This is a genomic window from Agrobacterium sp. 16-2014-1-2a (genome assembly GCF_053522705.1).
In genome coordinates this window covers 1,006,558-1,062,998 of record NZ_JBNWBX010000001.1, presented here as the reverse complement: position 1 = coordinate 1,062,998, position 56,441 = coordinate 1,006,558, and the positions used below count along the sequence as shown (strand labels likewise).

Annotated in this window: 50 protein-coding genes and 1 tRNA gene (2 of these 51 only partly in view); 27 read left to right on the top strand and 24 right to left on the bottom strand. The window is 57.6% G+C overall.

The window, feature by feature from the left end; genetic code table 11:
• The 7 genes from ACQZ45_RS05365 to ACQZ45_RS05335 form a co-directional block, all read right to left on the bottom strand.
• Positions 1 to 537 carry the 5' portion of a hypothetical protein gene (locus ACQZ45_RS05365; RefSeq protein ID WP_448742202.1) on the bottom strand. 234 nt of this gene lie to the left of the window's left edge, so the window shows 537 of its 771 coding nt (coding positions 1-537); the start codon lies at positions 535 to 537; its stop codon lies beyond the left edge, outside the window.
• Positions 534 to 872: an HNH endonuclease gene (locus ACQZ45_RS05360; protein WP_448742201.1), complete on the bottom strand. Its 339-nt coding sequence runs from the start codon at positions 870 to 872 to the stop codon at positions 534 to 536. Before ACQZ45_RS05360 ends, ACQZ45_RS05365 begins: the two co-directional genes overlap by 4 nt.
• A complete protein-coding gene (locus tag ACQZ45_RS05355) occupies positions 869 to 1,489 on the bottom strand; it encodes a hypothetical protein (RefSeq protein ID WP_448742200.1) in 621 nt (206 codons plus the stop codon). Before ACQZ45_RS05355 ends, ACQZ45_RS05360 begins: the two co-directional genes overlap by 4 nt.
• A gap of 3 nt (positions 1,490 to 1,492) precedes the next feature.
• Entirely contained in the window at positions 1,493 to 3,064 is a 1,572-nt protein-coding gene (locus ACQZ45_RS05350; RefSeq protein WP_448742199.1) for a phage major capsid protein, read from the bottom strand.
• Positions 3,061 to 3,399 (bottom strand): gene transfer agent family protein, encoded by a 339-nt coding sequence (locus ACQZ45_RS05345; protein WP_448742198.1) that lies wholly within the window; start codon positions 3,397 to 3,399, stop codon positions 3,061 to 3,063. The genes ACQZ45_RS05350 and ACQZ45_RS05345 overlap by 4 nt, the downstream gene beginning before the upstream one ends.
• On the bottom strand, positions 3,396 to 4,619 hold the full coding sequence (locus ACQZ45_RS05340) for a phage portal protein (RefSeq protein WP_448742197.1): 1,224 nt from the start codon (positions 4,617 to 4,619) through the stop codon (positions 3,396 to 3,398). The genes ACQZ45_RS05345 and ACQZ45_RS05340 overlap by 4 nt, the downstream gene beginning before the upstream one ends.
• Positions 4,620 to 4,734: 115 nt before the next feature.
• Positions 4,735 to 6,540, bottom strand: a complete 1,806-nt coding sequence (locus ACQZ45_RS05335) for a DUF6538 domain-containing protein (RefSeq protein ID WP_448742196.1) — start codon at positions 6,538 to 6,540, stop codon at positions 4,735 to 4,737.
• A gap of 290 nt (positions 6,541 to 6,830) precedes the next feature.
• Here ACQZ45_RS05335 and ACQZ45_RS05330 point away from each other — a divergent pair, with 290 nt between their 5' ends.
• Together ACQZ45_RS05330 and ACQZ45_RS05325 are read left to right on the top strand one after the other, a co-directional pair.
• Positions 6,831 to 8,801 (top strand): site-specific integrase, encoded by a 1,971-nt coding sequence (locus ACQZ45_RS05330; RefSeq protein WP_162736257.1) that lies wholly within the window; start codon positions 6,831 to 6,833, stop codon positions 8,799 to 8,801.
• Complete coding sequence (locus ACQZ45_RS05325) at positions 8,798 to 9,922, top strand: hypothetical protein (RefSeq protein ID WP_448742195.1); 1,125 nt, start codon at positions 8,798 to 8,800, stop codon at positions 9,920 to 9,922. Before ACQZ45_RS05330 ends, ACQZ45_RS05325 begins: the two co-directional genes overlap by 4 nt.
• 16 nt (positions 9,923 to 9,938) lie before the next feature.
• Here ACQZ45_RS05325 and ACQZ45_RS05320 read toward each other — a convergent pair whose 3' ends face one another.
• Positions 9,939 to 10,556 (bottom strand): recombinase family protein, encoded by a 618-nt coding sequence (locus tag ACQZ45_RS05320; protein ID WP_448742194.1) that lies wholly within the window; start codon positions 10,554 to 10,556, stop codon positions 9,939 to 9,941.
• A 224-nt stretch (positions 10,557 to 10,780) separates the two neighbouring features.
• Here ACQZ45_RS05320 and ACQZ45_RS05315 point away from each other — a divergent pair, with 224 nt between their 5' ends.
• From ACQZ45_RS05315 to ACQZ45_RS05290, 6 genes are all read left to right on the top strand, one after another.
• The gene (locus ACQZ45_RS05315) at positions 10,781 to 15,112 is read left to right on the top strand and encodes a DEAD/DEAH box helicase (RefSeq protein ID WP_448742193.1); all 4,332 of its coding nucleotides are present in this window, start codon (positions 10,781 to 10,783) and stop codon (positions 15,110 to 15,112) included.
• Positions 15,072 to 15,905: a type ISP restriction/modification enzyme gene (locus tag ACQZ45_RS05310; RefSeq protein ID WP_448742231.1), complete on the top strand. Its 834-nt coding sequence runs from the start codon at positions 15,072 to 15,074 to the stop codon at positions 15,903 to 15,905. Before ACQZ45_RS05315 ends, ACQZ45_RS05310 begins: the two co-directional genes overlap by 41 nt.
• Before the next feature lies 1 nt (position 15,906).
• The gene (locus ACQZ45_RS05305; protein ID WP_113291396.1) at positions 15,907 to 16,854 is read left to right on the top strand and encodes a 5'-nucleotidase; all 948 of its coding nucleotides are present in this window, start codon (positions 15,907 to 15,909) and stop codon (positions 16,852 to 16,854) included.
• A gap of 52 nt (positions 16,855 to 16,906) precedes the next feature.
• Complete coding sequence (locus tag ACQZ45_RS05300; protein ID WP_448731309.1) at positions 16,907 to 17,215, top strand: hypothetical protein; 309 nt, start codon at positions 16,907 to 16,909, stop codon at positions 17,213 to 17,215.
• Between the two features lie 868 nt (positions 17,216 to 18,083).
• Entirely contained in the window at positions 18,084 to 18,368 is a 285-nt protein-coding gene (locus ACQZ45_RS05295; protein WP_162736156.1) for a hypothetical protein, read from the top strand.
• Positions 18,369 to 18,376: 8 nt separating this feature from the next.
• Positions 18,377 to 20,098 (top strand): relaxase/mobilization nuclease domain-containing protein, encoded by a 1,722-nt coding sequence (locus tag ACQZ45_RS05290; protein WP_162736157.1) that lies wholly within the window; start codon positions 18,377 to 18,379, stop codon positions 20,096 to 20,098.
• A gap of 419 nt (positions 20,099 to 20,517) precedes the next feature.
• On the opposite strand, the gene mqo is transcribed toward ACQZ45_RS05290, so the two are convergent.
• Together mqo and ACQZ45_RS05280 are read right to left on the bottom strand one after the other, a co-directional pair.
• Complete coding sequence (gene mqo / locus ACQZ45_RS05285; RefSeq protein WP_025592695.1) at positions 20,518 to 22,251, bottom strand: malate dehydrogenase (quinone); 1,734 nt, start codon at positions 22,249 to 22,251, stop codon at positions 20,518 to 20,520.
• Positions 22,252 to 22,640: 389 nt separating this feature from the next.
• Entirely contained in the window at positions 22,641 to 23,060 is a 420-nt protein-coding gene (locus ACQZ45_RS05280) for a hypothetical protein (RefSeq protein ID WP_003511854.1), read from the bottom strand.
• Between the two features lie 264 nt (positions 23,061 to 23,324).
• Between ACQZ45_RS05280 and ACQZ45_RS05275 the strand changes: the two genes are divergently transcribed.
• Positions 23,325 to 23,401 (top strand) — tRNA-Pro (locus ACQZ45_RS05275).
• 161 nt (positions 23,402 to 23,562) lie between these two features.
• Here ACQZ45_RS05275 and ACQZ45_RS05270 read toward each other — a convergent pair.
• On the bottom strand, positions 23,563 to 23,883 hold the full coding sequence (locus tag ACQZ45_RS05270; RefSeq protein ID WP_003511855.1) for a hypothetical protein: 321 nt from the start codon (positions 23,881 to 23,883) through the stop codon (positions 23,563 to 23,565).
• Positions 23,880 to 24,101 carry a hypothetical protein gene (locus tag ACQZ45_RS05265; RefSeq protein ID WP_003511857.1) on the bottom strand — a complete coding sequence of 74 codons (222 nt, stop codon included), beginning with the start codon at positions 24,099 to 24,101 and terminating at the stop codon, positions 23,880 to 23,882. Before ACQZ45_RS05265 ends, ACQZ45_RS05270 begins: the two co-directional genes overlap by 4 nt.
• 103 nt (positions 24,102 to 24,204) lie before the next feature.
• Between ACQZ45_RS05265 and ACQZ45_RS05260 the strand changes: the two genes are divergently transcribed.
• Entirely contained in the window at positions 24,205 to 24,432 is a 228-nt protein-coding gene (locus tag ACQZ45_RS05260; protein ID WP_003511859.1) for a hypothetical protein, read from the top strand.
• 78 nt (positions 24,433 to 24,510) lie between these two features.
• Here the strand turns inward: ACQZ45_RS05260 and cysN are convergent, their stop codons facing one another.
• From cysN to ACQZ45_RS05245, 3 genes are read right to left on the bottom strand one after another with little or no spacing between them, the layout of a single operon-like run.
• On the bottom strand, positions 24,511 to 25,992 hold the full coding sequence (gene cysN, locus ACQZ45_RS05255; RefSeq protein ID WP_003511861.1) for a sulfate adenylyltransferase subunit CysN: 1,482 nt from the start codon (positions 25,990 to 25,992) through the stop codon (positions 24,511 to 24,513).
• Positions 25,992 to 26,945, bottom strand: a complete 954-nt coding sequence (cysD, locus tag ACQZ45_RS05250) for a sulfate adenylyltransferase subunit CysD (RefSeq protein WP_003511863.1) — start codon at positions 26,943 to 26,945, stop codon at positions 25,992 to 25,994. The genes cysN and cysD overlap by 1 nt, the downstream gene beginning before the upstream one ends.
• Positions 26,946 to 26,972: 27 nt before the next feature.
• Entirely contained in the window at positions 26,973 to 27,755 is a 783-nt protein-coding gene (locus tag ACQZ45_RS05245) for a phosphoadenylyl-sulfate reductase (protein ID WP_013635643.1), read from the bottom strand.
• 204 nt (positions 27,756 to 27,959) lie between these two features.
• Here ACQZ45_RS05245 and ACQZ45_RS05240 point away from each other — a divergent pair, with 204 nt between their 5' ends.
• The 5 genes from ACQZ45_RS05240 to ACQZ45_RS05220 all read left to right on the top strand — a co-directional run bounded on the left by ACQZ45_RS05240 (position 27,960) and on the right by ACQZ45_RS05220 (position 32,644).
• A complete protein-coding gene (locus tag ACQZ45_RS05240; RefSeq protein ID WP_003511868.1) occupies positions 27,960 to 28,400 on the top strand; it encodes an RrF2 family transcriptional regulator in 441 nt (146 codons plus the stop codon).
• Positions 28,401 to 28,645: 245 nt separating this feature from the next.
• On the top strand, positions 28,646 to 29,671 hold the full coding sequence (locus ACQZ45_RS05235; RefSeq protein WP_003511869.1) for a sulfate ABC transporter substrate-binding protein: 1,026 nt from the start codon (positions 28,646 to 28,648) through the stop codon (positions 29,669 to 29,671).
• 201 nt (positions 29,672 to 29,872) lie between these two features.
• Positions 29,873 to 30,730, top strand: a complete 858-nt coding sequence (gene cysT / locus ACQZ45_RS05230) for a sulfate ABC transporter permease subunit CysT (RefSeq protein WP_013635645.1) — start codon at positions 29,873 to 29,875, stop codon at positions 30,728 to 30,730.
• On the top strand, positions 30,723 to 31,592 hold the full coding sequence (gene cysW / locus ACQZ45_RS05225) for a sulfate ABC transporter permease subunit CysW (protein WP_003511871.1): 870 nt from the start codon (positions 30,723 to 30,725) through the stop codon (positions 31,590 to 31,592). The genes cysT and cysW overlap by 8 nt, the downstream gene beginning before the upstream one ends.
• A gap of 11 nt (positions 31,593 to 31,603) precedes the next feature.
• Entirely contained in the window at positions 31,604 to 32,644 is a 1,041-nt protein-coding gene (locus ACQZ45_RS05220; protein WP_113291402.1) for a sulfate/molybdate ABC transporter ATP-binding protein, read from the top strand.
• Between the two features lie 390 nt (positions 32,645 to 33,034).
• Here ACQZ45_RS05220 and ACQZ45_RS05215 read toward each other — a convergent pair whose 3' ends face one another.
• The 3 genes from ACQZ45_RS05215 to ACQZ45_RS05205 form a co-directional block, all read right to left on the bottom strand.
• A complete protein-coding gene (locus ACQZ45_RS05215; protein ID WP_162724288.1) occupies positions 33,035 to 34,048 on the bottom strand; it encodes an NAD(P)H-quinone oxidoreductase in 1,014 nt (337 codons plus the stop codon).
• Between the two features lie 88 nt (positions 34,049 to 34,136).
• The gene (locus ACQZ45_RS05210) at positions 34,137 to 35,939 is read right to left on the bottom strand and encodes a GGDEF domain-containing protein (RefSeq protein WP_448742192.1); all 1,803 of its coding nucleotides are present in this window, start codon (positions 35,937 to 35,939) and stop codon (positions 34,137 to 34,139) included.
• A 183-nt stretch (positions 35,940 to 36,122) separates the two neighbouring features.
• Positions 36,123 to 36,362: a ribbon-helix-helix domain-containing protein gene (locus ACQZ45_RS05205; RefSeq protein WP_025592709.1), complete on the bottom strand. Its 240-nt coding sequence runs from the start codon at positions 36,360 to 36,362 to the stop codon at positions 36,123 to 36,125.
• 346 nt (positions 36,363 to 36,708) lie between these two features.
• On the opposite strand from ACQZ45_RS05205, the gene betI reads away from it, so the two are divergent.
• The 3 genes from betI (at position 36,709) to betA (ending at position 40,544) form a co-directional block, all read left to right on the top strand.
• Positions 36,709 to 37,329 carry a transcriptional regulator BetI gene (gene betI, locus ACQZ45_RS05200; protein WP_003511878.1) on the top strand — a complete coding sequence of 207 codons (621 nt, stop codon included), beginning with the start codon at positions 36,709 to 36,711 and terminating at the stop codon, positions 37,327 to 37,329.
• 11 nt (positions 37,330 to 37,340) lie between these two features.
• A complete protein-coding gene (gene betB / locus ACQZ45_RS05195) occupies positions 37,341 to 38,822 on the top strand; it encodes a betaine-aldehyde dehydrogenase (protein WP_111783257.1) in 1,482 nt (493 codons plus the stop codon).
• A 72-nt stretch (positions 38,823 to 38,894) separates the two neighbouring features.
• Positions 38,895 to 40,544 (top strand): choline dehydrogenase, encoded by a 1,650-nt coding sequence (betA, locus tag ACQZ45_RS05190; RefSeq protein WP_065658185.1) that lies wholly within the window; start codon positions 38,895 to 38,897, stop codon positions 40,542 to 40,544.
• Between the two features lie 3 nt (positions 40,545 to 40,547).
• Here betA and ACQZ45_RS05185 read toward each other — a convergent pair whose 3' ends face one another.
• Positions 40,548 to 40,847: a type II toxin-antitoxin system RelE/ParE family toxin gene (locus tag ACQZ45_RS05185; RefSeq protein ID WP_065661272.1), complete on the bottom strand. Its 300-nt coding sequence runs from the start codon at positions 40,845 to 40,847 to the stop codon at positions 40,548 to 40,550.
• The gene (locus ACQZ45_RS05180; RefSeq protein WP_111783255.1) at positions 40,844 to 41,116 is read right to left on the bottom strand and encodes a YlcI/YnfO family protein; all 273 of its coding nucleotides are present in this window, start codon (positions 41,114 to 41,116) and stop codon (positions 40,844 to 40,846) included. Before ACQZ45_RS05180 ends, ACQZ45_RS05185 begins: the two co-directional genes overlap by 4 nt.
• A 146-nt stretch (positions 41,117 to 41,262) precedes the next feature.
• Here ACQZ45_RS05180 and ACQZ45_RS05175 point away from each other — a divergent pair, with 146 nt between their 5' ends.
• Entirely contained in the window at positions 41,263 to 42,606 is a 1,344-nt protein-coding gene (locus ACQZ45_RS05175; protein WP_065702702.1) for a chloride channel protein, read from the top strand.
• 7 nt (positions 42,607 to 42,613) lie between these two features.
• Here ACQZ45_RS05175 and ACQZ45_RS05170 read toward each other — a convergent pair whose 3' ends face one another.
• Positions 42,614 to 43,366, bottom strand: a complete 753-nt coding sequence (locus tag ACQZ45_RS05170) for a DUF3750 domain-containing protein (RefSeq protein WP_003511884.1) — start codon at positions 43,364 to 43,366, stop codon at positions 42,614 to 42,616.
• Positions 43,367 to 43,439: 73 nt separating this feature from the next.
• Between ACQZ45_RS05170 and ACQZ45_RS05165 the strand changes: the two genes are divergently transcribed.
• A complete protein-coding gene (locus ACQZ45_RS05165; RefSeq protein ID WP_013635650.1) occupies positions 43,440 to 44,432 on the top strand; it encodes an asparaginase in 993 nt (330 codons plus the stop codon).
• 244 nt (positions 44,433 to 44,676) lie between these two features.
• Positions 44,677 to 45,297: a glutathione S-transferase family protein gene (locus ACQZ45_RS05160; protein ID WP_113291403.1), complete on the top strand. Its 621-nt coding sequence runs from the start codon at positions 44,677 to 44,679 to the stop codon at positions 45,295 to 45,297.
• A gap of 99 nt (positions 45,298 to 45,396) precedes the next feature.
• Here ACQZ45_RS05160 and ACQZ45_RS05155 read toward each other — a convergent pair whose 3' ends face one another.
• Together ACQZ45_RS05155 and ACQZ45_RS05150 are read right to left on the bottom strand one after the other, a co-directional pair.
• Positions 45,397 to 46,056: a glutathione S-transferase family protein gene (locus tag ACQZ45_RS05155; RefSeq protein ID WP_113291404.1), complete on the bottom strand. Its 660-nt coding sequence runs from the start codon at positions 46,054 to 46,056 to the stop codon at positions 45,397 to 45,399.
• Positions 46,057 to 46,137: 81 nt separating this feature from the next.
• Complete coding sequence (locus ACQZ45_RS05150; RefSeq protein WP_003511890.1) at positions 46,138 to 46,653, bottom strand: MarR family winged helix-turn-helix transcriptional regulator; 516 nt, start codon at positions 46,651 to 46,653, stop codon at positions 46,138 to 46,140.
• A gap of 141 nt (positions 46,654 to 46,794) precedes the next feature.
• On the opposite strand from ACQZ45_RS05150, the gene ACQZ45_RS05145 reads away from it, so the two are divergent.
• From ACQZ45_RS05145 to ACQZ45_RS05130, 4 genes are all read left to right on the top strand, one after another.
• Entirely contained in the window at positions 46,795 to 48,327 is a 1,533-nt protein-coding gene (locus tag ACQZ45_RS05145) for an MDR family MFS transporter (protein WP_019564151.1), read from the top strand.
• A 226-nt stretch (positions 48,328 to 48,553) separates the two neighbouring features.
• Positions 48,554 to 49,570 (top strand): ligase-associated DNA damage response exonuclease, encoded by a 1,017-nt coding sequence (locus ACQZ45_RS05140; protein ID WP_162736158.1) that lies wholly within the window; start codon positions 48,554 to 48,556, stop codon positions 49,568 to 49,570.
• Between the two features lies 1 nt (position 49,571).
• Positions 49,572 to 51,197: a cisplatin damage response ATP-dependent DNA ligase gene (locus ACQZ45_RS05135; RefSeq protein WP_003511896.1), complete on the top strand. Its 1,626-nt coding sequence runs from the start codon at positions 49,572 to 49,574 to the stop codon at positions 51,195 to 51,197.
• Positions 51,198 to 51,457: 260 nt separating this feature from the next.
• Positions 51,458 to 52,423, top strand: a complete 966-nt coding sequence (locus ACQZ45_RS05130; protein WP_003511897.1) for an alpha/beta hydrolase family protein — start codon at positions 51,458 to 51,460, stop codon at positions 52,421 to 52,423.
• Positions 52,424 to 52,468: 45 nt separating this feature from the next.
• Here the strand turns inward: ACQZ45_RS05130 and ACQZ45_RS05125 are convergent, their stop codons facing one another.
• The gene (locus ACQZ45_RS05125) at positions 52,469 to 55,204 is read right to left on the bottom strand and encodes a heavy metal translocating P-type ATPase (RefSeq protein ID WP_113291405.1); all 2,736 of its coding nucleotides are present in this window, start codon (positions 55,202 to 55,204) and stop codon (positions 52,469 to 52,471) included.
• A 167-nt stretch (positions 55,205 to 55,371) separates the two neighbouring features.
• Here ACQZ45_RS05125 and ACQZ45_RS05120 point away from each other — a divergent pair, with 167 nt between their 5' ends.
• On the top strand, positions 55,372 to 56,280 hold the full coding sequence (locus tag ACQZ45_RS05120; protein WP_019564146.1) for a L,D-transpeptidase: 909 nt from the start codon (positions 55,372 to 55,374) through the stop codon (positions 56,278 to 56,280).
• 159 nt (positions 56,281 to 56,439) lie between these two features.
• Positions 56,440 to 56,441, top strand: a 2-nt sliver of a protein-coding gene (locus ACQZ45_RS05115) for a L,D-transpeptidase (protein WP_013635657.1). The gene runs 724 nt beyond the window's last position; a 2-nt sliver of its 726-nt coding sequence is all that appears in the window; only part of the start codon is in view: it crosses the right edge, with 2 bases visible at positions 56,440 to 56,441; the stop codon falls past the right edge of the window.

Sequence of the window (56,441 nt, the reverse complement as noted above, 5' to 3'; positions counted from 1 at the left end):
ATTGATGGTATAAAGCTTGGCGACGCGACCCTTTGGAAATGACGCCGCGAGTGCTTCTTCGAGCGTCATAGTCCTGAGGCGATTGTAGAGCGCGTTGGTTTGGATACCTATGTCAGCAGCCCACTCTGTAAGCGTCTTGCTCTGGCCGTTATGGGTGTGGAGCGCGTTAGGCCGGGAGCTTTTGGTCTTCTCGCCGTAGGCAATAGCTTCCTCCATTGTCCGTTCGCTGAGCCATTTGGTGAGCGTCGTTTTTGACACGCCGATGCAAGCGGCCCATTCGGCTGTCGTTTTGGTTTCACCATTGGCAGTGTGCGTTTTTCCAATGGGCTTAGGTTTGGTGGCGATCTGATTATTCTTGAAGACCGGCAAGCGCTGGCCACGAAAGCCCGTCTTCATGGGGGTGGTGATTGCGTCTGCGATGGAAATGCCACGCTCAAGGCGCGCGATGATGATGGCTGGGGTGATGCCGTAATCGAGCGCCCATTCGACAATAGGCTGCTGGATGCCGTCATGTTCGAGGATGGTTTCGGGCGTCATAGTGCGCGCTCCTGCCGCTGTTTGGTGGAGCTATGGCAAGGCGTGCAAAGGGATTGCCAGTTACCGCGAAACCAGAAGAGTCGCTTGTCGCCGCGATGGGGAATGACGTGATCGACAACCGTGGCAAGGTTTCCGCACATCCGGCAAGATGGGTTTGCAAGCAGATATTCACCACGGGCTTTGCGCCACTCATGGTTATAGCCGCGAAGGGCTGCTGAAGGACGGCGGGCGTCATGGCGGGCGTTGCGTTCGCGCTTGGCCTCCTCCTGGCACTGGCAAAGCTGGCAGTGGGGAACGATGGCACCACATGCACAAATCCGTGGGGGCTTGCTCATTTGCGCCTCCCGGAAGATTTGAGCGCCTGAAGTCCGGCCCGGTCAAATTCAGGATCAAGGCCAGCAGCAACATTGCGCTCTGCCTGTTCCGGGTCCGGTTCCTTCTCGTCGTCGGAACCGCCGCCGTGAATAGCTTTCAGCTTCTCAAGGTGCGCTCTGTAAGCCCGGTCGATTTCGGTAGGTGTAGCGTTCCATGCCTGTTCGGGCGTCCAGCCAAGCCAGCCGGTCGCACGGTCATAGAGGGCCGCGAACACTTCAGCCCATGTCACCTGCTTGCCGGTCGTGTGCAACGGTTGCACACGCTTTTCCGGTGCTGGCGTCAGCATGGACACAAGTTCGAACAACGGCGCACGAACAGCAAGAAAGAAAGGGAGAAGCGGCCTTCGCTGCACGGCAGTCAGGAAGGCCGCTGCATTCGGGGTGCCGCTGCTTATTTCGGAGGCCCGAATGATCTCGCAAATAACTGTGTAATTCAGGTCTTCCAAGGCAGCATGAAGCGCCGGAAGGCCGAAACGTTCTTCAAGGATGGTGGCAGCGCGCAACGAAGGGCGAAGGGTCACGGCGATACCGCCATGACTGATTTCCACCTGTTCGAAAGATGCGCGCTGCTTTCTCATGGCTTAGGCCGTGATCTTGAGCTTGGCGAGAGCTTCGCCCATGATCACGCGGCCACCGACACGGCGGCGTGCATGCAGCTTGACCACGCCGTTACCAGCGCCGGTAATGTCGTCGCGGATGATGTCGAAACCGACACGATCAGCGATGGCGTAGCCGCTGGCGAAATCACCGAAGATAATCGGGGTTTTACCGGCTGCGATGTCCGGCGCGTCCACGGCTTCATAAACCGGACGGCCCAAAAGCAGCGAAGGCTGACCTGCGGTGATACCGGGCTGCCAGATATAGGTTCCGTCGCTATCCTTGAGCTTGCGAACAACGCTCATGGTCTTGCGGTTCATCAGCCACGAACCGTTGACGGAATAGCTCGTCTTGATGTGGTAATAGAGGTCGATCAGGGCTTCGGCATTGAAGCCGCCGCTGGTAGCGATTTCCACTTCCTCCACGTCACCCGAGCCGAGAACCCCTTCTGCCTGCGTCGTGCCGTTACCATTGACGAACCACGATGCTTCGATCTGGCCGAACCGGCGGGCGATGTGATTGGACAGGAAAGCGGCAAGATCGATCTGCGCGTCTTCAAGCAGAATACGAGTGACCGGAACCGTGACGGCCATTTCGAACGGCTTCAGATCGATCTGTTCGAACGAAGGCTCGTCTTCGGTAGCGGTTGCGGTTTCGGCGCGGGGTGCCGGCGTGACTTCATCGACAAGGCGCGGAAGCTGAAGCAGCGGGCCGGACATGGCAATGGTCTGGGCAAGGCCGCGAACCGGGGAGTATTCGGCCACCTTTTCGAGAATGGTCGTGGCGACGGCTTCCGGTGCGAGAATACCGCCCGTGGAGGAACCGCCATAAGCGAGCGCCTTCACTTCGGAGGCATCGCCCGTGCGAACGAAATCCGAGAAGGCTTTGACCTCGTTGCCGTTGTCATTCGAAGCCTTGGGGTGATTGTTGTTGTCGGCGGCAGGACGGCGGTTAAGCTTGGCCTGCATCGTCGCGATATCATCCTTGAGCGCCTTGATTTCTTCGGCGCTCACAACCGGGTCGGCATTCGCCACCGGCTTGTTCTGCTCTGCATTTTCCATTTTGGGGTTTTCCTGTTCAACGTTGAGGGGGTGAGACTTTGTCTCGGTGACTCGCGCAAACGGATGAACTGGTTGTTTGCACAGCGAGATTTCATTGATGGTGAGGGCTGTCAGGACACGGCCACCTTCCGGGCGTGCTTTCGCTTCGTGAAGGCGGTATCCAATCGACAGGCCGGACATGCTGCCACGCTGAAGGGCAAGCCGGGCCTGCCGGGCCGGTTCGATACCCTCAACAAAAAGACGGCCTTTGACCTCAAGTCCCCTTTCGGTGACAGAATGAGTTTCCCAGACGCCGACGACACTTTTCTGCTCATGCTCCACGATCATTGGGACACGTGGGGCAAAGCTGAAGGCGGAAGGCTCAATGAGATCGCCATAGCTGTCGGGCTGGCCGAAAGGCCATGCGATGCCGGTGACGGTGCCGGTGTCGTCAATCGAGACTTCGGCCTTGATTTCGAGATTGCCTGTTTCGGTGGTGCTGGCGATGGCTGTCATTCTGCCACCTGCGAAATTGCGTCATTGACGGCTTCAACGCCGAAGAACAGGCTGGTGATAACGCCGTCTGCAACGGCAAAAACTTCTGCCAGCGGCCTACCGATGACATAGACCGACACGAGCCGGTTCGCTTCGTCGGGGGCCATACCGCCGCCGATCAAGCCAAGCCGGATGATCTCCGAAACATCTGTAAAGCTGTAGCTGGTATCGCGGAAACGGCGGAATAGCGCGCCGACGCCGTGGCCGGTTTTCGTTTCAAGTTCAATGATCAGGTCGCGGGTCGGGAAGGCAAAGGCTTTCTCGCCGTCGCCAAAGAAGGCGCGGTGTTCCGTCATTTGGCGGGTTCCTTTTCAGGGGTAGCAACAGGCGTTGCGCCGGAAATGGTATGGGGATTGATCAATTCGTCACCACCGGGCAGCGGTGGCATATTGAGGATTGCGCGGGCTTCGTTGGGTGACATGACGCGATTGGTGACGAGCGCCGTAATATTGGCCGTGCGCGATGCCATATCGGCGCGCATGAGGTCATCGACAACAAATTCGAACCAGTGATCGTTCTGTTCGATCTCGGTCAGAAGGACAGTCGCGAGGGCTTCCTGCCACTTGTCGAGCCAAGGCCGGAGGCAAAGCTGAAGGAAGCTTGCACCCATCTGTTCGGCGTTGCTCCACGTCGCACGTTCAAGCTGGAAAAGCAGGTGCGGTGGAACGCCGAAGATACGAGCGATTTCATTGATCTGTTCGAGCCGGTTTTCGACATACTGGCTGTCTGTCGAGGTGAGCGCCGGGGCGTCGTATTTCCAGCCGCCGTCGAGAATGAGCGGGTCGCCGGATGCACTGCGCATCCACTCCCGGAAGCTCTTTCGCATATTGGAAATGGCGGTTGCGCCAGCGTCCCCGCCCTGCGCTTTCTCATTAGAAATGATGGCGTTCGGACGTGCGCCGGACGTGAAGAATGTTGCGCCGTGCTTTTCCAGCACAGACGCAAGACCGATGGCTTCACGGCCAAACGAGATCGGGGAGCGATTGAGGAAAGAAGGAATATGGAGGATTTCGGTGTGCGAATATTCGCGGGAGCCGCCGTTCTCGGAAACACGATAAAATGGCGGGGCAGCGCCAAGGGCGTCTTCCATGACAGAGACGGTGCCGGGTAGAAGACGGATAATCTCAAACGGGCGTCCATCCGGGTAGCGCACGACACGGGCAAAGCCGTTGCCATAAATCAGGGCGTCGGATGTAAGCTGCGTGCGAATTGCACCTGCGCCCGTCCATTCGTTCGCCCGCTTGTGGACGATCTTGTGGGCGGTGTGCTTGCTGGCGATTTGCTTGGCTTCTGCATGCTCCCTGTAGAGCTTCACCGGCAGCGAACCAATTGTTTCCGAGATCAACCGGACGGCCTGAAGAACAGCCGGAGTGTTGAGGGCAGACAAGCCGCCGACACTCACACCGCTGGAAGTAGTGCGAACGCCGAAGATTTCTGAAACAGCAGGATCGGACAGGAGATAAGCTTTGCGCTCCCCCATACCGAACCTGTTTTTGACTTCGCTCCAAAAACCCATCTGGATAACATTCCTATTTAACTTAGGAATATTATCTCACGGCGAGAGTTGGATGTGAATCCTTAAGGCCAATAAAAATGATGATATTTGCAGAAAATATCAAATTTATTGATGATTACTTTGGCGAAATCGCAGACAGGTCGAGGTCGGCGTATGAAATCGCTTCGATGAGTTCCACGCGCTGCTCCAAGATACCTTGAGGAAGGACGCCGTAACCCCTTGTGACTTTGTTGCCTGTCTGATGGCCGAAGATGTAACCGAACTGCTCATCAAGATATCCGGCACGTCGCATCGCGTCGAAAGCTCCATGTCGGAAACTGTATAGCGAGATACCCCGCCCGATCTTAAGACCGATCCTTGTCAGGTATCGCCCAAATTCCCGGCTGAAATCCGCGATCATCTGGCCGCGCTCATTGCGTTCAGCTTTGGGAAAGAGGCGGGTTTGACCGGCGTTCTTCATGCTGGCGTGGTATTTAATGAAGCCAAGGCGGACAAGCTCACTGTGGATCGGCACGACGCGACGGGAACCGACATTCTTCACGCTCTTGCCGGTTTCCTCTCCGTCATCGGTTTCGGTGATCTCCATAATCCAATGGCCGTGATCTTGGCGCACGTCAGAAACGAGAAGCTGCGCGATTTCTGCCGGGCGTGCACCTGAATACAGCATGACAAGCGGAACCCAATAACGATGATCCCGAATGAGGATGTTACCGGGCTTGCTCCAAAAGCGGGGTGCTTCATCGCTCTGGCAACCAGTGAACAGGGGAGAGGCGAAAAGGGTATTCATCTGCTCGGTCGTGAAGGGGAAGACTTTCTTCTTCTTGTCCTTCGCAAGCGACATGCCATCAACCGGATTAACATCAAGATAGCCGTTGTTGACTAGCCAGTTGCAGAACGCGCCTAGACCAGCAAGGTATCGATTTACGGTGCGTGATGTCAGGACCGGCTTCTTGACGGTTTCGTTGTGCTTTACGATCTGCGCCAACTTCATTCCCGCAAAGGCTTTGGTTTCGGTTGCCTTGACCGGATATTTCATCAAAAGTGCCTTCCACTCCCGGACGGCCTTCTTGTCAATTCGATGGGCGGGGCAAGTGCTACCGACATGTTCAAGGAAATTTCCGATGTCGCGGCGGGCTTGTGCAAGCGTATCGGCGGTTATCTGCTTGGGATTTTCAGCGGCATATAGCTCAAAAAGCTCCATGATGGATTCACCGGGGGCTGCTGCTTGCCGTGCTGTATTTGTTGCGGGCGTCACTATAGGGTCTGAAGGCACACCACCATAGTCACCTTTGTCGCGCTCAAGGGTGCGTTTCAACCCCTCAATTTCGGCGCGGATCATACGCTGCGCCGTGTCCTTCCAATCCGGGTCTTTGGCATCCATTAGCAACCGGTTGTCTTCGGCGTAGGCGTCAACATGGGCGGCAACGAGGGCTGTTTCGCCGTCTGCTAGATGCTTTTGAAGGGCGTCCAACTTCGTCCGCCGTGTCTGTTCCTCAAACTGCCGAGCGTTTTTAAGAACCTCAAGATCAAGGGTAGCATCGAATATCGTCAGCGGATCGATATTGCTGATTTCGCCAGCTTTGGCACGCTCCATGATTTTCGCTTTTTCCGCTTCGATGTCGGCGCTGGTCGGCAGAGCGTTCCGGCGCTGGTCGTCGCGCTGCAAAGTAGCCTCGTAGTGCTGCCAAGTCGCGACGGCTTTATCATCAGCAGTGATATCGCGGCGTGAGCGGAGGTCATCAAACTGACGGTTCCATGCTTCCACGACCGGCCACAATGCGCGCTTGGCGGTCTGCTCGTCTTTGGTGCCAAGAGCTTTCACAATCTCGTTCTTACCCACGATCTCGACAAGATCATTAGGCACGCGGATACGTGCGTAGTAGCTTGCGCCACGTCTGAGAAGATAACTTAATCGTGCCATAACTGCTCCACCCGGATAGTCCCTGTGTTACAGTCGTGTGTTACAACTTTTCTAAAAATATGTCAATAAATACAATAAACTAAGGAAAAACAGAGGGCGTCTGAAAGTTGGAAGTTGTTCCTGGCGCCCCAGCCAAGTTCTTCTGTTTTTTCGTTAAGGCCCCGGATTTCAAGGCGTCCAGTACAGCTGGGAATCTAAAATTCGCGATTGTCATATAGGAATGTCATATTCCATTGTCTGACACGAAAAGTCCTTGAGCGCCTGCTTACCCTCAAAAACAGGGTTTTCGCATGGCAGTTGCTCAGAATGTTTTCAAGCGTGGTGCAATCTACTGGTGGCGTCGCCGTTTACCGAATGGAATATGTTCGCGTGCTTTGGTGCTGGTCGAAATCAGCCTGCGCACAAAAAGCGTCGAGCTGGCGAAACTGCTCGCTGCGGAAGTGACGCTTGTTAGCGAGTATCTCATTCGGGACATTCGGCGCGAGATGATCAACCCTGAAGACGCAAAACAGATACTCCTCACGGTAGCCAAAAGGCATAGTGCCAAATTGGACGCTATTGCAGCAGCCGATGTTGCTTATGGAGATGATGTCGAAGCGTCTCGGTTGGCCGATGTAGTGGCTGGGTGGACAAATCGAATTTTTGCAGCGCATGGTGACGCGGCAAGAATCGGGGAACATGAAGAACGCGAGATGAAGGCTGCCGGTCTTGATCAAACGGTGATCGACACAGTCAAGCAACACCTGGATTCCTATCGACTACAAGGTATTTATCCGCCGCCGTCAAGACGCATCTCGGACCTGTTAGACGAGCGCGGAATTCCTGATACGAAAGTCAACTTTCAGCAGGCTCAGCAACTCTACCTTCGAGGTGTATCTGCTGCATTGTTGGATACTCGCAGGCGATGGACTGGCATCCGGCCAGACGATGACGCGCTCCTTCAGGCTGCGCTTGTTGCTGATGCAGGCACCATTGCGCCGCCCGCACATCTGCGTCCTGCATCCGCACCTTTACCTGCGAGCCAAGTACCGGAATTACAGCAGGAAGAAGATGATTTCGATGTCGAAGATGAAATCGAAGAGGATGACGACGATCTGGATGAACCCACGAGACGCTTGGTCGAGATCGTAGAAAGGGCAGCCAGTCAAAATATAAAATCTGACGATTGGACAGAGAAAACGGCAAAGCAGCACGTCGCGCTGGCAAAGCTATTCGTGCGTTTTGTCGGACATGATAACCCCGCGAAGATGCGGCAGTCCCATATCTCGGACTTCAAGGTGACGCTGTCCGAGATGCCCAAAAATTACGGCAAGTCTCCGAGAGACCACGTTATCCCCCTTATCGACATTTTGGCACGCGCTAAGGATATGCCGCCGGAGCAAGTTGGTTTGACACAGGGAACGTTGAACCGGCACATGACGCAGATGGGCAACATTGCCGACATTTGCAAACATGCTGGTTTCCCGTTCGGGAATTTTGAGGGCGTTTCCGGTTTGCGGTCGAAGAAGAAAGGCAGCGGGCGAGGTGATCGGGCTCGCTTTTCGACCGACGAACTTCGGCTGCTTTTTAACCTGCCCATCTGGAATGGATGTGACGGCGAGGACAGCAGGTTGTCGCCTGGAGAATTGACATTCCATGACGCGAGCTACTGGGTTCCGATGCTGGCCCTGTATCACGGCCCGCGTAGAGAGGAATATTGCGGATTGCTGGTTTCCGAAGTGGAGGCGGATGCTGAAGTTCCGGCTATCCGCATCGAGCCGAATTTTGTTCGCGGCTTGAAAAATGCAGATTCTAAACGCCGCATTCCGATTCACCCTGAGTTGATCCGATTAGGTTTCCTGGAATACGTCGCCGCGCTCACGGACATTGGGCATGTTCTGCTATTCCCGGAACTCAGAGCGGCAGCACCGTCCACGCCGATGGGGGACGTTTTCGATGAAGCTTGGCAAGATATGCGGGTAGCGGCCATTCCATCTGCGAAAGAGGATGGCAAAGTGCTGCATTCCCTTCGGCATTGGTGCAATAACGAAATGAAGCAGGTGGGCGTGGCTGCGGAAATCAGGAAGGATATTCTCGGGCATACCAACGCCGACACCAATGAAGGACGCTATTCTGATGCCGCCAGACTGCGCCTCATGGCGGGGGCCTTGGCTCAGTTGCCTCAACCGACCGCTCACCTTTCGCGGTTTCCAATTCGTCTGATCGAGCGAGTTGAAAAACATCTGGCACCGCCGACCAAAGCTAGAAAGTCGGCTCCATGACCGCCGCGCAATCTCCATTTGTCAACGCGATGGCAGTAGCCAGACGTCTCGTCTCTCTAGGAATAAATCCCTTTCAATCAGACGCTGAGCGTTACGTCGTCTTACTGGATGGCGGCGGTGGGGAAATCCTTGACTGGGGAAAGCCTCTGCGCGGTAGCCGCTTTTTCGAGCCAAATGCCATTCGCAAGGATCGGCCAATGGTCGCCGATTTCGAGGCCTTTGCAAAGCGATATGGGCTCAAGGATTGTGTTTACTGGGGCGTGGGGCTGACGGGGGCCAAGGCCGATCCTGAAGACCTGGATGCATCACTGAAAAGCTTCAACGAAAAGATAAATATCGAATTCAGTGAGCTTCGAAAGAGCGGGAAGTTCGAAATGCTTCTGCTGGCCATCCATCCACGTTATGACGAGTTTTCAGGACGCTTCGATTTGCACGCGCATTTCGTCGCTAAGGTTCCCCCAGAACATAGGGAAGCCGTCAAGCTACGATTGCGGATAAAGTTCAGTAAGACGGATTTCCCGGATCGGGCAATCCGTAACGCTGGTGCTGTGGCAACCTATATGCTTTGGGGCGTCTTCCGAAACGACATCATGGTGAAGTGGCCGGACAACGCGCTACGAGCCGGATGGAAGCTCACACAAAGCCGTTTTCATTTCGTGAGGACCGGTGGCTCATTTCGGCAATGGAGAGCTTCCAAGGTGCCTGTGAAGGAAAAGGCCGGGTCTATGATCGATGACGCCCGGAAGCGCAGCAATCGCGCGGAAACCGCTGATACGCGACAACAGATCGTAAATGGCGACAGACTGCTTTCAAAGATCATGATAAAAATCCGTGGCGTCCGGATGTCAGCACTTCTTTTTGAAACTGTGCCGCCTCAGCAGGAAGCCTCTGTGAAGGCCGAGGGACGCCCCATGCGGGAGTATTCTTCAGCGACTAGTATCGCAACTCAGGAGTCGCCGGTTTACGTGGAGGAACTGATTACTTCCCAATGTGTACGTGGACGCACCACCATTTGGAAGCGCTTCAGGGTGGCCATTGAGCCCGTCACGGCGTCGATCTCGGCATGGACCAAACAAATCCATGAAATCGGGCAAAGAATCATCAGGTGGCTTCTGAACTGATGCCAGCGAAACCCGATTAAGAGACGCCGAGCACCTTCATTCCATCGGCCCTCAGTTCACCATTCGGGGAGACATGTCGATAAAGGGTTTGACGAGAGACAGTCAGCTCTTTGCAAAGGTCGGCGACTACGGTTTCCGGTTTTCCCATTGACGCTTGGGCAAGGCGAATTTTCGCGGCTGTCATCGTCGGCTTCCGTCCGCCGATACGTCCACGAGCACGAGCGGATTGCAGTCCGGCTATTGTCCTCTCCCTGATCAGTTCTCTCTCAAACTCCGCAAGTGATGCAAAGATTCCGAAAAGCAGTTTGCCCTGCGGCGAACCTGTGTCCACAGGCGTATCGCCTGCAAGAACCTTGAAGTGAACGCCTCTTTGTGAAAGGTCGTCGACGGTGGACACCAGATGCCTAAGGTTACGGCCCAACCGATCCAATTTCCACACAATCAGCGTGTCGCCCTGGCGCAGCGCTTTGAGGCAGGCTTCTAATCCTGGACGATCATCTTTCTTGCCGGAAGCATGGTCGGAATAAAGATGCCTCTCGTTCACCCCGGCCTTGATCAGTGCATCCTTTTGAAGATCAAGCACTTGGCTGCCATCCGATTTAGAAACGCGGCAATAACCGATAAGCTCACCCATGTCGAAAATCCTTGTCACGTAAACGGTCGTTTGTAAGACACAGTCTGAATCCTATTTTTATCGGCGGCAAACTGTCATTTTTCTCGTCACTATTTCTATGTGACGCAAATGCCGTGCGCTGGGTTTGAAACAGTGGATGGGGTGGGATTTGCGGAGCCTCGAATAGACAGCAGCAATCTCGAATGCGATACAGGAAACTAAGATTCCCGTAAGCCGAGAAAATTATGTCAAGTGCACTTAGAAAACTCCTTGAAGAATACAGAAGCGGTGCCAGGACAGAGCGGGAAAAAGGAACCTATTTCGAAGAACTGGCCAAGGTGTTCTTTGAACATGACCCTCAATATGCGCAGCGCTTCAATAGGGTCTGGACCTATGCTGATTTCGCCAAGGAACGCGGCATAAGCGGGCAGGATACTGGCATTGACCTCGTTGCCCGGATCAGCGATGACGGCGGATACTGCGCAATCCAATGCAAGTTTTATAAAGAAGGCTACCGCATCCAGAAGGCCGATATCGACTCCTTCTTCACTGCTTCAGGCAAGCGTCCGTTCACCGAACGTTTGATCGTCGACACAACGAACGCTGACTGGAGCGAACACGCCGAGGGCGCGCTGCGTGATCAGTCCATTGAAACACAACGCATCGGCCTTTCCGAGATTGAACAAAGCCCGATTGATTGGGGCATGTATATCCGGGATGAGAAAGTTGTCCTGGCGGCAAAGAAAGAGCTTAGGCCACACCAGAAAGACGCGCTGGAGGCGGCCAGGAACGGTTTTGCAGAGGCAGATCGCGGTAAGCTCATCATGGCCTGCGGCACGGGAAAAACCTTCACTGGATTGAAGATAGCCGAGGACTATGCGGGCGTCGGCAAGATGGTGCTTTATCTTGTGCCGTCTCTGGCCCTGATGTCCCAATCAGTCCGGGAATGGTCTATAGACACGAATACCCCGCTTCGCTGCTTTGCTGTTTGCTCGGACGTGCAGGTCGGCAAACGTCGCAACATCCATGATGATATCGGCGATATCGAAATCCATGATCTTGCCTATCCGGCAACGACAGACGCCAAAACGCTTGCAGACAAAGTCAATTCCCACCCTGATTTGCGGATGACCGTCGTTTTCTCGACCTACCAGTCCATTCAGACGATTTCCAACGCCCAGAAGAAATACGGACTGCCGGAATTTGACCTCATCATCTGCGACGAAGCTCACCGTACGACGGGCGCAAAATTCGAAAATGAGGACGATTCCAATTTCATCAAGGTCCATAGTCAGGACTACATCGAGGGCAAAAAGCGCCTTTACATGACGGCAACGCCGCGCATCTATGGTGATGGCGTCAAGACAAAGGCCAGCGAAGCTTCAGTGGAACTTTGCTCCATGGATGATGTGGCGCTGTATGGCGAAACTTTTTTTCAGCGCGGTTTTTCGTGGGCGGTACAGAATGATCTCTTAACCGACTACAAGGTTATCGTATTGGCGGTCGATGAGGCTATCGTGTCCGCCGGGGTTCAGAATCGGTTGGCTGACGCCAACAGCGAGTTGAAGCTTGATGACGCCACCAAGATCATCGGTTGTTACAAGGCGCTCTCGAAAACCAATCTGAAGCAGGATGTCGCAACCGATCCGCATTCCATGAAACGAGCTATCGCTTTCTGCCGTGATATCAAAAGCTCGAAAATGATCACCAATGAGTTCGGTAAGGTGATCGAAGAATATTTCGATAGTCGAAGCATAATGGACGGCGACGCAGCGGAAGAAAGCAAACTCCACTGCGAGCTGGAACATGTTGATGGATCGTACAACGCCAAAGCCAGAAACACGTTGTTGAACTGGCTGAAGGAAGACACAGGCGAAGACAATTGCCGCATTCTCAGCAATGCCCGCTGCCTGTCGGAGGGCGTGGATGTCCCAGCTTTGGACGCCATCATGTTTCTGCATCCACGCAAGTCACAAATTGACGTCGTGCAATCCGTTGGCCGCGTCATGCGCAGGGCTCCGGATAAGAAAATGGGTTACGTCATTCTCCCGGTCGGCATCCCGGCGGACATGGCCCCGGAAGAGGCGCTTAACAATAACGAAAAATATAAGGTCGTCTGGCAAATCCTGAACGCCCTTCGCGCCCACGACGACCGTTTCGATGCCACCATCAACAAGATGGAGTTGGGTGTGGATGTCTCGGGTCAGATTGAAATCATCGCCGTCAAGAATGAGATGCCGAACCGGAACAAGCCCGAGGCGACTGGGCTAAACATCGGGCAAGGTGGCGATGCAGTCGATGAGCATGATCCAGACGGCACGACCATTTCAGAACCGGTGCAAACGTCTTTCCTGTTCGATGAAATCTCATCCGCTATCATGGCGAAGATTGTCAAAAAATGCGGACGTCGCACCTATTGGGAGGATTGGGCAACCGATATCGGTAAGGTTGCGCAGACCCATATCACCCGCATCAAGGCGCTGGTGAGGCAGCCTGACAGTTCGGAGCGTAAAGCCTTCGAGGGGTTTCTGGGAGAGTTGCGAGACGATCTCAATGACAGCATTTCCGAAGACGAAGCCATCGAAATGTTGGCACAGCACATCATCACAAAGCCAGTGTTTGAAGCCCTATTCGAAGGTTACAATTTCACAAAAGAAAATCCTGTTTCTCGCGCCATGCAGGGCGTGCTGGATGTTCTGGATGAACACAATCTGGAAAAAGAATCAGAAAGCCTTCGGAAATTCTATGCGGATGTGAAAATCCGGGCGTCCGGCATCAATAATGCGGAGGGGAAACAGAAAATTATTGTCGAGCTTTATGACAAGTTTTTCAAAAATGCCTTCCCGAAATTACAGGAAAAACTCGGCATCGTTTACACGCCGGTCGAGGTGGTGGATTTCATCATTCATTCGGTCAACGACGTTTTGCAACAGGAGTTCGGACAGACCTTGGGAAGTAGGGGCGTCCACATTCTTGATCCGTTCACAGGCACAGGCACGTTCATCACCCGACTGCTGCAATCCGGTCTTATCAGCCCGGAGGAACTGGCGCACAAATACGCCCATGAGATTCATGCCAACGAGATTGTCCTGCTGGCTTATTATATTGCGGCAATCAATATCGAAGCCGTCTATCATTCGCTTGCCGGTGGTGAATATAAGCCATTTGAAGGAATTTGCCTCACGGACACGTTTCAGCTTTATGAGAAGGAAGACTTGATCAGTCACCTGATGGTGGATAATTCGTCTCGACGCCAGCGGCAGAAAGAGCTTGATATCCGCGTCATCATGGGCAATCCACCCTATTCGGTGGGCCAGAATAGCGCCAATGACAACAACGCCAATATCGCCTATGCCAGTCTCGATAGTCGTATTCGACAGACCTATGCAGCGCATTCCACCGCAACGAACAAAAACGCGCTTTATGACAGCTATATCCGCGCCATTCGTTGGGGCAGTGACCGTCTCGGGGACGCAGGCATCATGGCCTATGTCAGTAATGCAGGCTGGATCGATGGCAACGCCACGGATGGACTGCGTAAATGCCTGGTGGATGAGTTTTCAAGCCTTTATGTTTTCCATTTGCGTGGCGATGCACGTACCTCTGGCGAATTGAGACGGAAGGAAAAAGATAATGTCTTTGGAATGGGCACCCGTACTCCGGTTGCCATATCACTGTTGGTAAAAAATCCAGCCGCGACCGAACATGGTCAAATCTTTTTTCACGATATTGGCGATTATTTGAACCGCACAGACAAGCTGAAGTCCGTTGCCCGCTTCGGAAGCGTCGGCGGTATCACTAAGACCGGTGGTTGGCAGAAGATCACTCCTGATGAACACGGCGATTGGCTTGGGCAACGCGATAAAGTGTTCGATACGTTCATGGCGATGGGTGACAAGAACGCAAAGGGCATTGCGACTTTGTTTGCAAATTATTCTAGGGGACTGGAAACTGGACGTGATGCATGGTGTTTCAATTCAAGCCGCGATCAACTCGCTTCCAACGTTCAGCGCATGATTGACTTTTATAACAGTGAAACTGATCGTTTTAACTCTAATCATTCCAACGTTGACAGGAAAGTGAGGGCGGAGGCCGTAGATGGCTTCGTTAACGCCGACGCTGCAAACATTAGTTGGACGAGTAGTCTAAAAATGGAGTTGGCACGCAACAATCGCATTGAGTTTAGTGCAAATAGTTTGACGACTGGTCTATATCGCCCGTTTTCCAAGCAAGAAGTCTACTATTCGGACACGCTTATTCATCGAGTAGGACAAATGCCACGAATCTTCCCGATGGATGACGCCAAGGCGGAAAATCAAGTCATTATGGTGAAGCAGCGGCAACATGAGGGAAGCCAGTTTGCACTGATGACCAAGAAAATACCGGAACTGCAAAGCGACGGAGGAACACAGTGTTTCCCGGAAGAAATTTTTGAAGTCCAGTCCAGTCCAGTCCAGTCCAGTCCAGTCCAGTCCAGTCCAGTCCAGTCCAGTATACTCAAATACCGAAGAACAGTCAAGAAGAAAATTTGGTTATCTGCACATCGGGCGGGGGTCAGAAAGTACCGTTCAGCGTGATGATAAGCAACGCTCTTCCGAGTCTTCATATGGTGGACATCGATGGGAGCCAATGCTTCCCGATGTTTCTCTACGAGACGGAGGAGGGGCAATGAGCGATGCGCAAGCCGACCTTTTTGGACAGGAATCCTCCCAATCTCGGATTGTCCGCCGCGACGGCATCACCGATGAAGGGTTAGCGTATTTTCAGTCCGCCTATCCCGAAGACGTGCTTAACAAGAAAGACCTGTTCTATTACATTTATGGCCTGCTTCATTCAGAGGATTATCGCGTCCGCTTTGCTGACAATCTCTCAAAACAATTACCGCGCATTCCACGCGTAAAAACCGCCGCTGATTTCTGGGCATTTTCCAGAGCAGGCCGTGCTTTGGCAGAATTGCATGTCAATTATGAACAGGTTGAACCCTACCCTGTCATCTTCACACGCGGGGACACGTCGCTCGTGCCGCCTGCTGATCCCGAAAGCTTCTATCGCGTGCAGCAGATGAAATTCGCGGGCAAGCGACCCAATCTCGACAAGTCCACTTTGATCTACAATGCTAACATCACCATAACCGGCATTCCATTGGGGGCCTATGATTACGTCGTCAACGGCAAATCTGCGCTCGAATGGGTGATAGAGCGCCAATGTGTCAAAACGGACAAGGCCAGTGGCATCGTCAACGACGCCAACCGGTACGCCATCGAAACAGTTGGTGATCCCGCATACCCCCTAAAACTCTTCCAGCGCGTAATTACCGTCAGCCTGGAAACGACAATGATTGTTACGTCATTACCGAAACTGGATATTTGACATGGAAGAAATCAAGAACAGTCTTCGGCAGGCACCACTTCGCATTGGTATATCGACAAGGGCGCTCTTTGACCTTGAGGAAGAACATAGTGTTTTCGTAAAGCAAGGGGTTCAGGCCTATTGTGAACTCCAATTGCAGAGAGAGGATGTAGTCGTCGGTAAGGGGGCTGGCTTCGAGGTTATCGAGCGCCTGCTGAAATTAAATGAGGCCGGTCAGAAGCCGTATGTCGAGGTTGTACTTCTATCAAAGAACTCCCCAGACCTGTCGATCCGAGCATTCAAGTCAATCGAGCATTATGGTCTTTCCGTCATCACCGGAAGCTTTACCAGCGGAAATTCGCTTGCCCCGTTTGTCTCGGCCTGGTCGATTGATCTCTTTCTTTCCAATGACAGTCATGATGTACAGGCCGCTGTCGATGCCGGTGCGGCCGCAGCACGTTTGGGGCCGGTCTCGCCATCATGGGAACATGTTCCAGTTGAAGAGGTTCGGATTGCCTTTGATGGCGATGCGGTAGTTTTTAGCGCGAAATCCGATGAAATTTACAAGGCTCAAGGTCTCGACGGATTTCGGAGGCATGAGCAAGAACATGCAAATCGCCCAATGGATACCGGTCCGTTCGGTAATTTCCTGAAAAAGCTGTCAATGTTAAGGACGATCTATCTTCGTGAAGATGGCGTTAGCAAGGTCAGGATTGGAATTGTCACTGCCCGGGACAGGCACGCCCATGCTCGCGTGATCAATACGCTTAGAGCATGGGGAACGCCTGCTGATGAAGCTCATTTCGTCGGCACCTGGTCAAAGGCTCCTATACTGAAAGCGTTCGGTGCGCACATTTTTTTCGATGACCAGGAAAAACACATCTTGAGCGCATCGGACGTTGTTCCGTCCGGACATGTGCCGGGCCCCCATGATCCGAATGAGCCGATTATTCCAGCTGAAGGAGCTTGAATTTTCTTGATCGCACGATAATCTCCTTCAATCACAGGTGGAGGAGGTTTATGTGACACTGACAAATCGGGATGCGTCACTGGTACTTGGGATGTCTGCAAGGGGCGATAAGAAACACGACATCGCAGCTTGGTTCGGAGAGAATCAAGCAAGGATTGCAGAAGTTGAGCAGGGTCAACACGGAGGCGTCACAGCCGCGCCCGCCATTGAGCTGCCCCCCAAGGGTGCTCCTGGTCCCAAAGGGCGTCGTCTACGGGGCAAGGTGACGAAAGCTGTCGACGCCTTGGAAAAGAATGATGTCTCTACTGCGATCCAGTTGCTTAAGGATGGACTTGCCGATTTTGCAAAAAATGAAACTTAGAGATAGTCTCTAGGGCGTTCCAGCAATTTGCGACACGGCGGAATCCATGCAAGCCGAGGACTACTTCGGTCTTCGGCCTTGTTCCAGACAAACCAGGCGTAGCCAGTTGCTGTAGAGGCCCTTTGATCAACACGGCCCTTTACCATCGGAACACGCTCCGAAAATTGGGCGAAAACAGACGGCGGATTGTGTCGAAAGATCGTTTCATATCGTCCAATGCTCTCAAGAAATACCGTCCTGGCTAAAATTGCCACTCCGACCCTCGCAACATCCAGCGCTCGGTGAACAAACTCCTCTGCCAAACGAAATGGCGGGTTGGTGATAACCCAGTCATAAGAGTTACGACGATAGGGGGAAGTTAAAAAGTCTCGGATGGGGGCAAATCCGTAATCGTAGGCGTCTGCCGATTCCACCGATGAGAAATACTCAGTCAGTGGTCGGCTCATGTAGCCTCTTCCGCAGGCGGGTTCGAGGCAGGACATTGATTTGACATCCCCAGCGCCCACAACGTGCTCGACAAGCGCCCTGGTGGCCCATGGTGGCGTTGGAAAGTCGTCTGGGCTGTCCGCAGCCTCATGCCGTTGTGCCATCACAGCGTGAGATGTGTTTTGCATTGCATATTCCTGTGAAGCTGGGCCACCCAAAGTGGTGGTATGCCCATTACCCGCCTTTCAACCAAATTAACATCGCTATTTTATTTGAGGCTGATCGCTTACGGCTATTGTGGCCGACAGGTTTCCGGTCAAGCCTTGTTGTAGGCACAAAATTTCGAGTGACCTTCGGTTGCCAGCCATGCCTTCGTGAACACGAAGGCAGTAGGCCAAGGGGCTCTGCCCCCGTGGACCCCCGAAGGATGAGGCTGCATTTCATGAAAGACGCGTTTGTAAAAATCCGAATTTCAGATGCCGAAAAATCCCGGCTCGTAAGGTTCGCCGGTCAGGCGGGCAAAACTGCTTCGGAAATCGTGCGTTGTGCTCTTGATGAAACAATGCGTGGGCAAATAGCTGGCGATAAACGACGCAAAGATATCGCGAAGCTGCGTCGGTCCACGAATTTGATGCTCGAAGCCTTTGCGGAGAAGCCAATCGACGTTCCAAAATTGAAGGAAATTGCCGCCCATGTCCGTCAGGATGCATTCAGAGTGCTGACATGATCTGCGCCATGATTATCAAAGCCATCAGATTTAGGACGAGATCGAGCGTAAACAGGTTGATAAGCCATCTCAAGAATGGCACCGACAACGACACTGTTGCGTTTCTCACTGGCACTGTCGCCGATATCACCGACATGCATCTCGATGCGTTGGCAAAGCGGTCGACCTATTCCATACGCCATTGGATCGTCAGCCCGCATGATGCTACCACCAGAGAGCAGATGCGCGAAGTTGTGACGATGATCGCAGAAGAATTCGATTTTGATCCTACGCGAGCTGTCATCGTTGAACATACGAAGACGCGTGCTACAGCCGACGCTCACAATGTGCATTGGCATGTGCTGGTCGGCGAGGTTGATCCTGTGACGCACAGGGCGCTTCGATGTTCATTTGATCGAATTCTACACGAGCTTGTTGCTCGTTGGTCGGAATTCAAATTTGGACATCGATTCGTTCACGGTGTCCATACAACATCGGTTATCGCTGGACTGCGAAAACGCGGTGCTTTCGATGCCGCAAGAAGCGTTGAGGATCAACTTCGCGGAAAAGAGCTTCCATCAAGAGAAGCTTTCACGCATGCCCAGCATCAGGCCGGTAAGCGTGCGGGGGCCGATCTCCCGACTGTGAGGCAGGCAGTTAAGAATGCCATGGCAAGAGCGACCACAAGAGAAGAGCTGGAGGCTACATTTGCAGCGTCATCGCTCTTCCTTGCGGCAGGAGATAAGCGTGACACATGGATCGTCACCAGTTTGGATGGAGCGTTCATTGGCTCCTTGGCCCGCTTGTCGGGAATCAAGAAAACAGAAATCGACAAAATAATGAGTGGAGCGAGCGATGAGTCAGCCAACGACAAAAGCGACAATCGAACAAGCAATTCTAGCCGAAGCGCGAGCTATTCACAGCCTGTTGCAGCCGCCAAGCGAACAGCAAATACCCGGCCCCGAAGTTCTTGTTCAGATACAGGTCAAAATTCTGGAAGCGCTGGAAAACGTATCGAGCCAGATAGAGCGCCTGAATCAGAAACTGGATTGCCTCAAGCCCTCGCCCTGAGCCCCGTAGGCTGGTTTGCAGGACTTGAGAGGAACAAGGATAAGCTATCTTTGCTTCTTGGTAAGGCCAACATGCTCGCCATGGCCTCAGAGGAACGGATCGTAGCCAACCTTTGGGAGATGGAGGAACAGGCGAGATTTGATTTCAATCGGACGGTTCCCGTCTTTGCATATTCTGAAAAGACCACCCGCCTGCGGACCGAAGTCGCAGCCATAGAGAAAAGCGTTGCCAAAAAATGGGACACGCTCTTCGTCGCTGAGCAACGACTTGGCAAGGCCAGACGACCCAGGTGGTGGCACTACTTACTAGGAATTGCGTTTGTCGTGGAACGCCAACAACGGCAGTTAGGATCAGCGGTTCAGCAGGCATCCGATGAACTGAGGAATTGCAACTCCGATCTGGAGAAGGTGAAATCGAAGCTGGTTCGCCAGGAGGTTCACGACAAAGAGCAGCATTCCGCTCTTGTTCAGGATATCGCCAAAAGAAAAGAAGCTGCTGGTCCAGTCCTTAACCAAGTGGCTGCAGCAAACGAGATCATCCGTCAGCATCCGTCGATGGCATTGTGTGGCCTCGATTTCATTCTCGCCCAAGCCCGTGATCGGGTCCGTGATCAGCGGCGTCTCAAGGACAAGAAGGTGGAGAATGACCTCGATATTGGTCGCTTCGGATATGGACGATAAACCCGCAAACCCAGGGCTATCGGCGGAATAAAAATGTCTTGCGTTGTTGCCACAACTGTCTGTAGCGTTGTCATATTAAGTAAGCAGGTTTCGTAAGGATTCTCAATGGCTTGAGAACGCGGAAAAACCTAGCTGGGGCTCCTGGCGCCCCAGCCATCACTTCCAAAATCAGAACAGCGTGCACAGGTGCCGGCGGGCATCTATCAGCCGTACCATTTCACTGCGATCCCGGATGTTGTGACGCGCGAAAACCTGTCCTCCGTCATCACCAGCCTTGACCCAAGAATCCACAAGCCGTTGAAATCCATGGATCCTCGCGAAGAGGCCAGGATGACGCGTGTGTGTTAAACGCCTGCTTAAACAGAAACGCCGCGCATCCAAAGACACGCGGCGTCCAAACTTAAAATCGCGGCTAAGCCTTAAAGCGCGATATCGGGAACCTTCTTCACCGGCGCGCCAGCAGGTGCCGCTCCCGCGCCCTTCAGCGCGCCAAGATCGATCTGCGGCGGGGTCGGCAATTGCAGGTGTTCGGCCGTATAGGCCCATTCCTGCTGCACTTTTTCCGGGTCGTCATTGAGCTTGGTGCCGTAGCTCGGAACGATCTGGCGGATCTTGGCCTGCCATTCCGGTGTTGCCACCTTGTCCTTGAAGACCTTTTCCAGAACGCTCAGCATGATCGGTGCGGCCGTGGAGGCGCCAGGGGAGGCGCCGAGCAGACCAGCGATGCTGCCATCCTGCGCGGCGACGATTTCCGTGCCGAGCCTGAGTACACCGCCCTTTTCCTCGTCGCGCTTGATGATCTGCACGCGCTGGCCCGCCTGCCACAGACGCCATTCGCCCTGTTTCGCGTTCGGGAAATATTCCTTCAACGCGGCAAAGCGGTCGTCGTCCGACATCATCAGCTGGCCGGCGAGATATTCCACCAGCGGATATTCATCGATGCCGACGCGCACCATCGGCCAGGCATTGCTTGTCGTGACGGAGGAGACGAGATCGAAATAGGAGCCTTCCTTCAGGAACTTGGTGGAGAAGGTGGCGAAAGGTCCAAACAGGATGACGCGCTTGCCACCAAGCACGCGGGTATCGAGGTGTGGAACCGACATGGGCGGCGAGCCGACCGAGGCCTTGCCGTAGGCTTTGGCCAGATGCTGCATCGTCACGTCAGGATTGTCGTTAATCAGGAACGAGCCACCAACCGGGAAACCGGCGTAATTGTCGCCTTCCGGAATACCGGACATCTGCAACAGATGCAGCGCACCGCCGCCGGCGCCGATGAACACGAATTTCGCATCCACGGTCTGCTCAGCATCGGTCTTCAGGTTGCTATAGGTCACGCGCCAGCTGCCATCGGCATTGCGCTGGATATCGGAAACCTCGCTGTTGACTTGAAGGTCGAAATTTCGGTCGCTTTGCAGATGCGAAACGAACTGGCGGGTGATCTCGCCGAATTCCATGTCGGTGCCGAGCGGCGACCAGGTCGCGCCGATCTTCTGGGAAGGATCGCGGCCTTCCATCATCAGCGGCACCCATTTCTTAAGCTGCTCGGGGTCGCTGGAATATTCCATGCCGGCAAAAAGCGGGCTTGCCTTCAGCGCCTCGTAGCGCTTTTCGAGATAGGCGATGTTCTCATCGCCCCAGACGAAGCTCATATGCGGCGTGTGGTTGATGAAGGAGCGCGGGTTCTTCAAAACGCCGTTACGTACCTGCCATGCCCAGAACTGCCGGGAAATCTGGAAGGATTCGTTGATGTTGACGGCTTGGCTGATCTTGATGTTGCCGTTGTCGTCTTCCGGCGTGTAGTTCAGCTCGGCAAGCGCGGAATGGCCGGTGCCGGCATTGTTCCAGCCGTTTGAGCTTTCAAGCGCCACGCCGTCCAGCCGCTCGAGCATCTGCATCGACCAGGTTGGCTCCAGTTCACGCAGCCACACGCCGAGCGTCGCGCTCATGATGCCGCCACCGATCAGAAGCACGTCGACCTTCTTGGTAGCCGTATTGGCGAGAAGCGAGGATGTCGGCAGCGCTGTCGCTGCAAGCCCTGCGAGCGCAGTGCCGAGAACCTGTCTGCGGTTCATTGGAAGCGCATGGGAGGGAAGCGCGTCTGAGGAAAGATCAGTGAGCTGGGATTTGTCTTGATCGATGGGAGTCACGGCCATACCTGATTCTTGTTTTGTGTTAAAAACACTCCTCCCAGCCGCCCCGTTACAGCAAAGCCGAAACAGGCACAACCCTGACTTATTCACTCCAGTTCAAGCGCTTTTGCGGGGATTTTGCCGGGACATAAGGTCGCATTGGCTGTTTTTGCCATTTTGCGGATTGTCATTTTTGTGGTTGCGAGGATTAGACGGTGCTTTCAAACGGTTGAAAGTGTCTCAAGCGCGAATATCGCGAAAACGCCGTCAATTCGGCGTTCGCCGCGCTTGGCGGATCAGGTTGCGCTGGTCCGTGTGAAAAAAATTCAGGAAAAATGAGAATAATCGCAAAAAAGTGAAAAGGCCCGCCGGTTAGGGCAGGCCTTGGCTCGTTTCGTCAGCTGGACGAAAACTCAGTTTGCGGCGAGGAATTCCGCGCAATAGCTCGGGCCGTTGACGCCGGGGCGGTCGGAAACCGTGCGTACCGAAGTGATCGTGTAGTCGCTGGAGACGGTGAGCTGAACCGTGCAGGAGAGCGAGGCGGTGCGGGCGGGCGAAATCTGGCGACCCTTCTTGCCGTCCTTGCCTTCTTCGAACTTGGCCGGAATGGTGGCCTTCTTGTAACCGCCGCGCCAGTTATAGATGGTCGAGCTGCCGGTTTCCGTGTCGCTCAGCGGCGGGCCGAATTTTGCAAAGAAAATACCTGCGGACTGACCGACCCACCGCGTTTCAACGGGGCTCTTCTGGGTGAAGGAAGGGGCAGAGCCCGTCGATGTCGTGCAGGCGGAGAGCGCAATGGCGAGCCCTGCGAGCGTTACGCTGCGAAATAGCATGGTGAAATGTCCTTTGTGCCGTGTCCGGCTTCCCGCCGGTCATTACGTTCCCCTAGCAGATTTGGCGGCGACGGGCAGGGGAGCTGTGCCGCTTGACGAAAATTTCCTGCCACAATTGCTTTTTTGTAACGTTTTCCCACACGCCGCCCGGTGCGGCAGGCACTTGGCGACCGCCCTTCGCAGCGCGTTGAAAACTTGTCACAAAAAATGCAATATGCCGCTTGTCGAATGCTGGAGGCTGGTCTATAGAAGCGCCGCTGGTCACGGAGTGTAGCGCAGTCTGGTAGCGCACGTCGTTCGGGACGACGGGGTCGGAGGTTCGAATCCTCTCACTCCGACCAGCTTAAGCCTAATATTTCCCGGGGCTTTCAAATGATCCCAACACTTTCTCAAGATCCTTGGATCAAGGCATCGTACCGAGACCTGACGGTTTAAAACCCGACGGGTAAACGCATTCGGCGTCCGCGGCTGCAAGTCACGACTTCGGTGATTGCACGGAATGTCAATTTCTCGTCCTCGCCAACGGGAGAATGAGCAAAACGCAAACAACAGCCGTCGGCCAGAAGTCGGTTAAACCATCCCAGGACCAATTCCAGAAGTAATAACCCTCCAGATGGGGAGGAGGCATTTCTACGGACACCTCGTAGTCCCGCTTTTCCCGGCCATGAAAATGACCGGCGGCGAAGGCCAGACCGATTATCCACGCCACTCGCCAGCTAACGAGCAGGCGAAACAGAACGGCGACAATCGCCGCCATGATGACGGCCTCTAGAATGTGCCCCGCCCAATCCCAATGGTCTTGAATGTAGGTCCAGTCGATCATCGGTAGCGGTAATCACCGCGCCAGTCGCGACGATCACGCCAATCCCTCCGGTCGCGCCAGTCGCGACGGTCATAGTCACGGTAGTGGCGATCGCGTTCATAGGTGCGGTAGTACACGCCTGTCGTATAATATCCGCCGCTACGGTAGCCCCGATCATCGACACAGCCGCTTAGGATGCCCACCGAAACCAGGCAGATCGCTGCAGTCAGAATTTTCATAATCTTCATCTCCCAATGACGGACACTAACGTGCGCTGAACCACGCAGTTCCATTGCTGAGAGAGTGAGGTGTCGGTCATTAACCGTGCCTGAACACAGCGCCATGACGCTGGCCATCTTCTGGGCTCTGCCAAGCGTCGAAAACTTGATGCGTTTGACGTTATCGACTGCGATGAACCCGTCGTCAGCGCAGTCGCAGGGAACGCAACCACTCCTCAACCGTTATCCCACCACAACAACGATGGAGGATAACATGCTAAAAGGTATTGCACTGTGGGCGATGGGTGTTCCGATTTTTGTGATCATCCTGCTTTACATGTTCGTGTTTTAAACGAGGCCTGATCCAAAGGCTTTCAAACAAAAAGGCGACCGCTTGGACGGTCGCCTTTTTGTTGTGTGCGCGTGTCTTTCAGTCCAGATCGCTGATCAGCCGTGAGGCTGTCGCGCCATCCGTGCGGCGGATGTCGATCTCGTCGCGGTGCTTGGCCAGCAGTTCGCTTGCCAGAAGCTTCTCGGCCAGATGGGCGGGCAGGGAGAGAATGACGCGGTCACCCTGTTCTTCCGTCGCGCCAACGCTGCGTTTGCCGGCAATCATGCCACCCGCCACCGTGTTGTTGGTGTCGGGGTCGATCAGGATGAAGGAGCCGGTTGCCCGGTTCTGCTCATAGGCATCGAAGATCGCCGTCTCGTCGAAGGAGAGCCGCACCTTGCCGATGGCGTTCATCGGCAGCGATGTCTCGTGCGCCTGCCATTCGCCTTCTTTCAGGTTGAGCTGGCTGACCGGCTGCACGCTGACGCGCTGGCGGCGGCTGCCGCTTTTCAGCCAGTAACGTTTGCCGGCCTCGATGCCACCTGGCTGCAACGCCACGATCTGCGCGTCGAAGGCAAGCCCTGTCTGCGGTTGTGCCTCGATGGACACGATCATGTCGCCGCGCGAGACGTCCACCTGACGGTCGAGAACGAGCGTGACCGCGTCACCAGCAACGGCGGCGTTACGCACCAGATCGAAAGTGACGATCTGCTTGACATTCGCGACCATGCCCGACGGCAGCACGACAACGCTGTCGCCCGGCTTGACCGAGCCGCCGGCAACCGTGCCCTGATAACCGCGGAAACTTTCGCCGGGGCGCGACACGCGCTGTACGGGGAAGCGGAAACCACCCGATTGCGCCGAGCGCACCGTGGCAAGCTCCAGCGTTTCGACCAGCGTCGGGCCTTCATACCAGGGCATGGAGGCCTTGCCTGATAGCACGACGTTTTCGCCCTTCAGCGCCGACATTGGAATGGCTGTGATCTGCTTGATGCCGAGGTCGGAGGCGAAATCGCGGAATTCGTGGGCAATCAGTTCAAAACCTGCCTTGTCGTAATTCGTCAGGTCGATCTTGTTGATGGCCAGCACGAATTGCCGGATGCCCATCAGCGCCGCGATGGTGGCGTGTCGGCGTGTCTGTTCCAGAATGCCGGTGCGCGCATCGACCAAAAGTACGGCGAGATCGGCCGTGGAAGCGCCGGTCGCCATGTTGCGGGTATATTGCTCATGGCCGGGCGTGTCGGCCACGATGAAGGCGCGCCGGTCGGTTGAGAAATAGCGATAAGCGACATCGATGGTGATGCCCTGTTCGCGCTCTGCCTGCAACCCGTCGAGCAGCAGCGCGAAATCTGGCAGGCCGAGATCGTTCTGCTTGCCGCTATCGCGATGCAGGGTAGCGGCCTGATCTTCCTTGACGGCCTTGGTGTCCCACAGGAGACGGCCGATCAGGGTCGATTTGCCATCATCGACGCTGCCGCAGGTGATGAGACGAAGCGGGCGCGTATCACGCGTCGCCTTCGAATGTTCGGCAAAGGGCAGAATGGTGGCCGTGGAGGCGGTGTTGGTAGCAGCGGCGGTCATCAGAAATAGCCCTCGCGCTTCTTCTTCTCCATCGAGCCGGACTGGTCTCGATCGATGGCGCGGCCCTGCCGCTCGGAAACGGTGGCGATTTCCAGCTCTGCGATGACCTCCTGAAGCGTCGCCGCCTCGGAGTGGATCGCGCCGGTCAGCGGGAAGCAGCCGAGCGTGCGGAAGCGGATCGAGCCGTGCTGGATCTCTTCGCCGGGCAGCAGCTCCAGCCGCTCGTCTTCGGCAAGGATCATCATGCCGTCACGCTCGATATAGGGGCGCTCGGCAGCGTAATAGAGCGGCACCAGCGGAATGTTTTCCGCCTCGATGTAACGCCAAATATCGACTTCGGTCCAGTTGGAGAGCGGGAAGGCGCGCACGCTTTCACCCTTGCGGACCATGCCGTTATAGATGTTCCACAGCTCAGGGCGCTGGTTGCGCGGGTCCCATTTATGGTCCGGCGTGCGGAAGGAATAGATGCGCTCCTTGGCGCGGCTTGCTTCCTCGTCGCGGCGCGCACCGCCGAAGGCGGCATCGAACTGACCGGCGTCCAGCGCCTGGCGCAGCGCTTCCGTCTTCATGATGTCGGTGTAGAGCGCCGAACCGTGGGTGAAGGGCGTCACGTTTTCGCTCGCGCCGCGCGGGTTTGTGTAGGAGATGAGATCGAGGTCATATTCCTTGACGATCTTGTCGCGGAATTCGATCATTTCCTTGAATTTCCAGCCCGTATTGACGTGCAGCAGCGGGAAGGGCACGCGGCCTGGGAAGAAGGCCTTGCGCGCCAAATGTAGCAGCACGGATGAATCCTTGCCGATGGAATAGAGCATCACGGGATTGTCGAATTCGGCTGCGACTTCGCGGAAGATATGAATGGCTTCGTTTTCAAGCGCCTTCAGATGCGGATCGAGCGGCGGCTTGGATGCGACAGTATTCTTGCTGTCCGTCTCGTGGACTGCGTTGGACATTTTAAACTCCGGAACTGGTCTGAATGATTATCGTTGTGGGATGGCGGAAATGGCGGATGTCTGGTCCGCACCGGCGACGTGAAGACCGCATTCGCGCTTCTCGTCGTTTTCCCACCACCATCGTCCGGCGCGCTCAGGCTCGCCGGGCTTGATAGCGCGTGTACACGGCTCGCAGCCGATGGAGGGGTAACCACGCGCATGCAACGGATTGACGGGAATGTTTTCAGAAGCGACATAGGCCTTGATCTGGTCGATGTCCCAGTCCGCCAAGGCATTGACCTTGATCAGATTACGCTCGGCGTCGAACTCGGCAAAAGGTGTGGTCGCACGATTGCCCGACTGGCCGCGGCGGAGCCCGGTGATCCAGAAGGTGGCACCTTCCAGCGCCTTGCCGAGCGGGATCAGCTTTCTGACATGACAGCAGGCGTGACGGGCCTCGATGCTTTCGTAAAAACCGTTGAGGCCGTATTTTTCGGCATAGGCGTCGATATCGTCCTGTTCGGGCCGAAAGCGACGGATGTCGATGCCGAAGCGTTCCTCGGTTTCCTCGATGAGATCGACGGTTTCCTTGAAGAGCCGGCCGGTTTCCAGCGTCACGACGTCGATCGGCAACCGGTGGGTGCCGATGGCCGCCGTGATGACCTGGTCCTCGATGCCGAGGCTGGTGGTGAAGACCGCACGGCCGCCAAGACCGGCGATAAAGGAAAGTCGTCCCGCAAGATCGAGCCCGGCAAGCGTGGCGTCGAGGGAAGCGGTATCGGCAGAGGCATTTGCTGAATTGATCGTCATTGTCACGTCCGGGATTTCCATGGCCGATTATTGTTGAAATCGGGCCTCTGGAACAGAAATGACAGTCTTTGTGCGCTGCACTTCAGAGCAAAAATGCCTCACGCGCACGATCTATGAGCAAAAGATGCCCGTTCACCTTCTTTGCAGCTTGGATTTGAATTGTGACAACTTCTGCGCTAAGCCGGAATTGCCGGGTATCCGGGCTTGTGTTCTACTGGTTTCACGATGATTTCGCAGAAGGCAAAATATGCGCTGAGGGCGCTTCTTTCGCTGGCAAAGGCCGACGGCGGCTGTCCTGTGCAAATTTCCGATATTGCCCGCGAACAGGCCATTCCGAAAAAATTCCTTGAACAGATCCTTCTCGAAATGAAGAAGGAACGCATCGTCGAAAGCAGGCGCGGCAAGCAGGGCGGTTATTTACTGGCGCGCCCGGCTGCCGATATCACCTTCGGCGAGGTGCTGCGCCTCATCGACGGGCCGCTGGCTCCCTTGCCCTGCCTGTCGCAGACCGCCTATCGCCGGTGCGAGGATTGCGATGGCGAAAAGCAGTGCGAAATACGCCACGTCTTCGCCCGCGTGGCCGACGCCACCCGCAATATCCTTTTCAACACCACCGTTGCGGATGCCGTTTCAGGTGTGGAAGTGCCCGAACTTTTGACGGCCTGACGAAAAAATCGTCTAAAACACCTGAATATTTTTCGCCCTAACGCCAAAAAATCGTCAAAAATGTGAAACGGTTTTGCATTCAGCAAAGTTTTACACGACGCTTGTTGCGCCTTTCGCCTATGCTGCGCTGTATTTGTTGCCCGTGGAAACGCTCTCGGGAAACACTTTTTCGATCGTATTCGGCCTCATTGACCAACTCTACCGGTCCAGTAGAGTTAAGCCATCTTCATCAGGAGGGAATACCGATGTCCAAGCTTCTGTCCGGTTTGAGCGTTTTCGCTCTCGGTCTATCGCTGGCTCTGGGAGGTGTCGGCTCGGCTGCCGCGCAGACCAAGCTGCTTAACGTGTCCTATGATCCGACCCGCGAACTCTACAAGGATTTCAACGAAGCCTTCGCCAAGAAGTGGAAGGCCGATACCGGTGAGGATGTCACGATCCAGCAGTCGCATGGCGGCTCCGGCAAGCAGGCTCGCTCGGTCATCGACGGTCTGGAAGCCGATGTGGTGACGCTGGCGCTGCAGAGCGATATCGATGCCATCGTCCAGAATTCCGGCAAGATCAACAAGGACTGGCGCGGCCGCCTGCCGCATAATTCCTCGCCCTACACCTCCACCATCGTGTTCCTCGTCCGCAAGGGCAACCCGAAGGGCATCCATAACTGGGGCGATCTGGTAAAGGGCGACGTGCAGATCGTTACCCCGAACCCCAAGACATCAGGTGGCGCACGCTGGAATTATCTCGCCGCCTGGGCATGGGCGAATGAAGAGTTCAAGGGCGACCAGGACAAGATCAAGGCCTATGTCGGCGAACTCTACAAGCGCGCTCCGGTGCTCGATACCGGTGCCCGCGGCTCCACGGTCACATTTGCGCAGCGCCAGATCGGCGACGTGCTGCTGGCCTGGGAAAACGAAGCCTATCTGGCCGGTCAGGAATTCGGCGCGGATGCCTTCGACATTATCGTGCCGCCGATCTCGATCCTCGCCGAGCCGCCGGTCGCCGTGGTTGATGCGAACGTCGACGCCAAGGGCACCCGCAAGGCGGCGGAAGCCTATCTGCAATATCTCTATTCCGACGAAGGTCAGAACATTGCGGCGAAGCACTTCTATCGTCCATCCAACCCCGCAGTTGTCTCCAAGGATCTGCTGAAGCAGCTGCCCGACATCAAGCTCGTCACCATCGACGATCCGCAGTTTGGCGGTTGGGCCAAGGCGCAGCCTGAACATTTCGGTGACGGCGGCATCTTCGACCAGATTTACAAGCCCGCCAAGTAAGCGGATGATGGGCTGAAGACAAATCCGCCCACCCCGCTTAAAGGAACTTGAAAAACGACAAATCGATCGACCGGACACCGTGCCGGTCGATCCTTTATAACAAGGCCGGGGAACACCGGCTCCCAGAGAGCATTTCCAGGAAAAGTGGACCCCGGTTTTCTGTCCGGAAATGTGCCAAACTAAAGATTATCCGGAGCGTTGATGAGCAATAATACATCCGGAAACAGGTGGAAGTGGCGTCAATCGAGCGTGATACCAGGCTTCGGCCTGACGTTCGGTTACACGGTCGCCTATCTGTTTCTCATCATTCTTATTCCGCTCGGCGGCCTCATCTGGTCCACGGCGAAACTTGGTTTTGCAGATTTTATTGCGATCGCTGTCGATAGCCGTACGCTGAATGCGCTGCGCGTCAGTTTCGGCACCGCCTTCATCGCCGCACTGGTGAACGCTGTTTTTGGCGTCATCGTCGCCTGGGTTCTCACGCGGTATCGTTTTCCCGGCCGGCGTTTCGTTGATGCCATCGTGGATCTGCCCTTTGCCCTGCCGACGGCGGTTGCCGGCATCGCGCTCACCACGCTTTATGCCAATCGCGGCTGGGTTGGCTCGCTGTTCGAACCCTTCGGCATCAAGATCGCTTTTACGCCGACCGGTATCGTCATCGCGCTGATCTTCATCGGCCTGCCATTCGTGGTCCGCACCGTGCAGCCGGTCATGGAAGAAATAGACCGGCAGGTGGAGGAGGTGGCGGCAACGCTCGGCGCCAACCGTTTCCAGACCATCAGCCGGGTGCTGCTGCCAAGCCTCACGCCGGCCATCCTGACGGGCTTCGCACTCGCCTTCGCGCGCGGTATCGGAGAGTACGGCTCGGTCATCTTCATCGCCGGCAATATTCCTTACGTCTCGGAAATTGCACCGCTCCTCATCGTCATCCGGCTGGAGGAGTTCAATTATGCGGGCGCGACGGCCATCGCCACCATCATGCTGATCATTTCCTTCGCCATGCTGTTCCTCATCAATCTCATTCAGGCCTGGAGCCGCAAGAGGTACGGTTATGTCTGATGCTTCCCGCACCTCGTCCCGACCGTTCCGCGATCCCGCCAGCGAGAGCCTGCCTGCCCGGCTGGTGCTGATTGCCATTGCTTTCCTGTTCCTTGCGGCTTTCCTCGTGCTGCCGCTGGTATCGGTGTTCTTCGAGGCATTTCGCAAAGGCGCCGATGCCTTCTGGGAAGCGATCGTCGAGCCGGATGCTCTCTCTGCCATCCGTCTGACACTGCTTGTCGCCGCCATTTCGGTGCCGCTCAACCTTATCTTCGGTGTCGCCGCCGCCTGGGCGATTGCGAAATTCGAGTTCAAGGGCAAGGCATTCCTGATAACGCTGATCGACCTGCCGTTCTCGATCTCGCCGGTCATATCGGGTCTGGTCTATGTCATCCTGTTCTCTTCGCACAGCGTGCTCGGGCCATGGCTGAAGAGTTATGGCATCGAAATCCTCTTTGCTGTTCCGGGCATCGTGCTTGCCACCATCTTCGTCACCTTTCCCTTCGTCGCGCGTGAACTGATCCCGCTGATGCAGGAGCAAGGTAATGGCGATGAGGAGGCGGCGATCTCGCTTGGCGCAACCGGCTGGCAGACCTTCTGGTATGTCACGCTGCCGAATATCAAATGGGGACTGCTCTACGGGGTGCTGCTCTGCAACGCCCGCGCCATGGGCGAGTTCGGCGCCGTCTCTGTCGTATCAGGCCATATTCGCGGCGAGACCAACACCATGCCGCTGCATGTCGAGATACTCTATAATGAGTACAATATCGGCGCGGCCTTCGCGGTGGCGACGCTGCTGGCTGGTCTGGCGCTCGTGACGCTCGTTCTCAAAACCATTCTCGAAATACGCTTTGGCGCGGGCAACGCAGCCGGCAAGCATTGAAAGGCATATTCATGGAAGTGAAAGTTTCCGGCATCACCAAGCAGTTTGATCGCTTTCCGGCGCTGAACGACGTGTCGCTCGACATTCGTTCCGGCGAGCTGATCGCGCTGCTCGGTCCCTCCGGTTCCGGCAAGACGACGCTGTTGCGTCTCATAGCCGGCCTGGAGCAGCCGACCCAAGGCCGCATCTTCTTCGGTGATGAGGATGCCTCGCACCGCTCGGTGCAGGAGCGCAATGTCGGTTTTGTGTTTCAGCACTACGCCCTGTTCCGCCACATGACGGTTGCCGACAACATCGCCTTCGGCCTGAAGGTGCGCCCTTCCGCCTCCCGCCTGCCGAAAGCGGAAATCCGCCGACGGGTATCGGAGCTTCTGGACATGGTGCATCTGACCGGCCTCGAAAAGCGTTACCCCACCCAGCTTTCCGGCGGCCAGCGCCAGCGCGTGGCACTTGCTCGCGCAGTCGCCATCGAGCCGAAAGTGCTGCTGCTCGATGAACCCTTCGGCGCACTCGATGCCAAGGTGCGCAAGGAACTGCGCCGCTGGCTGCGCGAATTCCACGACCGCACGGGCCACACCACCGTCTTCGTTACCCACGATCAGGAAGAAGCACTGGAACTGGCCGACCGCGTCGTCGTCATGAGCCAGGGCAAGATCGAACAGGTCGGCACGGCGGATGACGTCTACGACACGCCCAATTCCCCGTTCGTCTTCTCCTTCATCGGCGAATCCTCCAGCCTGCCGGTGACGATCCGCGACGGCCAGGTGGTGTTTCAGGGCGAGAGCATCGGCGTCGCCGAAAGTGGCGCAGGTGAGGGCGAGCTGTTCTTCCGTCCGGAAGATGTGGTGCTGACCGACGAGAAAAACGCGCTTTACGGCAAGGTTACCACCTGTCGCCGCCTCGCCGGCACCCGCATCGCCGAAATCGACATCGCCAATAACGGCCATGACCCCTATCACCTCGAAATCGAGGTGCCGCTCAACGCCGCCGTGGCGGTAGGTGCCGAACTGCGGTTTCGCCCGACCCGGTGGAAAGTGTTTGGCAAGAAGTAGGGGAGATGCGGCTGCGATTGGCAGCTGGCGGTTCCCGGTCATACTGGCCTTGAGCCGGTATCCATTCAGCCCAAAGACTTGGTCTGGCTGGATCTCTGTGACAAGCACAGAGATGAGGGAACCGGGTAAACGCGCCGATCACCCTAGAAACGGAAAAGGGTCGCCAGAGGCGACCCTTCCATGAGCTTGGTCCTGTTTACAGACCCGGGACTGTTTCTCAACGTTCCGAAGGCAAGAGGTTTTTACGCCGAGGGCTGCCCCGTCGAAAACCCACCCTTTCCATTGCCTGCACCAGAGACCGAAATCTCATTAGACATTGGATCACCTCCTTCCGATACGTTGAACATAACTAGAAGGTAGTACGATTCGTCATTAATGCAAGAGGTCTGATCAGGACACCCGCATCACGATCTTGCCGATATGATTGCTGGTTTCCATCAGCCGGTGGGCCTCCACAACTTCGTCCAGCGTGAAGACCTTGTTGATGACAGGCGCAACCTTGCCGCTTTCGATGAGCGGCCAGACCTGTTCGATAAGCTCATCACGGATGGCGCGTTTCTCGTCAGCGGTACGTGGCCGCATGGTGGAGCCGGTGACGGTCAGGCGTTTGACCATGATTGGCCGCAGATCGACCTTTTCAGCCACGGCGCCGCCCAGAAAGGCGATGATGGACAGACAGCCATCCTTGGCGAGTGCGGCAATGTTCTTTTCGAAATAGGCCGCACCGATCATGTCGAGAACCACATCAACACCCTTGCCATCGGTCTCGGCCTTGATGACGGCGGCGAAATCCTCGTCGCGGTAATTGATGGCCCGTTTGGCACCAAGCTTGACGCAGGCCTCGCATTTTTCCGCAGAACCCGCCGTCGCATAGACATCAGCGCCGAAGGCTTTGGCGAGCTGGATGGCGGTTGTGCCGATACCGCTGGTGCCGCCGTGGATGAGCACGCTTTCGCCTTCGGTCAGGCCCGCCATCTGGAAGAGGTTGGCCCAGACGGTGAAGAAGGTTTCCGGCAGCGCGGCGGCCTTGACGGCGTCGTACCCCTTGGGGAAGGGCAGGGCCTGACCGGCCGGCACGGTGCAATATTGCGCATAACCGCCGCCATTGGCGAGCGCGCAGACCTTGTCGCCAGGTTTGAATTCGCTGACGCCTTCGCCGAGCGCCACCACTTCTCCGGCAATTTCGAGGCCGAGGATCGGGCTTGCGTCCTTCGGTGGCGGATAGGTGCCCTGCCTCTGCGCGACATCGGGGCGGTTGACGCCGGCCGCCTCGACCCTCACCAGGATTTCGCCTCTGGCGGGGGTTGGCAAAGGTGCTTGCGAAAGCTGCATCACCTCCGGGCCACCATGGGAGGGAAGGTCGATGAAGCGCATTTTTTCGGGCAGGGTCACATTTTCGGGCATGGCCAGGGGCAATTCCTCATTTGTCGGCGTTACCTGAAGATTTAGGACAGATGTACCGCTTAGGGAAGGAGGCCCTTTGTCGCTGATGTCATTTTGTCTCCCCGAACACCCGGATGACGAGGCCGCCTTCGTTTTCTTTCGCGGCTGTCTTGATGCCGGCGATCTCGCTGCCGATGCGCTCGGGATTGGCGATGATCAAACCTTTTGGCAATGTGAGAACGCCGATGGAGCAACGCAGCAGGGCAAAATCCCGCTCATTGCCGCGACGGTCCAGCCCGACCATGCGACCAGCCTGACGGTCCTCTGGCGAATAGAGTTCGGCCACTTCACCGTGAAAATCGCTGAGCAGCCGCTCTAGGATTTCCGTCAGTTCCTCCACCGCCCAGTCACGCACGCCGACGAAGAAGTCGTCGCCGCCGATATGGCCGAGAAAGCAGTCGCCGGCGAAAAAGTAGCGACGCATCAGTGCGGAAAACAGAGTGATGGCGTGGTCGCCGGCATTGAAGCCGTATTTATCGTTGAAAGGTTTGAAATTGTCGAAATCGCAATAGCAGAAGAAACGGGTCTCATCGCCATCGCCGCAGCTGTCGGCTATGAAGCCGCCGATGGCGCGGTTGCCCGGCAGCGCCGTCAGCGGGTTCTGGTCCTGCGCCATCTTGAGCTGTTTTTCATTGATGACCTTGATGAGCGATGCGGCTGAGACGATGCCGGCGTAACGCATGTTTTCGGTCAGGATGATGCAGGCGCTGCCGCCCATGCTGGCGAACATGTTCATCAGTTGATCGGCATCGGCGTCGAGACCCACGATCGGCGCAGGATCGACGAAGTGGGAAATGGTGCGCTCGTAGATCTTGTTCTTGAGGAGATCGCGCCCGAAAGGCCGGTAGATGTATTCCTTGAGGTGATATTCGTTGATGACGCCGCGCGGTTCGCCATTGGCGTTGAGCACCGGGAAAAACGCCTGCTGCGGGTTTCTGCGGAACAATTCGAAGACGCTGTCGACGCTGTCATGCTCATAGACGGTGGGAAGACGCTCTATTTCGCGACGGATGAGGATTTCGTCCAGCGACTGGCTGTTGCGCCGCGCCACGCCCACTCGGTTGAGGTGCGGAAAGCTCTCGGGAAGCTCGCTGGTGAAAACCGTCGGCCTGGCGATCAGCCAGCCCTGCACCAGATCGACGCCATATTCGCGACATGTGAGAAATTCCGCTTCGGTTTCGATGCCTTCCGCAATGACCCGGACGCCGAGAACATGGGCGATGTTGACGATGTTGCGCACGAGATGCTGCTTGCGCGGAAGATGATCGACACCGCTGATGAAATGCCGGTCGATCTTCAGGTAATCAAGCGGATAGTCGCATAAAAGCTTCATCTCGCCGTGACCGGCGCCGAAATCGTCGATCGCCAGCTTGAAACCTTCCTTGCGCATGCGGGCGATCAGCGCCTTGAACTCCGGCACGCTGGTATTGTCGAAACGTTCGGAAAGTTCAAAGCATATGGAGGAGGCCGGAATGCCCGCCCGCGCCAGATGGCCAACGAGCTTGTCGAGAATGGCGTCCCCGTGCGGGATAAGCCTTACATCGAGATTGAGGAACAGGGTGGTGGTGGAAAAATCCGCCAGGGTGGAGAATTTAGCGAGCGCCCGGCTTGCCAGCATCTGCTCGAAGGCCTTCAGCTCGCCATCCTCGGCAGCCTGGTCGAGAAGCGCGAGCGGGTTGGAAAACCCAAGCCGGTCATGGCCGCGCATCAGTGATTCATATCCGAAAATCGTGCCCGTCGTCGCCTCGACGATCGGCTGAAACGCGGTTTCAAGCACAAGCTTCGCCATGGGAAACATGTGCCCGGAGGCAAGCCGCCTTATGACATCGTTCTCCAGCGTTACGGCCGGCATTTCTGTTCTCCGCTATTGCCAGTTCCCCGTTGGTGGCATGACAAGTCAAATGCACACACGGGAACTTGTCTCTTTTCAGCAGACAATCGCAGATTACAGGTCAACAAAAGCTTTCACGACTGTGAAGCTTTAATGAAGGTTTTGTCACGGGCCCCTCAATAGCCAGGGGTATCCGGCAGGCCCTCAGGCCCGGCGCACATGGCCGGTGTGAGCGGCGTAAAGTTCCGCGACATTCAGTCGTTCACGATCCGCCTCGACAGGTGCTGCAGCCTCTGTATCTGCGCCGGTTGCGGCAGCAGAGGCCGCCCATAGTCTCAGCGCGGCCCTTACGACCTCGCTGCCGGATGCGTAGGCGCCGCTATTCACGGCCTCGCGCATTCTTGCTGCCTGTTCCGGGGAAATCGATACTGTCACCATTGGCATGATATCACTCCCTTGTTCAACCGTTGCGAAGGCATCTCCGGTCCGTGCCGGGACCTGATGGGGATCGCGGTCTTGCGGGCGTTTTTTCAGTTTTCGTCTGGCGCCGCTTCCAGCGAAATTTGTATCACTCTGCATATTAGCACGAAACGTGTTCCATTCCCAATTTGCAGTATATCACGGTTTAGTTTTTCCCCTGTGAGCCGCTCCTCAGCATGGGAGCGGCTAGTCTTATCCGGCCTTGCCCGGTTTTCTTTGATCCATGGCAAATCAGCGACATGAAATGGCGCGTTTTTTATTGATTGATTGATCAATCAAGAATATTTTGCCCGCCATCAAGGAGACCCTTATGCCAAAGATCGGAATGGAGCCTTTGCGCCGCAAGGCGCTTGTGGATGCGGCGTTGCGCACCATAGGCCACCATGGTTCGCTGAATGTGACAATGTCGGATATTGCCCGGGAAGCGGGCGTATCGCCGGCGCTTGCGCATCATTATTTCGGCAGCAAGCAGCAGCTCCTTCTGGAAACCATCCGCAGCCTGCTGCGGGATCTGAGGCGCGATGCGGTGGCGGCGCTGACCCGCGCCAATGGCCCGCGCGAACGGCTGAGCGCCATCGTTCACGTCTCTTTCCAGAGCGACCAGTTCACGCCCGAGACGGTGGCGGCATGGCTTGCCTTTTATGTGGAGGCGCAGCGCTCGGAAGAAACCCGCCGCCTGCTGGTGCTCTATTCCCGTCGCCTGCGCTCGAACCTCATGGCAAGCCTAAACCGGCTATGCCCGCCCGATGACGCCGCGCGGATTGCGGAAGGTGCCGCAGCCCTTATCGACGGGCTGTATATCAGGCACAGCCTGCGTTCGGCCCCGCTTGGGCTCGCCTCCGCGCCGGCCCTTGTCGAAGACTATTTCGACTTGCAGCTCAAACCATATCCTGATGGACAGCGCCCGAAGCCGTCCGTCCGCATTCTCTAGGAGTATTCGACATGACTATCGCGACGTCTCTCAGGGCGCAGCCCAAAGCCTCGCATTTCATTGATGGCGACTATGTCGAAGACAATGCCGGCACGCTTTTCGAAAGCGTCTTTCCGGCCACCGGCGAAGTCATTGCAAAGCTGCATGCGGCAACGCCCGCGATTGTCGAGCGCGCCATTGCATCGGCCAAACGCGCCCAGAAGGAATGGGCGGCAATGAGCCCCATGGCGCGCGGGCGTATATTGAAACGCGCCGCCGATATCATGCGTGAACGCAACGAGGCGCTCTCCACGCTCGAAACGCTGGATACCGGCAAGCCGATCCAGGAAACCATCGTCGCCGATCCGACCTCGGGTGCCGATGCCTTCGAATTTTTCGGCGGTATCGCGCCTTCCGCGCTGAACGGCAACTACATCCCGCTCGGCGGCGATTTCGCCTATACCAAGCGCGTGCCGCTCGGCGTGTGTGTCGGCATCGGCGCATGGAACTATCCACAGCAGATCGCCTGCTGGAAGGCGGCCCCGGCGCTCGTTGCCGGCAACGCCATGGTCTTCAAGCCCTCGGAAAACACCCCGCTCGGCGCTCTGAAGATTGCCGAAATCCTGATCGAGGCAGGGCTGCCCAAGGGCCTGTTCAACGTCATTCAGGGTGATCGCGATACCGGCCCGCTTCTGGTCAACCACCCGGATGTCGCCAAGGTCTCGCTCACCGGCTCGGTGCCCACCGGCCGCAAGGTGGCGGCCGCCGCCGCCGGGCATCTCAAGCATGTGACGATGGAACTCGGTGGCAAATCGCCGCTGATCGTGTTTGACGATGCCGATATCGAAAGCGCTGTCGGCGGCGCGATGCTCGGCAATTTCTATTCTTCCGGTCAGGTCTGCTCCAACGGTACCCGCGTTTTCGTGCAGAAAAAGGCAAAGGACCGCTTCCTCGAAAACCTGAAGCGCCGCACCGAGGCGATGATCCTCGGCGACCCCCTGGATTACGCCACCCATCTCGGCCCGCTGGTCTCCAAAGCCCAGCAGGAAAAGGTGCTTGGCTATATCGAAAAGGGCAAGGCGGAGGGTGCGACGCTGGTAACCGGCGGCGGCATTCCCAACAATGTTGCAGGCGAGGGCGCCTATGTGCAGCCGACCGTGTTTGCAGATGTGACCGATGACATGACTATCGCGCGCGAGGAAATCTTCGGCCCGGTCATGTGCGTGCTGGATTTCGACGATGAGGATGAGGTTCTCGCCCGCGCCAACGCCACCGAATTCGGCCTTGCCGGCGGCGTCTTCACCGCCGATCTGGCCCGCGCTCATCGCGTGGTCGACCAGCTGGAGGCGGGCACGCTGTGGATCAACACCTACAATCTCTGCCCGGTGGAAATCCCATTCGGCGGCTCCAAGCAGTCTGGTTTCGGGCGCGAGAATTCGGCGGCGGCGCTGGATCATTATAGCGAGCTGAAGACGGTTTATGTGAGCACGGGGAAGGTGGACGCGCCTTATTGAGATTTGGTGGGGGGGGGACCCCACCCTCAGCCCGTTAATCGGAACCAACGCTCATTGAAGAGAGAGCAAATCATGCACGCAGATTACGTCATCGTCGGTTCCGGTTCCGCAGGCTCCGCCATCGCCTATCGCCTGTCGGAAGACGGCCGTTATTCGGTGATTGTCATTGAGGCTGGCGGCTCGGATTTCGGGCCTTTCATCCAGATGCCGGCCGCACTCGCCTGGCCGATGAGCATGAAGCGCTACAATTGGGGCTATCTCTCCGAACCCGAACCGAACCTCGACAATCGCCGCATCACCGCCCCACGCGGCAAGGTCATCGGCGGTTCGTCCTCCATTAACGGCCTTGTTTACGTGCGCGGCCATGCCGAGGATTTCAACCGCTGGGAGGAACTGGGCGCGCATGGTTGGGCCTATGCGGATGTGCTGCCTTATTTCAAGCGCATGGAACACAGCCATGGCGGCGAAGAGGGGTGGCGCGGCACGGATGGGCCGCTGCATGTTCAGCGCGGGCCGGTCAGCAATCCGCTGTTCCACGCCTTCATTCAGGCTGGTGCGCAGGCAGGCTTCGAGCTGACAGACGACTATAACGGCTCCAAACAGGAAGGTTTCGGCCTGATGGAGCAGACCATCCATAATGGCCGCCGCTGGTCCGCCGCCAATGCCTACCTGAAGCCGGCGCTGAAGCGCGGTAATGTCACGCTGGTCAATGGCTTCGCCCGCAAGGTCGTCATCGAGAACGGCCGTGCCGTCGGCGTCGAAATCGAGCGCAGGGGCGGGGTGGAAACCATCAGGGCCGATCGTGAGGTGATCGTCTCGGCATCGTCTTTCAATTCGCCGAAATTGCTGATGCTTTCGGGCATCGGGCCTGCCGCTCATCTGAAGGACATGGGCATAGAGGTTAAGGCGGATCGGCCGGGTGTCGGCGCAAACCTTCAGGACCATATGGAGTTTTATTTCCAGCAGGTCTCCACCAAGCCGGTGTCGCTTTACTCCTGGCTGCCCTGGTTCTGGCAGGGGGTCGCGGGCGCGCAATGGCTGCTGTCGAAAGGCGGGTTAGGGGCCTCCAACCAGTTCGAGGCCTGCGCCTTCCTGCGTTCAGCGCCTGGCCTGAAACAGCCTGACATCCAGTACCATTTCCTGCCCGTCGCCATCTCCTATGATGGCAAGGCTGCTGCGAAAAGCCATGGTTTTCAGGCACATGTCGGCTACAACCTGTCGAAGTCGCGCGGCAATGTCACGCTGCGTTCCGCCGATCCGCATGACGACCCGGTCATCCGCTTCAACTATATGAGCCACCCGGAAGACTGGGAAAAATTCCGCCATTGCGTGCGCCTCACGCGCGAGATTTTCGGCCAGAAAGCCTTCGACGATTTTCGCGGGCCTGAAATACAGCCGGGCGAAAAGGTAGAGACGGACGAACAGATCGACGCCTTCCTGCGCGAACATCTGGAAAGCGCCTATCACCCCTGCGGCACCTGCCGGATGGGCGACAGGAACGACCCCATGGCGGTCGTTGATCCCGAATGCCGGGTGATCGGCGTGGAGGGGCTGCGGGTCGCCGACAGCTCGATCTTCCCGCACGTGACCTATGGCAACCTGAACGGTCCGTCGATCATGACGGGCGAAAAGGCGGCGGACCACATCCTTGGCAAAACCCCGCTGCCGCGCTCCAATCAGGAGCCGTGGGTAAACCCGCGCGCGGCCGTCAGCGACCGGTGAGGATCAATGGTAATCGTCCTCGCGCTGGTGGCGAACGGCGGCAATGGTGACTGTTTCCGGGCCGTCGATGCGGAACAGCACGATATAGCCGGATGACCCGAACGGCACGAGAAGTTCACGTATCAGCCCGTTTTCAGAAGATGCCTTACGGCAACTGAAGGGAAAATCGCTGAGAATGTCTAATCCTGCTCTTATGGCGTGAATGGCCTTCTCGGCCACATCGATGTCGTATGCGATCAGAAAATCATAGATGCGATCGAAATCCGCCAGTGCTTCTTCGGTATAACGAAGCTGATATGTCATTTCCGTTTCGCGGCTTTCGCAGCATCGAGTTTTCTTTGCATCATCGAAAGAACATCGTTGGTGCTATAATAGACACCGGTGCGCTCCGCTTGTTCGAGCGACGCCAGCCCGCGCGCAATGAATTCCGCCTGCGATTTGCGGATTTCCACCTGCCTGCGGACCGAATCCTCGACAAATGACGATAGCGTCTCGCCGTCTTTCAGAACGCTTTCTGCCGCCTCGCGGAAATCCGCCGTTACACGCAGCGAAGGCAAAGTTGCGGTTTTCATCTTTTCTCTCCATGCGTTGCATTTGCGATGCGCAGCTTCTGCCATCTGTCGCAACGAGTCAAATGCAAAACTTGCAATCGCCGGCTGGCAGGCCGATAAAAGGGCCTCCCGCCCGACAATAACTGAAATCACCGATCTGGATCCCCATGCCCGTCGACTACAAAAAGCTGAAGATGCTCCGCCGTTCCCGTGTTGTGTGGGGTTCATGGCGGGTGTGGAAGCCGAGGGCGGTTTTCTGGATCGGCGCGATTGCGGTGGGCCTTATCAGCGTCGGTTTTGCCTGGGCGGCGGATCGCGCCCAGCATCTTTTCTTCTCGGCAACATCTTCTGGCGAATGGGCGTTTCTGCTGCCGCTTGTCGTGACGCCGCTCGGTTTCACGCTGTGCGCCTGGCTGGCGCTGACGGTTTTTCCCAATGCCGGCGGCAGCGGCATTCCCCAGGCCATCGCCGCGCGGCACCTGCGTGACGACGCGGATCGTTCGCGGCTCCTGTCGCTGAAACTCGCTTTCGGCAAGGTCTTGCTGACGGTCGTCGGGCTTTTGTCCGGTGCGTCAATCGGGAGAGAGGGGCCAACCGTGCAGGTCGGGGCCTCGATCATGCTTCAGGCGGCGCGCTGGGGCGGCATGGCACAGGCAAAGGGTCTTATTCTTGCCGGATCAGCGGCGGGTATTGCCGCAGCGTTCAACACACCGCTGGCCGGCATCGTGTTTGCCATCGAGGAAATGAGCAGGACCTACGAATCCCGGGCAAACGGCCTCGTCCTTACCGCCGTCATCCTGTCCGGCCTTGCCTCGCTGGCGCTGGTCGGCAGCTATACTTACTTTGGCACCAGTTCCGTCATGGCGAAAACCATGATGGACTGGCTGCTCGTGCTGGTCTGCGGCATTGGTGGTGGTGCGTTCGGCGCGCTGTTCAGCGCGGGCGCACTGCGCCTGTCCGCGCGTATCCGGCGCTTCGCCCAGGCCATGCCGTCAAGGCGGATGCTGGCGGTTGCCGCCGCCTGCGGCCTTGCCTCCGCCGTCATCGGTATTGCAACTGATGGCGCGACCTTCGGAACGGGTTACGAACAGGCGCGCGCCGCAATCGAGGGCCAGGCCGCACCGGCCTTCTTCTTCATCGAAAAGCTGGCGGCCACGTTTCTGGCGATGATGTCGGGCATTCCGGGCGGTATATTCGCGCCGTCGCTGTCCGTGGGCGCGGGCTTTGGCAGTACGATGGCGACTTTGCTGGGTACGAGCATCGGCCTTGGCGCCATTGTCGGCATGGCGGGATATTTCGCGGGCGTGGTGCAGGCCCCCATGACGGCTTTCGTAATCATCCTCGAAATGACCGGCAATCATGACGGCGTCATCCCCATCATGGTGGCATCGATGCTGGGATATCTAACCTCCCGGCTGTTCTCCCGGGAGCCGCTCTATCACGGCCTGTCGCGTGTTTTTATTGCCCAGAGCATCCGCGCTAAACGCGCAGCACACGCCGCTGAGACCTGACCCGACTTTACGCGCGGATACCCGCCACTCCGAAATAGCCAAGTCCCGGTATCTTCACGCCGGGCCGGCTGAAATCGAAACCCGCGACCAGGCCGAGGAAATTGACCTCGAAGCCACTGCGTGCGCCCGCCGAAATACCGAACAACCCGCCAAGCGAGAGGCTCGCATCCTTCCAGTCGTCGGCGACGTGGTAAAACGCGCCGTTGGGCAGATAGTCGCGGCCCACCGCGTCTGATGGCAGAACCACACCGAGCTCCGGCACGCTGCGCAGCACATGGGCAACGAAAGTGTTGGAGTTGGGACCGGGATAGATACGATAGCCGCCCGGTTTGCCATAGGGATAGTCGGCAATCGCCTGTTCGATCTTCGGGATCAGTTTTTCCGCTGCCGCCCCATGAATGGCCACCACCTGACGCGGCGTGTTGGAATACCAATAGGCATCCGCCGGATAGCCGTTGTGGCGTATCGGCATTCCCCAGCCCACCTTGTCGTAGCGATCGTAGGCCGTCGCGCCCGGCTTTTTCAGCACGATCCAGGCATGGCTGGCGACGGAGCCTTTAAAGCCACCGGTCATGGCGGAAAAAACGTAAACCGCCGCCTGCCGGTCGGCACCTGCTTGCGGCAGGGTGCCGGAGGAAGACCAGCGCGCATCACGCCAGCCCTGCGGGTGATCCCTCATGGCCCACAACCCCGCCGATGCCAGAGCTGGCAGCAGATAGATGATGGCAATCGCCAGCAGCAGACGTTTTGCAAATTTCACTGATAGCCTCGTGCATCGAAAAATCAATTGCGCTATCAACGACATAAAATCAGAACTTTTTGAGGCCGCAAAAATGAACAATTCCGTTACCGTCGAAGTCCTCAGGGGCAGTCTGGTCGAAAGCCGCCACCAGGGTCTTGCAGTGGTGGTGGATGGCGATGGTGGCGTCGTGTTTTCAGCTGGCGATGTCGAGCGTGGCGTCTTCCCGCGTTCTGCCTGCAAGGCCATGCAGGCACTGCCGCTGGTGGAAAGCGGCGCGGCGGATGCCTATGGATTTGGCAATCGCGAGCTGGCGCTTGCCTGCTCTTCCCATTCCGGCGAGGACGAACACGCGGCGCTCGCCGCCTCCATGCTCGCAAGGGCGGGCAGGGATGTGGATACGCTGGAATGCGGCGCGCACTGGTCTTCCGACCAGAAGACCATCATCCATCAGGCCCGCACGCTGGAAAAGCCGACGGCGCTTCACAATAATTGCTCCGGCAAGCACTCCGGCTTCATCTGCGCCTGCTGTCACACAGGCACCGACCCCAAGGGCTATGTCGGTTACGACCACCCCCTGCAGCGGGAAATCCGCGCGACGATGGAAAGCCTGACGGGTGCGACGCTTGGCCATGACAATTGCGGCGTGGACGGTTGCTCGATCCCCACTTATGCCGTGCCGCTCAAGGGTCTGGCGCATGGTTTTGCCAAGATGGCGACGGGCAGGGGGCTGGAGGCCGGGCGCGCGCAAGCCTCCCGCCGGCTCTTTGACGCCTGCATGGCGGAACCCTTTTACGTGGCGGGCACCGGCCGCACCTGCACCAGGCTGATGCAGATCGCGCCGGGCAGGATTTTCGCCAAGACCGGCGCAGAAGGCGTGTTCGTGGCCGCACTGCCGGAAAAGGGCATCGCCATGGCGGTGAAATGCGAAGACGGCACGACGCGTGCGGCGGAAGCGATGATTGCCGCAATGCTGGCGAAATATTTCGATGGCGCCGAGAACGAGGCGCTGCTTGCCATGGCAAACCGGCAGATGCGCAACTGGAACGGCATCCACGTCGGCGATATCCGCGTCGTCGGCCTCTAGAGCATCTCCTGTAAAACTGCGCAGCGGCTTTACGTCCGGACCATGCATAAAGACAAAAAATAAGGCGCGCGGTATGCCTTCGGTTAAACGCGACGCGCTTCAGAAATAACCTTTGACGCGGCCCGCTGCCGGCAGGATGATGGATTGCCCTTGCATGTGATGGTCTGCCAGATCGCCGCCGCATGGGCTGGCGTCTGCACGCGAGGAGGTGGGCGCCCCTCATTGCCCTGGAGGTTGCATATCCATGTTCACACTGTTTTTCTCCCCCGGTTCCTGCTCCCGCGCCAGCCATATCGTGCTTGAGGAATCCGGCCTGCCTTACACGGCCCATCGCGTCAACTTCGCCGAGGAAGAGCAGCGCTCCGAGGCATTCCTAAAGATCAACCCGAAAGGGCGCGTGCCAGCGCTGGCAACGGCAAGCGGGGTGCTGACGGAAACGCCTGCCATCCTCGCCTTCATTGCGCAGATGGCTCCGGAGAAGAAACTCGCCCCACTCGACGATCCCTTCGAATTCGCCCTGATGCAAGCCTTCAACGCCTTCATTTCCTCCACGGTGCATGTCGCCCATGCGCATGGCCGGCGCGGCAGCCGCTGGGCGAGCGAGGATAGTTCCCTGGCGGATATGAAAGCGAAGGTGCCGCAGACCATGACCGATTGTTTCGAACTGATCGAGCACGGCATGCTGCACGGCCCATGGGTCTTGGGCACCGCCTATTCGGTCGCCGATCCCTATCTATTCGTCATGTCCGGCTGGTTGGAAAGCGACGGCGTGGATATCGCCCGCTTCCCGAAGGTGCATGATCACTTCAGGCGCATGAACGAGCGCCCGGCCGTGCAGCGGGCGCTGGCGGGTGAGAAGGGGTGATGTGCTAAAAAGCTTGCTTCGTCGTCCTCGGGCTTGTCCCGAGGATGACGTCGAGTGCGAAGAGAGGTCTGCCAACTATCCCCTAGCTAGTGCCTTCGTTCACGCCGCCTCGGCGGCCCGGCTGTCCCACATGGACTTGAATGCCGTGCGGGCCTGGCAGCGCTCCAGCCAGGCTTTCAGCGCCGGATGGGCGTCAAACAGCGGCTGGTGGCCCTGCGCGTAACGGACGATTTCCGCCACGTTGAGATCGGCGACGGTGAAACGGTCGCCTACCAGATAATCGTGGCTGGCAAGATGTTGCTCCAGCACCCGGAAGGGCCGCCTCAAAAGGCGCGCGGCGACATCGATCACCGCTTTGCCGGCATCGCTTTCCGAAAGCCCTTCGGCGATGGCGGAGGAAATCTTCAGCGAATTGGTCTCGATTTCGGTCGCGGCAAAGAACGACCATTGCAGCATCGCCGCATCTTCCTTCAGGTCGACCGGTGCGAGCGGTCCGCCATATTTGCGGACGAAATAAAGGTTGATGGCCATGGATTCATAAAGCACCATGCCGTCATCTTCGATGCAGGGGATGGTGCCCATCGGATTGATGGCCAGAAACGCGGGGGACAGCGTGTTGAGCGGCGCGTCTGCGGCCAGGGGATCGGCAACGCGGCGGGCCTGCACGACAGGCACGTGCTTGAATTCCATGCCCAGTTCCCCGGCAAGCCAGAGCGTGCGCGTGGCGCGGGAACGGTAGACACCATAGATCGTCAACATCGAAGTCACCCTTTTACCTTTTCGATGGCGGCACGTTAAGGTCTCGTCCTTTTAGAGTGAAGTTGTGGATGTCAGGGTCAACTATGATTTTTTCTGATCCGTCAGGAGGTCCGTATCCGGTGACAGCCGGGCCTCGAAACGGTCGATGAACCGATCGAAAAGCCGGGCGAATGTCTCGACATCCTCCTCCGGCCATCCATCCATCACGTCCTGGATGACGCTCATCTTGGTCCGGCGCATTTCCTGCAGCAGACTGGTGCCAAGTGGTGTGATCTCGACGATGCTGCGGCGGGCATCCTCCTGCGAGACGCCGCGTTTCAACAGGCCGCGCCCGACCATATCCGCCACCACCCGGCTGCCGCGCGAGGGGTCTATGCGCATGCCCTCGGCAATCGCACCAACGGTGACATCACCGTCCGCGCGGCGCAATATATCGAGAACGTCGATATGGGAGAGTTCCAGACCCGGAGCCACCTTGGCAAGTGCCATGCGCCCGATGATGCGCCGTCCGATCATGATGCGCATACGCGTCATCGTATTGCCGATGCGCTTGATGTCTTCGGGCAGATCCTCGTTCCAGTCTTCCTCAGTCGACACGCTCAGCCGTTCCTTTCAATCCCGATTTGCGATCACATTTAGCGCCAATATCATGGATGTCAAAAACTTGCCATTGACATATATATGCTAATAGCACACAAATTGTCGCAGCAAAATTGCCGAAACTCAACGAGATTTTTCATGGATATGTCCGTTGCCCCCGTGGCGCCGCTTGTGTCGGATCACCGGCGTAGGCTCATCGTTTTCCTGTTTCTGATGTTGGCCATGTTCATGGCTACCCTCGACAACCAGATCGTCTCGACAGCGCTGCCCACCATCGTCGGCGAGTTCGGCGCACTGGAGCGTTTCGGCTGGATCGGTTCGGCCTATCTTCTGGCCACCAGCGCGGTCATGCCTGTTTATGGCAAGCTCGGAGACCTGTTCGGGCGAAAATACGTGATGATCGCGGCGGTTATAATCTTCACACTCGGCTCGCTCGCCTGCGGGCTGGCCTGGTCAATGGATAGCCTGATCGCGGCCCGCGTGCTTCAGGGCCTTGGCGGCGGCGGCATCATGGTGTCGATCTTCTCCGTCAATGCGGATCTGTTCGAACCGCGTGAAAGAGCCCGTTACCAAAGCTATTCCAGCCTCACCATCATGGCGTCCGGCAGCGTCGGGCCTATTCTCGGCGGCACGATGAGCGATCTGTTCGGCTGGCGGTCGATCTTCCTCATCAACCTGCCACTCGGGCTTATCGTCATCACCGGCCTGATTTTCCTGCTGCCCTACCGCCGTCCCGCGCGTCAGCCGAAGATCGACTATCTCGGCGCCGTCCTGCTGGCAGCGACGATCGCAAGCGTCGTCTTCTGGGCCGACAGCAGCGAATTGTTCGGTTCGCTCATCGCCGGTCCCAGCCTCGGTATTATCGCTTTCGCCGTCATCGCCGCATTCCTCTGGGTGCAAGTGGAACGTCGCGCGCCGGAACCCGTGGTGCCGCTCAGGCTCTTCAAGGACAGCACCTTTCCGCTGTTGATGATCGTTTCATTGACCAGCGGCGGCATTGGCATCGGCATGGTCAATTATTACGCGCTGTTCCTGCAGACCACGACCGGGCTTTCCCCATCCCATGCCGGCCTGTTCTTCATCGCCGTCACCGGCGGCATCGTCATGGGTTCCCTGTCGGCCGGGCGGTTGATCTCGATCACCGGCGTCTACAAACCGTTTTCGGTGGCCGGGCTTACTATCAATGTCATCGCCATGCTGCTCTTCACGCAGATGCATGCGGGAACGCCGCTTTGGCTGATTGCGATTCTCATGCTGGCGCAGGGTTTCGCCGTCGGCCTCGGCCAGCAGGCACCCATTATCGGAGTGCAGAATTCCGCGCCGAAGGCCGATATCGGTGCCGCAAGCGGCGCGGTGACGCTCACCCGTATGGGCGGCGCAGCAATAGCCATCTCGGTCTATGGCGCGATCGTCACCTCCAGCCTCAAGGGCGTTGCCGTGACCATTCCGGGTGTTGGACGGATTGAGGAATTGACGCCGAAGATGCTCTCCGAACTGCCCGCGGCATCCCAGGCCGCCGTTGCCTCGCTCTATTCGGATGCCTTCACGCCGCTGTTCTTCGCAGCCGCCGCAACAGCCGCCATCGGCCTTGCCGCAGCACTGATGCTGAAACCGGTCCGGTTGCCAGCCGCAGCACAGGCGGCCAAGCCGGCGGAAAGTGCGGGGGAGTAGGGGGCGGCTGTCCCTATAAGGCGCGGTGAACTCGAGCTGTGCCTTCCTCCGGCAACTTGCTCTTCCCTCATCCCTGTGAGAAGCACAAGGATGAGGGATGGTTCCGGGCCTTTCCAATATGCCCGTGACCTCTGAGCGCGAAAACAAAACCGCACCCCTGGAAATTTAACGCCCGTTCCGCGTTATGCTCGCAGCACTTTAAATTCGCGCGGGCGGCCCTATCTCAATGAATATGAAGCCGGAACAGCTCCTGAACTCCACGCCCAAGGGTCTTTATTGCCCGCCGGGCGATTTTTATATCGACCCGGTGCGGCCGGTGGCGCGTGCATTGATAACCCACGGCCATTCCGATCACGCCCGCGCCGGCCACGGGGCGGTGCTGGCCACACGCCAGACGCTCGATATCATGCGCATCCGTTACGGCGAGGACTTCTGCGGCAGCGAGCAGGCGGTCGCATTCGGGGAGACGGTGGAGGTAAACGGCGTGACCGTCGGTTTCCACCCGGCGGGCCATGTGCTGGGTTCGGCGCAGATCTCCGTGGAAATGAACGGCATGCGCATCGTTGCCTCCGGCGATTACAAGCGCGGTATCGATCCCACCTGTACACCCTTCGAAACGGTGCCGTGTGATGTCTTCATCACCGAGGCCACCTTCGGGTTGCCGGTGTTTCACCACCCGCTGCCGCGGGTGGAAATCGGCAAGCTGCTCACCTCCATCAAGCAGTTTCCCGAGCGCACCCATCTGGTCGGCGCTTATTCACTCGGCAAAGCGCAGCGCGTTATCAGGCTCCTGCGCGACAATGGTTATGCCGATCCCATCTATATCCACGGCGCGCTGGCACGGCTTTGCGATTATTACGTGTCGCAAGGCATCGATCTAGGTGAGCTGCGCCCCGCGACGCTTGAAAAAAGCGATCCCGCCATCTTCAAGGGCGCGATCGTCGTCGGCCCGCCCTCTGCATTTCAGGAGCGCTGGGCGCGCCGTTTCAACGAGCCGCTGATCGCATTCGCGTCCGGATGGATGATGGTTCGACAGCGGGCGAAACAGGGCGGCGTGGAGCTGCCTTTGGTCATCTCCGACCACTGCGACTGGCCGGAACTGCTGGAAACCATCAAGGAAATTGGCGCGCAGGCCGTCTGGGTCACGCATGGTCGCGAGGAGGCGCTGGTGCGCTGGTGCGAATTGCAGGGCATTGCTGCCAAACCGCTGCATCTTGTCGGTTACGAAGACGAGGGGGATTGAGATGAAAGCCTTCGCCACCCTTCTCGACCGACTTGTCCTCACCCCATCGCGCAACGGCAAGCTGAAGCTTTTGACCGATTATTTCCGTGATACGCCTGACCCGGACCGGGGGTACGGTCTGGCGGCGATTGCCGGCACGCTGGACCTCAAAAGCGTCAAGCCCGCAATGCTGCGCGAGCTGGTGCTGGAGCGCATGGACGAGGTGCTGTTCCGCTATTCATACGATTATGTCGGCGACCTGGCCGAGACCATCTCGCTGGTCTGGGGCAATATCGGCGGTCTGGATGATTCCGAGGCGCAGGATCCCCGTCTTGGCGAAGTCGTGACGCTGATGAATTCGCTCGGCCGCACCGAAGTGCGCGGAGCGGTGCGCGACCTGCTCGACCGGCTCGATACCTCCTCGCGTTTCGCCTTCCTGAAACTCGCAACCGGCAGCCTTCGCATCGGCGTTTCGGCGCGGCTGGCGCGGCAGGCACTGGCGGATTTCGCGGATAAGGACATCATCGAAATCGAAACCCTCTGGCACGGTCTGACGCCGCCTTACACGACGCTTTTCGCCTGGCTGGAGGGCAAGTCCGAGCGACCGGTTCTGGCGACGCCCGCCATCTTTCACTCGGTAATGCTGGCCACCCCGGTTGCAGACGGCGATCTCGATGGTCTGGACCCTGCCGATTATGCGGCTGAGTGGAAATGGGACGGCATCCGTGTGCAGCTTTCCCGCGCAGGCGAGACGCGCAAACTCTACTCCCGCTCCGGCGACGATATTTCCGGCGCATTTCCCGACGTGCTCGATGCCATCGATTTCGAAGGCGTGATGGATGGTGAATTGCTGATTGGCGGCACGGCGCGCTCCAACAATCTCACGCGCACCTTTTCCGACCTTCAACAACGGCTGAACCGCAAGACGGTGACGGCCAAGATGCAGGATGACTATCCGGCCTTCATCCGCGCCTATGACCTGCTGTTCGACGGCGAGAGCGACATTCGCGCGCAGACCTATCTAGAACGCCGTGGCCGCCTGTCGGATATCATCGAACATGCCCCGCATGACCGCTTCGACCTGTCTCCGCTCATCGGTTTTTCAACATGGGACGAGCTGAATACGCTGCGCGCCGCGCCGCCCGATCCGGTGATCGAAGGCGTCATGATCAAGCGCCGCGACAGCGCCTATCAGGCGGGTCGCGCCAAGGGGCCGTGGTTCAAGTGGAAACGCGATCCCTACAATATCGATGCTGTCATGATGTATGCGCAGCGCGGCCACGGCAAACGCTCGAGCTATTATTCCGATTTCACCTTCGGCGTATGGGCGGAAGGTGAAGATGGCGAACAGCTGGTGCCGGTTGGCAAGGCCTATTTCGGTTTTACCGATGCGGAGCTTGAAGTGCTGGACAAGTTCGTGCGCGACAATACCGTCGAGCGTTTCGGACCCGTGCGCGCGGTGCGCGCCACGCCGGATTTCGGTTTCGTGCTGGAGGTGGCTTTCGAGGGCATCAACCGTTCCAACCGCCACAAATCCGGCGTTGCCATGCGGTTTCCACGCATTGCGAGGCTTCGCGCCGACAAACTCCCGGCGGAGGCGGATCGCCTGGCGACGCTTGTGGCGATGATCGATGGCGTTGATGGGTAGGGGTCTCCGCTGTCTCCCTCATCCCTGTGCTTGTCACAGGGATCCAGCCAGCCCAAGTCCTTGGGCTGATGGGACTCTTCCCGCCGAGCCGATGCGCGTCGACTGGATTCCTGTGACAAGCCCAGGAGTAAGGGAATGTTTTGTCCAGAAAATGCCATGATGGCTGCGAATACATTGTTGTCATTCGCGAATCCGTGATTGGACAGCCTCTCGCCGCAGTGCTGAACTGCTTCTAATGTTTTGATCACTCAGGTGCGCATATGCCAGATAAACGCTTTCTCTCCTCAGCATTCGGACAGGAAGAAAGCGGCGCGACCTTAAGGAGCCTGACGCGGCGCAATCTGCTTGTGGGTGCCATGGGCCTGTCAGCAGCGGCGCTTTTGCCCGCGGGTGCGAAAGCGGGCATTCCCACGCCCGAAGTGCTGCCGCTGGAAAAGCAGGATTACGGCGAGGCGCGTAAACGGTTTCATACCCATTTGCTGCGCAAAATGTCCGCTCCGGAAAAATCATCGCCGCTCGGCACACCGCCGGGCGCGGAACGGGTCACCTATCGTGGCGGGCCGGATGGTTCCATCGAGCTTGTGGCCTGGCTTTCCCATTATCAGCCCTCGACGGTACTCAAACCCGCGGTGCTTTTCCTGCACGGCGGCAACGCCACCGGTGACGGCCATTGGGCGATGATGAAGCCATATTGGGAGGCGGGTTTCGTGGTGCTTTTGCCGTCCTTCCGGGGCGAAAACGGCCAGAACGGCAATTATTCCGGTTTCTACGACGAAACAGCGGATGCGCTGGCGGCGGCGACCTATCTGGAAAGCCTGCCCGGTATCGACAGGAAACGCTTCTTCATCGCCGGGCATTCCAATGGCGGCACGCTGACGCTCTTGGCCGCCATGAGCCGCAAATTCCGTGCCGCCGCGCCGATTTCGGCGGGCGTCAATTCATGGCGTTACTTCAACCGCTACTCGGACGAACTCTGTTTCGACGAAACCGACGAGCGGGAATTCATCATGCGCTCTTCGGTCTGTTTCGGCCCCAGCCTCAAATGCCCGGCGCTGTTGCTGCGCGGCACGGAGGAGCGCCCGTTCGACGCCGATCACCAGCTTTTCGTCGACCGCGCCGTGTATTCGGGATTCAAGGTCGACAAAAAACTGCTGCCCGGCACACACAATGGCGTGGTGCCGGGCGCCGTGACGGAAAGCATCCGCTTTTTCAACGAATTTGCATAAAAAAGGGCCGAAAACCGCGTTGCAGCTTTCGGCCCTCTCGTAAAGTCAGGCGCTCTTCTTGAAGTAGCCGAGCAGCCGCATGGCATTGGCGGTGACGAGAACCGTAGCGCCGGTGTCGGCGAAGACAGCGAGCCACAGGCCGGAGAGGCCGGTAACCGTTGTTACCAGGAATACCGCCTTCAGGCCGAGCGCGATCGTTACGTTCTGGTGGATATTGCGCATGGTGGCGCGCGATAGGCCGATCAGGCGGGCAGCATCGCCGACATTGTTGCGCATCAGCGCTGCATCCGCCGCTTCCATCGCCACATCCGTGCCTGAGCCGATGGCGACACCGACGCTTGCAGCCGCGAGGGCGGGCGCATCGTTGATGCCGTCGCCCACCATCACCACGGTTTTCTTCTGGGCAAGCTTGCGGATTTCCTCGACCTTGTTCTGCGGCAGGAGTTCGCCGCGCGCTTCAAGTCCCAGCTTGTTGCCGATTGCCTTTGCCGTGCGGGCATTGTCGCCAGACAGCATAAGCGAGGAAATACCCATCTCCTTCAGTGCCTTGATGCCTTCTGCCGCATCCTTGCGCGGTTCGTCGCGCATGGCGAAGAGACCGCTTGCCGCACCCTCGGCCATGACGACAGCCACGGTCTTGCCTTCGCTTTCCAGTGCGGAAATGCGCTCTGCAAGTTCCGTCGATACGGTCCCGACTTCGGTTGCAAAACGCGGCGCGCCGATGAACAGGCGCTTGCCGCCGACGGTGCCCTGCATGCCACGACCGGAAATCGCCTTGATCTCCGAGCCGGGCAGGGGAGTTACGCCTGCCTTGTTGGCATGGTTGACGATGGCTCTGGCAAGCGGATGGCTGGACTCGTTCTCGATGGTCGCGGCCTGCGCGATCAGCCCGGCCTCGTTGCCGTCAAGAGCCACGACATCCGTCACGACAGGTTCGCCGAGCGTCAGCGTGCCGGTCTTGTCGAAGGCCACGGTTTCGGTGCGTGCCAGCATCTCGATAACCGCACCGCCCTTCACCAGCATACCGTGCCGTGCCGCAGCCGAAAGGCTTGAGGCGATGGCAGCGGGAACGGAAATGACGAGTGCGCAGGGGCAACCGATCAGCAGCAGGGCGAGACCGCGATAAATCCAGGTGTCCCAATCGCCAAGGCCCACAAGCGGCGGCACGACGATGGTAAGTGCGGAAATCGCGACGATCAGCGGCATGTAATAACGCGAGAAGTTCTGGATGAAGCGCTCGGTCGGGGCGCGGGCGTCCTGTGCTTCTTCAACGAGCGTGATGATGCGGGCAATGGTGTTGTCTTCCGGCGCGCGGTCGACCCGAATGCGCAGCGAACCGTCATGGTTGATCGAACCCGCAAAGACGCGTGCGCCTTTTTCCTTGGCGACCGGAATGCTCTCGCCGGTCATCGGCGATTCGTCGACGCTGGATTCGCCTTCCATCACAACGCCATCGGCGGCAATGCGGTCGCCCGGACGCGCCACGACCACCTGTCCGATGCGAACTTTATCGGCGGCAACCTGCCGAAGCGTACCGTTTTCTTCCACCAGTGCCGTTTTTGGCAGCAGGGAACCGAGAGCCTTGATGCCCGAGCGGGCACGTGCGGCGGCAAAGCCTTCCAGCAACTCGCCAACGGAGAACAACAGCACGACGATCGCCGCTTCTTCCGCCTCGCCAATGATGATGGCGCCGATGGCGGCAATCGTCATCAGCATCTCGATGGTGAAGATCGCCCCGAAACGCGCGGCGTTGAAGGCGTTGCGCGCAATGGGAAACAGCGTGACCAGCGTTGCGACGATGAAGGCGTAACTGCCCCATGCCGGGAAGCCAAGCTCAGCCGCATAGGCAACGGCCACGAGAATGGTGCCGGTGAAGGTGTTGCGCGCCTTGGCGGTGCGCCACCACACGCCTTTTTCATCCGCGCCATGGGCGTGGCCTATGTCGGCGCTCTGCGCGACGGTTTCAACGCTCCCGTGGCTATGCGCGTGCTTCGCATCGTCATGATGGTGGCCGCCGCAGCTTGAGTGGTCGTGGTCGGCGTGGTCATGGCTCGAATGGTCGTGGCCCGAATGGTCGTGGCCTGAATGATCATGTTTGTGATCGTGATCATGGCCGTGATGACCGCCGCATGATCCATGGTTATGGTCGTCCGCATGATCGTGATTATGTTCTTCGACCTTGCCGAGTGCGGTTTTTTCCTGCGGCAGCAAGGCAGGCTTGAAGCCGAGCTTGCGCAGCGTGTCCTCGATCTTGTCGACCGGGGTTTTGTTGTCTGCCAGAGAAAGGTTCAGCCTTTCGCGCGCAACGGATACCTTGACGTCGGCAACACCGGGCAGACGCGAGAGCGCGGTTTCGATCTTGGCCGCGCAGCTGCCGCAATCCATGCCGCCGACAGAGAAGGCCAGAGCATTGTTCTGCTCGATGCTCGGTGCTGCTTCCGCATGGTGATGACCACCGCACGATGAATGGTCATGATCATGCCCATGATCGTGATGTTCCGCCGCAATCTTTTCGCGCGGAGCCTTGTCCTGCGGCAGCAAAGCGGGCTTGAAGCCAAGTTTGCGCAGCGTATCCTCGATTTTTGCGACCGACGTTTTGTCTTCGGCCAGCGAAAGGTTCAGCCTTTCGCGCGCAACGGAGACCTTGACGTCGGCAACGCCGGGCAGGCGGGAGAGCGCCGTTTCGATCTTCGCCGCACAGCTGCCGCAATCCATGCCGCCGACCGTGAAGGTCAGGTCTCCTGATTCCCCGTTCAAACTGCCGCGTGTCGAAATATTCATGGTTCTAGCTCCTGAATTCCACTCGACAGCCAATCTGGCACCTCTAGCAACTAGAGGTTCAAGGGCAAAAATGCGCTTTTCCGATTTTTTTTGAAAGGCACACACCAGCCTCGCGCCAGCCGCGCAATGCATCATGCCTTCAAACTTGGTTTCATGAAGCGGTTCAGATGACAGCACTCCTATTGAAAAACTGCCGCCGGGCGGCCTCGCTGGCGGTCATTGCGCTGCTGCCTTTCCTGAGCGGCTGCCTTTTCGTGACGGATACGAGCCGGATGAACCCGGACGTCTTCGTTCAGGAAACGGCGCCGGTGTTCAATTTCAATTCCGTAAGCTCCAATCGCCAGCCGGAACTGCCACCACAGCCGGGTCAGCTTTCCACGCGCCCGCCGGATCTGTTCAGAACCCGCTTCCATCAGGAATACGGTCCGCCGGTGCGCGGGCAGGGCCTGAGCGCGCCGCAGGTGCAGGGATTGAATGTGCCGCAGGCGCAGGGTCAGGCGATGGCCTATGGCCTTCCGGTCTCCAATCCGCTGCACCGGGTCATGTATGGCCCGATCCGCGATGACGACCGGTCCCTGCCGGCCATTCCCTATGGTCGCATCGATCCGCGTTATCTCCGCCAGGAGGTGAGCTACCAGACGGCGGAAGCGCCGGGTACAATCGTCGTGGATACGAAGCAGCATTTTCTCTATCTGGTGCAGCCGGGCGGCAAGGCTATCCGGTATGGAGTTGGCCTCGGGCGCGACGGTTACGCCTGGTCGGGTCGCGGCAAGATCCAGTGGAAGGCGAAATGGCCGCGCTGGACGCCGCCCGACGAAATGGTCAGGCGCCAGCCGGAACTCACCTCCATTTCCGCCGCCAATGGCGGCATGACGCCGGGTCTCAACAACCCGCTTGGCGCGCGTGCACTTTATATTTTCAAGGACGGCAAGGACACGCTTTACCGCGTGCACGGAACGCCCGACTGGCAGTCCGTCGGCAAGGCAACTTCGTCCGGCTGCGTGCGCATGCTCAATCAGGATGTGATCGACCTCTACGAGCGCGTACCGAAGGGCGCACAGATTGTGGTTATCTGACCACTTTCTAAAAGAAAGCGCTGCATCGTGGGGTTCCCCCAGCGCCTTCTGACTGGCTTTTAGCGGTCGGTTAACTATTTTCGCAATACGCCTGTGTACGTGGAACAAACGATGTACAACGGCGATATAGCCGTTCGAAATGTGGGACAATCCGGCCTTAT

What these genes read in the sequence shown, in the direction of transcription:
- ACQZ45_RS05360 (WP_448742201.1), bottom strand. Translation starts at nt 872, where the DNA reads ATGAGCAAGCCCCCACGGATTTGTGCATGTGGTGCCATCGTTCCCCAC.
- ACQZ45_RS05355 (WP_448742200.1), bottom strand. Translation starts at nt 1,489, where the DNA reads ATGAGAAAGCAGCGCGCATCTTTCGAACAGGTGGAAATCAGTCATGGC.
- ACQZ45_RS05350 (WP_448742199.1), bottom strand. Translation starts at nt 3,064, where the DNA reads ATGACAGCCATCGCCAGCACCACCGAAACAGGCAATCTCGAAATCAAG.
- ACQZ45_RS05345 (WP_448742198.1), bottom strand. Translation starts at nt 3,399, where the DNA reads ATGACGGAACACCGCGCCTTCTTTGGCGACGGCGAGAAAGCCTTTGCC.
- ACQZ45_RS05340 (WP_448742197.1), bottom strand. Translation starts at nt 4,619, where the DNA reads ATGGGTTTTTGGAGCGAAGTCAAAAACAGGTTCGGTATGGGGGAGCGC.
- ACQZ45_RS05335 (WP_448742196.1), bottom strand. Translation starts at nt 6,540, where the DNA reads ATGGCACGATTAAGTTATCTTCTCAGACGTGGCGCAAGCTACTACGCA.
- ACQZ45_RS05330 (WP_162736257.1), top strand. Translation starts at nt 6,831, where the DNA reads ATGGCAGTTGCTCAGAATGTTTTCAAGCGTGGTGCAATCTACTGGTGG.
- ACQZ45_RS05325 (WP_448742195.1), top strand. Translation starts at nt 8,798, where the DNA reads ATGACCGCCGCGCAATCTCCATTTGTCAACGCGATGGCAGTAGCCAGA.
- ACQZ45_RS05320 (WP_448742194.1), bottom strand. Translation starts at nt 10,556, where the DNA reads ATGGGTGAGCTTATCGGTTATTGCCGCGTTTCTAAATCGGATGGCAGC.
- ACQZ45_RS05315 (WP_448742193.1), top strand. Translation starts at nt 10,781, where the DNA reads ATGTCAAGTGCACTTAGAAAACTCCTTGAAGAATACAGAAGCGGTGCC.
- ACQZ45_RS05305 (WP_113291396.1), top strand. Translation starts at nt 15,907, where the DNA reads ATGGAAGAAATCAAGAACAGTCTTCGGCAGGCACCACTTCGCATTGGT.
- ACQZ45_RS05295 (WP_162736156.1), top strand. Translation starts at nt 18,084, where the DNA reads ATGAAAGACGCGTTTGTAAAAATCCGAATTTCAGATGCCGAAAAATCC.
- ACQZ45_RS05290 (WP_162736157.1), top strand. Translation starts at nt 18,377, where the DNA reads ATGATTATCAAAGCCATCAGATTTAGGACGAGATCGAGCGTAAACAGG.
- mqo (WP_025592695.1), bottom strand. Translation starts at nt 22,251, where the DNA reads ATGGCCGTGACTCCCATCGATCAAGACAAATCCCAGCTCACTGATCTT.
- ACQZ45_RS05280 (WP_003511854.1), bottom strand. Translation starts at nt 23,060, where the DNA reads ATGCTATTTCGCAGCGTAACGCTCGCAGGGCTCGCCATTGCGCTCTCC.
- ACQZ45_RS05270 (WP_003511855.1), bottom strand. Translation starts at nt 23,883, where the DNA reads ATGATCGACTGGACCTACATTCAAGACCATTGGGATTGGGCGGGGCAC.
- ACQZ45_RS05265 (WP_003511857.1), bottom strand. Translation starts at nt 24,101, where the DNA reads ATGAAAATTCTGACTGCAGCGATCTGCCTGGTTTCGGTGGGCATCCTA.
- ACQZ45_RS05260 (WP_003511859.1), top strand. Translation starts at nt 24,205, where the DNA reads ATGACGCTGGCCATCTTCTGGGCTCTGCCAAGCGTCGAAAACTTGATG.
- cysN (WP_003511861.1), bottom strand. Translation starts at nt 25,992, where the DNA reads ATGACCGCCGCTGCTACCAACACCGCCTCCACGGCCACCATTCTGCCC.
- cysD (WP_003511863.1), bottom strand. Translation starts at nt 26,945, where the DNA reads ATGTCCAACGCAGTCCACGAGACGGACAGCAAGAATACTGTCGCATCC.
- ACQZ45_RS05245 (WP_013635643.1), bottom strand. Translation starts at nt 27,755, where the DNA reads ATGGAAATCCCGGACGTGACAATGACGATCAATTCAGCAAATGCCTCT.
- ACQZ45_RS05240 (WP_003511868.1), top strand. Translation starts at nt 27,960, where the DNA reads ATGATTTCGCAGAAGGCAAAATATGCGCTGAGGGCGCTTCTTTCGCTG.
- ACQZ45_RS05235 (WP_003511869.1), top strand. Translation starts at nt 28,646, where the DNA reads ATGTCCAAGCTTCTGTCCGGTTTGAGCGTTTTCGCTCTCGGTCTATCG.
- cysT (WP_013635645.1), top strand. Translation starts at nt 29,873, where the DNA reads ATGAGCAATAATACATCCGGAAACAGGTGGAAGTGGCGTCAATCGAGC.
- cysW (WP_003511871.1), top strand. Translation starts at nt 30,723, where the DNA reads ATGTCTGATGCTTCCCGCACCTCGTCCCGACCGTTCCGCGATCCCGCC.
- ACQZ45_RS05220 (WP_113291402.1), top strand. Translation starts at nt 31,604, where the DNA reads ATGGAAGTGAAAGTTTCCGGCATCACCAAGCAGTTTGATCGCTTTCCG.
- ACQZ45_RS05215 (WP_162724288.1), bottom strand. Translation starts at nt 34,048, where the DNA reads ATGCCCGAAAATGTGACCCTGCCCGAAAAAATGCGCTTCATCGACCTT.
- ACQZ45_RS05210 (WP_448742192.1), bottom strand. Translation starts at nt 35,939, where the DNA reads ATGCCGGCCGTAACGCTGGAGAACGATGTCATAAGGCGGCTTGCCTCC.
- ACQZ45_RS05205 (WP_025592709.1), bottom strand. Translation starts at nt 36,362, where the DNA reads ATGCCAATGGTGACAGTATCGATTTCCCCGGAACAGGCAGCAAGAATG.
- betI (WP_003511878.1), top strand. Translation starts at nt 36,709, where the DNA reads ATGCCAAAGATCGGAATGGAGCCTTTGCGCCGCAAGGCGCTTGTGGAT.
- betB (WP_111783257.1), top strand. Translation starts at nt 37,341, where the DNA reads ATGACTATCGCGACGTCTCTCAGGGCGCAGCCCAAAGCCTCGCATTTC.
- betA (WP_065658185.1), top strand. Translation starts at nt 38,895, where the DNA reads ATGCACGCAGATTACGTCATCGTCGGTTCCGGTTCCGCAGGCTCCGCC.
- ACQZ45_RS05185 (WP_065661272.1), bottom strand. Translation starts at nt 40,847, where the DNA reads ATGACATATCAGCTTCGTTATACCGAAGAAGCACTGGCGGATTTCGAT.
- ACQZ45_RS05180 (WP_111783255.1), bottom strand. Translation starts at nt 41,116, where the DNA reads ATGAAAACCGCAACTTTGCCTTCGCTGCGTGTAACGGCGGATTTCCGC.
- ACQZ45_RS05175 (WP_065702702.1), top strand. Translation starts at nt 41,263, where the DNA reads ATGCCCGTCGACTACAAAAAGCTGAAGATGCTCCGCCGTTCCCGTGTT.
- ACQZ45_RS05165 (WP_013635650.1), top strand. Translation starts at nt 43,440, where the DNA reads ATGAACAATTCCGTTACCGTCGAAGTCCTCAGGGGCAGTCTGGTCGAA.
- ACQZ45_RS05160 (WP_113291403.1), top strand. Translation starts at nt 44,677, where the DNA reads ATGTTCACACTGTTTTTCTCCCCCGGTTCCTGCTCCCGCGCCAGCCAT.
- ACQZ45_RS05155 (WP_113291404.1), bottom strand. Translation starts at nt 46,056, where the DNA reads ATGTTGACGATCTATGGTGTCTACCGTTCCCGCGCCACGCGCACGCTC.
- ACQZ45_RS05145 (WP_019564151.1), top strand. Translation starts at nt 46,795, where the DNA reads ATGGATATGTCCGTTGCCCCCGTGGCGCCGCTTGTGTCGGATCACCGG.
- ACQZ45_RS05140 (WP_162736158.1), top strand. Translation starts at nt 48,554, where the DNA reads ATGAATATGAAGCCGGAACAGCTCCTGAACTCCACGCCCAAGGGTCTT.
- ACQZ45_RS05135 (WP_003511896.1), top strand. Translation starts at nt 49,572, where the DNA reads ATGAAAGCCTTCGCCACCCTTCTCGACCGACTTGTCCTCACCCCATCG.
- ACQZ45_RS05130 (WP_003511897.1), top strand. Translation starts at nt 51,458, where the DNA reads ATGCCAGATAAACGCTTTCTCTCCTCAGCATTCGGACAGGAAGAAAGC.
- ACQZ45_RS05125 (WP_113291405.1), bottom strand. Translation starts at nt 55,204, where the DNA reads ATGAATATTTCGACACGCGGCAGTTTGAACGGGGAATCAGGAGACCTG.
- ACQZ45_RS05120 (WP_019564146.1), top strand. Translation starts at nt 55,372, where the DNA reads ATGACAGCACTCCTATTGAAAAACTGCCGCCGGGCGGCCTCGCTGGCG.